Source organism: Planktothricoides sp. SR001, assembly GCF_001276715.1.
In the GTDB taxonomy this organism is placed as follows: Bacteria; Cyanobacteriota; Cyanobacteriia; order Cyanobacteriales; family Laspinemataceae; genus Planktothricoides; species Planktothricoides raciborskii.
In genome coordinates this window covers 1-57,671 of the sequence record NZ_LIUQ01000018.1, presented here as the reverse complement: position 1 = coordinate 57,671, position 57,671 = coordinate 1, and the positions used below count along the sequence as shown (strand labels likewise).

At 43.4% G+C, this 57,671-nt stretch carries 51 protein-coding genes, 1 tRNA gene and 1 pseudogene (1 of these 53 running past the window's edge); 23 read left to right on the top strand and 30 right to left on the bottom strand.

Annotated features, from left to right (window positions below):
- The 3 genes from AM228_RS12770 to gcvT all read right to left on the bottom strand — a co-directional run.
- Nucleotides 1-377, bottom strand: partial view of a Uma2 family endonuclease gene (locus tag AM228_RS12770; protein ID WP_054466497.1) — the 5' portion only. The gene continues 187 nt to the left of window position 1, outside the view; only the first 377 of its 564 coding nucleotides appear in the window; it begins with the start codon at nt 375-377; its stop codon lies beyond the left edge, outside the window.
- Nucleotides 378-484: 107 nt separating this feature from the next.
- Entirely contained in the window at nt 485-2,368 is a 1,884-nt protein-coding gene (ftsH, locus tag AM228_RS12765; protein ID WP_054466496.1) for an ATP-dependent zinc metalloprotease FtsH, read from the bottom strand.
- A gap of 73 nt (nt 2,369-2,441) precedes the next feature.
- Entirely contained in the window at nt 2,442-3,581 is a 1,140-nt protein-coding gene (gcvT, locus tag AM228_RS12760) for a glycine cleavage system aminomethyltransferase GcvT (RefSeq protein WP_054466495.1), read from the bottom strand.
- Nucleotides 3,582-4,068: 487 nt separating this feature from the next.
- On the opposite strand from gcvT, the gene AM228_RS12755 reads away from it, so the two are divergent.
- From AM228_RS12755 to AM228_RS12715, 9 genes are all read left to right on the top strand, one after another.
- Complete coding sequence (locus AM228_RS12755) at nt 4,069-4,488, top strand: hypothetical protein (protein WP_054466494.1); 420 nt, start codon at nt 4,069-4,071, stop codon at nt 4,486-4,488.
- 322 nt (nt 4,489-4,810) lie between these two features.
- Nucleotides 4,811-5,593, top strand: a complete 783-nt coding sequence (locus AM228_RS12750; RefSeq protein ID WP_231636776.1) for a hypothetical protein — start codon at nt 4,811-4,813, stop codon at nt 5,591-5,593.
- Between the two features lie 205 nt (nt 5,594-5,798).
- Nucleotides 5,799-7,523: a GTPase HflX gene (gene hflX / locus AM228_RS12745; RefSeq protein ID WP_082348869.1), complete on the top strand. Its 1,725-nt coding sequence runs from the start codon at nt 5,799-5,801 to the stop codon at nt 7,521-7,523.
- Between the two features lie 684 nt (nt 7,524-8,207).
- Entirely contained in the window at nt 8,208-8,957 is a 750-nt protein-coding gene (locus AM228_RS12740; RefSeq protein ID WP_054466491.1) for a cistern family PEP-CTERM protein, read from the top strand.
- Nucleotides 8,958-9,142: 185 nt separating this feature from the next.
- A complete protein-coding gene (grxC, locus tag AM228_RS12735; RefSeq protein ID WP_054466490.1) occupies nt 9,143-9,397 on the top strand; it encodes a glutaredoxin 3 in 255 nt (84 codons plus the stop codon).
- A 158-nt stretch (nt 9,398-9,555) separates the two neighbouring features.
- Nucleotides 9,556-10,554 carry a glutathione synthase gene (gene gshB, locus AM228_RS12730; protein ID WP_054466489.1) on the top strand — a complete coding sequence of 333 codons (999 nt, stop codon included), beginning with the start codon at nt 9,556-9,558 and terminating at the stop codon, nt 10,552-10,554.
- Nucleotides 10,555-10,676: 122 nt separating this feature from the next.
- On the top strand, nt 10,677-11,840 hold the full coding sequence (locus AM228_RS12725) for a Gfo/Idh/MocA family protein (RefSeq protein ID WP_082348867.1): 1,164 nt from the start codon (nt 10,677-10,679) through the stop codon (nt 11,838-11,840).
- 131 nt (nt 11,841-11,971) lie between these two features.
- Nucleotides 11,972-12,322 (top strand): YkgJ family cysteine cluster protein, encoded by a 351-nt coding sequence (locus AM228_RS12720; protein ID WP_054466488.1) that lies wholly within the window; start codon nt 11,972-11,974, stop codon nt 12,320-12,322.
- 178 nt (nt 12,323-12,500) lie between these two features.
- On the top strand, nt 12,501-13,337 hold the full coding sequence (locus tag AM228_RS12715; RefSeq protein ID WP_156331732.1) for a tetratricopeptide repeat protein: 837 nt from the start codon (nt 12,501-12,503) through the stop codon (nt 13,335-13,337).
- A 108-nt stretch (nt 13,338-13,445) separates the two neighbouring features.
- Here the strand turns inward: AM228_RS12715 and AM228_RS12710 are convergent, their stop codons facing one another.
- A complete protein-coding gene (locus AM228_RS12710) occupies nt 13,446-13,844 on the bottom strand; it encodes a response regulator (RefSeq protein ID WP_054466487.1) in 399 nt (132 codons plus the stop codon).
- A 286-nt stretch (nt 13,845-14,130) separates the two neighbouring features.
- Here AM228_RS12710 and AM228_RS12705 point away from each other — a divergent pair, with 286 nt between their 5' ends.
- On the top strand, nt 14,131-16,755 hold the full coding sequence (locus AM228_RS12705; protein ID WP_054466486.1) for a DNA topoisomerase (ATP-hydrolyzing) subunit A: 2,625 nt from the start codon (nt 14,131-14,133) through the stop codon (nt 16,753-16,755).
- 76 nt (nt 16,756-16,831) lie between these two features.
- On the opposite strand, the gene AM228_RS12700 is transcribed toward AM228_RS12705, so the two are convergent.
- From AM228_RS12700 to AM228_RS12665, 8 genes are all read right to left on the bottom strand, one after another.
- Nucleotides 16,832-19,600 carry a diguanylate cyclase domain-containing protein gene (locus AM228_RS12700; protein ID WP_054466485.1) on the bottom strand — a complete coding sequence of 923 codons (2,769 nt, stop codon included), beginning with the start codon at nt 19,598-19,600 and terminating at the stop codon, nt 16,832-16,834.
- A 101-nt stretch (nt 19,601-19,701) separates the two neighbouring features.
- Nucleotides 19,702-20,238, bottom strand: coding sequence for an outer membrane protein assembly factor BamD (gene bamD / locus AM228_RS12695; RefSeq protein ID WP_054466484.1), 537 nt, complete (start codon nt 20,236-20,238; stop codon nt 19,702-19,704).
- A 188-nt stretch (nt 20,239-20,426) separates the two neighbouring features.
- Nucleotides 20,427-21,095, bottom strand: coding sequence for a V4R domain-containing protein (locus AM228_RS12690; RefSeq protein WP_054466483.1), 669 nt, complete (start codon nt 21,093-21,095; stop codon nt 20,427-20,429).
- 47 nt (nt 21,096-21,142) lie between these two features.
- A complete protein-coding gene (locus tag AM228_RS12685) occupies nt 21,143-21,619 on the bottom strand; it encodes a hypothetical protein (RefSeq protein WP_054466482.1) in 477 nt (158 codons plus the stop codon).
- Between the two features lie 91 nt (nt 21,620-21,710).
- Nucleotides 21,711-21,986 carry a hypothetical protein gene (locus AM228_RS12680; RefSeq protein WP_054466481.1) on the bottom strand — a complete coding sequence of 92 codons (276 nt, stop codon included), beginning with the start codon at nt 21,984-21,986 and terminating at the stop codon, nt 21,711-21,713.
- Nucleotides 21,983-22,684 carry a V4R domain-containing protein gene (locus AM228_RS12675; protein ID WP_054466480.1) on the bottom strand — a complete coding sequence of 234 codons (702 nt, stop codon included), beginning with the start codon at nt 22,682-22,684 and terminating at the stop codon, nt 21,983-21,985. Before AM228_RS12675 ends, AM228_RS12680 begins: the two co-directional genes overlap by 4 nt.
- Before the next feature lie 495 nt (nt 22,685-23,179).
- Nucleotides 23,180-24,535: a hypothetical protein gene (locus AM228_RS12670; protein WP_054466479.1), complete on the bottom strand. Its 1,356-nt coding sequence runs from the start codon at nt 24,533-24,535 to the stop codon at nt 23,180-23,182.
- 13 nt (nt 24,536-24,548) lie between these two features.
- Nucleotides 24,549-25,508 (bottom strand): M48 family metallopeptidase, encoded by a 960-nt coding sequence (locus AM228_RS12665; protein WP_054466478.1) that lies wholly within the window; start codon nt 25,506-25,508, stop codon nt 24,549-24,551.
- A 222-nt stretch (nt 25,509-25,730) separates the two neighbouring features.
- Between AM228_RS12665 and AM228_RS12660 the strand changes: the two genes are divergently transcribed.
- Nucleotides 25,731-25,803 (top strand) — tRNA-Thr (locus AM228_RS12660).
- A gap of 122 nt (nt 25,804-25,925) precedes the next feature.
- On the opposite strand, the gene AM228_RS12655 is transcribed toward AM228_RS12660, so the two are convergent.
- The 5 genes from AM228_RS12655 to AM228_RS12635 all read right to left on the bottom strand — a co-directional run bounded on the left by AM228_RS12655 (nt 25,926) and on the right by AM228_RS12635 (nt 30,223).
- On the bottom strand, nt 25,926-26,462 hold the full coding sequence (locus tag AM228_RS12655; RefSeq protein ID WP_054466477.1) for a GNAT family N-acetyltransferase: 537 nt from the start codon (nt 26,460-26,462) through the stop codon (nt 25,926-25,928).
- Between the two features lie 267 nt (nt 26,463-26,729).
- On the bottom strand, nt 26,730-27,179 hold the full coding sequence (locus AM228_RS12650) for a hypothetical protein (RefSeq protein WP_156331731.1): 450 nt from the start codon (nt 27,177-27,179) through the stop codon (nt 26,730-26,732).
- The gene (locus AM228_RS12645) at nt 27,154-28,899 is read right to left on the bottom strand and encodes a CHAT domain-containing protein (protein ID WP_054466475.1); all 1,746 of its coding nucleotides are present in this window, start codon (nt 28,897-28,899) and stop codon (nt 27,154-27,156) included. The genes AM228_RS12650 and AM228_RS12645 overlap by 26 nt, the downstream gene beginning before the upstream one ends.
- Before the next feature lie 43 nt (nt 28,900-28,942).
- Complete coding sequence (locus tag AM228_RS12640; RefSeq protein ID WP_054466474.1) at nt 28,943-29,806, bottom strand: DUF1822 family protein; 864 nt, start codon at nt 29,804-29,806, stop codon at nt 28,943-28,945.
- 6 nt (nt 29,807-29,812) lie between these two features.
- Nucleotides 29,813-30,223, bottom strand: a complete 411-nt coding sequence (locus AM228_RS12635; protein ID WP_156331730.1) for a hypothetical protein — start codon at nt 30,221-30,223, stop codon at nt 29,813-29,815.
- Between the two features lie 265 nt (nt 30,224-30,488).
- On the opposite strand from AM228_RS12635, the gene AM228_RS12630 reads away from it, so the two are divergent.
- On the top strand, nt 30,489-30,995 hold the full coding sequence (locus AM228_RS12630) for a hypothetical protein (RefSeq protein WP_054466472.1): 507 nt from the start codon (nt 30,489-30,491) through the stop codon (nt 30,993-30,995).
- Here AM228_RS12630 and AM228_RS12625 read toward each other — a convergent pair.
- The 4 genes from AM228_RS12625 to AM228_RS12610 form a co-directional block, all read right to left on the bottom strand.
- Nucleotides 30,976-31,242, bottom strand: a complete 267-nt coding sequence (locus AM228_RS12625; protein WP_054466471.1) for a hypothetical protein — start codon at nt 31,240-31,242, stop codon at nt 30,976-30,978. The two genes, AM228_RS12630 and AM228_RS12625, sit on opposite strands and share 20 nt — an antisense overlap.
- 87 nt (nt 31,243-31,329) lie before the next feature.
- A complete protein-coding gene (locus tag AM228_RS12620) occupies nt 31,330-31,602 on the bottom strand; it encodes a hypothetical protein (protein WP_054466470.1) in 273 nt (90 codons plus the stop codon).
- A 43-nt stretch (nt 31,603-31,645) separates the two neighbouring features.
- The gene (locus AM228_RS12615; RefSeq protein WP_072160756.1) at nt 31,646-32,938 is read right to left on the bottom strand and encodes an NB-ARC domain-containing protein; all 1,293 of its coding nucleotides are present in this window, start codon (nt 32,936-32,938) and stop codon (nt 31,646-31,648) included.
- On the bottom strand, nt 32,917-33,723 hold the full coding sequence (locus AM228_RS12610) for a hypothetical protein (RefSeq protein WP_054466468.1): 807 nt from the start codon (nt 33,721-33,723) through the stop codon (nt 32,917-32,919). The genes AM228_RS12615 and AM228_RS12610 overlap by 22 nt, the downstream gene beginning before the upstream one ends.
- Before the next feature lie 285 nt (nt 33,724-34,008).
- Here AM228_RS12610 and AM228_RS32485 point away from each other — a divergent pair, with 285 nt between their 5' ends.
- From AM228_RS32485 to AM228_RS12595, 3 genes are all read left to right on the top strand, one after another.
- Nucleotides 34,009-34,164 carry a hypothetical protein gene (locus AM228_RS32485; protein ID WP_156331729.1) on the top strand — a complete coding sequence of 52 codons (156 nt, stop codon included), beginning with the start codon at nt 34,009-34,011 and terminating at the stop codon, nt 34,162-34,164.
- 448 nt (nt 34,165-34,612) lie between these two features.
- On the top strand, nt 34,613-35,251 hold the full coding sequence (locus AM228_RS12600; RefSeq protein ID WP_156331728.1) for a hypothetical protein: 639 nt from the start codon (nt 34,613-34,615) through the stop codon (nt 35,249-35,251).
- Nucleotides 35,252-35,550: 299 nt separating this feature from the next.
- Entirely contained in the window at nt 35,551-36,651 is a 1,101-nt protein-coding gene (locus tag AM228_RS12595) for a hypothetical protein (RefSeq protein ID WP_054466465.1), read from the top strand.
- A gap of 141 nt (nt 36,652-36,792) precedes the next feature.
- Here the strand turns inward: AM228_RS12595 and AM228_RS12590 are convergent, their stop codons facing one another.
- Nucleotides 36,793-37,587: an Rpn family recombination-promoting nuclease/putative transposase gene (locus tag AM228_RS12590; RefSeq protein ID WP_054466464.1), complete on the bottom strand. Its 795-nt coding sequence runs from the start codon at nt 37,585-37,587 to the stop codon at nt 36,793-36,795.
- 118 nt (nt 37,588-37,705) lie between these two features.
- The gene (locus tag AM228_RS12585; RefSeq protein WP_054466463.1) at nt 37,706-38,584 is read right to left on the bottom strand and encodes an Rpn family recombination-promoting nuclease/putative transposase; all 879 of its coding nucleotides are present in this window, start codon (nt 38,582-38,584) and stop codon (nt 37,706-37,708) included.
- A 979-nt stretch (nt 38,585-39,563) separates the two neighbouring features.
- Between AM228_RS12585 and AM228_RS12580 the strand changes: the two genes are divergently transcribed.
- The 6 genes and pseudogenes from AM228_RS12580 to AM228_RS32480 all read left to right on the top strand — a co-directional run bounded on the left by AM228_RS12580 (nt 39,564) and on the right by AM228_RS32480 (nt 47,211).
- Nucleotides 39,564-41,075, top strand: a complete 1,512-nt coding sequence (locus AM228_RS12580) for a serine/threonine-protein kinase (RefSeq protein ID WP_054466462.1) — start codon at nt 39,564-39,566, stop codon at nt 41,073-41,075.
- On the top strand, nt 41,036-42,145 hold the full coding sequence (locus AM228_RS12575) for an ABC transporter substrate-binding protein (RefSeq protein ID WP_072160755.1): 1,110 nt from the start codon (nt 41,036-41,038) through the stop codon (nt 42,143-42,145). Before AM228_RS12580 ends, AM228_RS12575 begins: the two co-directional genes overlap by 40 nt.
- Before the next feature lie 196 nt (nt 42,146-42,341).
- Nucleotides 42,342-43,579: pseudogene (locus AM228_RS36770) on the top strand (MFS transporter).
- 148 nt (nt 43,580-43,727) lie between these two features.
- A complete protein-coding gene (locus AM228_RS12560; RefSeq protein WP_054466458.1) occupies nt 43,728-45,785 on the top strand; it encodes an FHA domain-containing protein in 2,058 nt (685 codons plus the stop codon).
- 356 nt (nt 45,786-46,141) lie between these two features.
- Nucleotides 46,142-46,675 (top strand): hypothetical protein, encoded by a 534-nt coding sequence (locus tag AM228_RS12555; RefSeq protein ID WP_054466457.1) that lies wholly within the window; start codon nt 46,142-46,144, stop codon nt 46,673-46,675.
- Between the two features lie 389 nt (nt 46,676-47,064).
- Nucleotides 47,065-47,211, top strand: coding sequence for a hypothetical protein (locus AM228_RS32480; protein WP_156331727.1), 147 nt, complete (start codon nt 47,065-47,067; stop codon nt 47,209-47,211).
- Nucleotides 47,212-47,386: 175 nt separating this feature from the next.
- Here the strand turns inward: AM228_RS32480 and AM228_RS12550 are convergent, their stop codons facing one another.
- Complete coding sequence (locus AM228_RS12550) at nt 47,387-47,965, bottom strand: Uma2 family endonuclease (protein WP_054466456.1); 579 nt, start codon at nt 47,963-47,965, stop codon at nt 47,387-47,389.
- Nucleotides 47,966-48,381: 416 nt separating this feature from the next.
- Here AM228_RS12550 and AM228_RS12545 point away from each other — a divergent pair, with 416 nt between their 5' ends.
- Nucleotides 48,382-49,077: a Uma2 family endonuclease gene (locus AM228_RS12545; RefSeq protein ID WP_054466455.1), complete on the top strand. Its 696-nt coding sequence runs from the start codon at nt 48,382-48,384 to the stop codon at nt 49,075-49,077.
- A 146-nt stretch (nt 49,078-49,223) separates the two neighbouring features.
- Here AM228_RS12545 and AM228_RS12540 read toward each other — a convergent pair whose 3' ends face one another.
- The 5 genes from AM228_RS12540 to AM228_RS12515 form a co-directional block, all read right to left on the bottom strand.
- Nucleotides 49,224-51,041, bottom strand: coding sequence for an RtcB family protein (locus tag AM228_RS12540; protein ID WP_054466454.1), 1,818 nt, complete (start codon nt 51,039-51,041; stop codon nt 49,224-49,226).
- A gap of 69 nt (nt 51,042-51,110) precedes the next feature.
- On the bottom strand, nt 51,111-51,761 hold the full coding sequence (locus tag AM228_RS12535) for an HAD family hydrolase (RefSeq protein WP_054466453.1): 651 nt from the start codon (nt 51,759-51,761) through the stop codon (nt 51,111-51,113).
- 205 nt (nt 51,762-51,966) lie between these two features.
- A complete protein-coding gene (locus AM228_RS12525; protein ID WP_054466451.1) occupies nt 51,967-53,184 on the bottom strand; it encodes an NAD(P)/FAD-dependent oxidoreductase in 1,218 nt (405 codons plus the stop codon).
- 247 nt (nt 53,185-53,431) lie between these two features.
- Nucleotides 53,432-54,061, bottom strand: coding sequence for a DedA family protein (locus AM228_RS12520; RefSeq protein WP_054466450.1), 630 nt, complete (start codon nt 54,059-54,061; stop codon nt 53,432-53,434).
- Nucleotides 54,062-54,488: 427 nt separating this feature from the next.
- Entirely contained in the window at nt 54,489-55,058 is a 570-nt protein-coding gene (locus AM228_RS12515; protein ID WP_190879766.1) for an Npun_F5560 family protein, read from the bottom strand.
- A 759-nt stretch (nt 55,059-55,817) separates the two neighbouring features.
- Between AM228_RS12515 and AM228_RS12510 the strand changes: the two genes are divergently transcribed.
- A complete protein-coding gene (locus AM228_RS12510; protein WP_054466537.1) occupies nt 55,818-56,585 on the top strand; it encodes an RNA polymerase sigma factor SigF in 768 nt (255 codons plus the stop codon).
- A gap of 311 nt (nt 56,586-56,896) precedes the next feature.
- Here the strand turns inward: AM228_RS12510 and AM228_RS12500 are convergent, their stop codons facing one another.
- Nucleotides 56,897-57,361, bottom strand: coding sequence for a pentapeptide repeat-containing protein (locus tag AM228_RS12500; RefSeq protein WP_054466448.1), 465 nt, complete (start codon nt 57,359-57,361; stop codon nt 56,897-56,899).
- Nucleotides 57,362-57,671 lie beyond the last annotated feature (310 nt).

Genomic DNA, 57,671 nt, shown 5'->3' with positions numbered 1-57,671 from the left:
TAAACCGTCCCTTTAAATTCGCGATCTCTTTTCAAAGTGCTATCTGCCACTTCAATAATTAGATAAATTTCCCTGGGGGTTGGGTGGTGGTCTTCATAGTACAAAGGGTCAGGTCTTACCAAAGCAATATCCGGTTCTGGTTCAGAGTAATCATTTAACTTAACGGGATTTTCTAGCCTGACTAAAACGCGATCGCCTAAACGATTTCTCAATAAGTGATCTGTTCTCGAAACTGCCGCACTATGAGATTTTCCTTTCATGGGTTTTTGAATAACTTGTCCTTCAATTAATTCTACAGGTTCATTAGGGGCAAGAATTCCCAAATCTCCCATCCGATGATATTCTTCCACCGTTAACCGACGAATATCGACTATCATTTTTTTCTCCTAATTCCACTTAGCGTTTAATTTTTACCACAGAGACACAGAGGACACAAAGGACACAAAAATTGAATCTCTCCGTGTTCTCTGTGTCTCTGTGGTGATTATTCTTGCACAGGTTTTGCTTGACCTAAAAGGGCATCTAATTCCTCCCCTTCAATCACCTCAGTTTCTAATAATTTTCCAGTAATTCTGTCTAACAAATCGCGGTTATAATTCAGCAAAGCTAATGCATTCTCATAAGCGGTTTCGACAATAGTTTTCACTTCCGCATCGATCGCCTTAGCGGTTTCCTCGCTAACCATGCGTCGCATATTCATTGACCGATTACCTAAGAAATTATTGGCATCATTTTGCTGATAAGCTAAAGGCCCTAATACCTTACTCATGCCATAAGCTGTCACCATGCGTTCGGCTAAATCCGTCGCCCGTTGTAAATCATCCGATGCCCCATTAGTGACGCGGTTAAAGACAATTTCTTCTGCTGCCCGACCGCCAAGTAACATAGTAATTTGTTCGCGAAATTCGCTATCATCCATTAAAAAGCGGTCTTCTGTGGGCATTTTCAAAGTATAGCCTAAAGCGGACATTCCTCGCGGCACAATGGAAATTTTGGTCACTTTCCCAGCCCCGGGCATAATGGCACCAACTAAGGCATGACCAACCTCATGGTAAGCCACTACTTTTTTCTCCTTATCACTGAGGACGCGGCTTTTCTTTTCTAACCCAGCAATAATTCGTTCGATCGCCTCATTAAAGTCTTCTTTTGTCACCGCTTCCCGATGATTTCTGGCCGCTAATAAAGCCGCTTCATTAACTAAATTAGCCAAATCAGCCCCAGCAAAACCCGGAGTTTTCACGGCGATCGCGTGTAAATCCACATCACTTCCTAACTTTACCTTTTGGGCATGAGTAGTTAAAATCGCTTCTCGTCCAGCCAAGTCCGGGCGATCGACCAAAACTTGACGGTCAAAGCGTCCGGGACGTAACAAAGCTGCATCCAAAGTTTCCGGGCGGTTAGTTGCTGCTAACACAATCACCGTAGCTTTTCCTGCGGCAAACCCATCCATTTCAGTTAACAATTGATTCAGGGTTTGTTCCCGTTCATCATTACTCCCACTAGGAGTTCCCCCACTACTCCGAGACTTGCCGATCGCATCTAACTCATCAATAAAAATAATACAAGGAGCTTTTTGTTTTGCTTGTTCAAATAAATCGCGAACTCTGGCCGCCCCAGTACCCACAAATAACTCCACAAATTCCGAAGCCGAAATACTAAAAAATGCCACCCCAGCTTCCCCAGCCACCGCTTTAGCCAGCAGAGTTTTTCCTGTTCCCGGCGGGCCAACTAATAACACCCCTTTAGGAATGCGTGCCCCAATCTCCGCAAAGCGTTCTGGACTTTTGAGAAACTCCACAATTTCTGCTAACTCAGTCTTGGCTTCTTCCACCCCTGCCACATCGGCAAAAGTGATTTTAGTATCCTCTCCGGCCACATAAATTCTCGCCTTACTCTTACTAAAAGAAAGACTCCCTTGAGTCCGACTATCCCGACTCATAAAAAACTGAAACATTAACACTAAAATCACTGGGGGAATCACCCAACTAATCAGCGTTCCCACCCAGGTATTTTGTGGGGGCGGTGCCGCTTGAAAAACCACCCCATTTTTTTCTAATCGTTGGGGTAAACTTAAATCAAAAATTGGCGTAGTTGCCCTTAATTGTCTGGGTCGATTGTTAGCTTTTTCCTGGGTTTCACCAGCTTGAGGGGTATTTTTTAAGTAATATATAATTTCCTGTTCACCCACCTGGGCAGCCTCGACTTGTCCCGATTCTACCTGGGAGATAAAAATGCTATAAGGAACCCTAGGAATTACTTGGCGACGAGGCAAAATAAAATTAGCGGCTAATAATAATAAACCCACTAATATCAGCAAGTTACCTAAATTGAAATAGGAGCGAAATTTAGGTTTTTTAATTAGAGGCATATATCCTTCCAGATTATTTGCAAGTTTCACGGAGGTTTAAACCGGAGGCCAAGCCTCCAGGTTTGTTTAACGGTTAACTCCGATTGGGAGAACGATAAAAAGGTTTTTTCACAACCACACCGGGATAACTTTTCCCTCGGATTTCGACTTCTAATTCTTGACCAGATTTCGCGAGGTTCGTGTGTACATAAGCAAGGGCGATCGCTCGTTGCAAAGTCGGCGACCAACTGCCACTGGTAATTTCTCCCACCGTCTCACCGTCGGCTTTCACCCCATAACCATGACGGGCAATATAGCGCCCTTGCATTTCCAAAGCCACCAGACGCCGTGACAACCCAGTTTGCTTTTGTTTCTCCAACACTTCTCGACCGAAAAAGTCTCCTTTACTATCCAGGTGAACCACCCAACCTAGTCCCGCTTCCAGGGGCGTAGTCGTATCATCAATATCCTGACCATAAAGGGGCATCGCCGCTTCCAGACGCAGAGTATCCCGGCAGCCCAAACCACAAGGCGTCACCCCAGCGTTCAGCAGACTGCGCCACAGCGTCACCGCCACTTCCGGGTCTACCATCACCTCAAAGCCATCCTCTCCGGTGTAACCTGTTCGGGCGAAAAAGCCCAATCCGCCACAAACCGGCGCTTCCAAATGACCAAAATACTTAACAGCAGTTAAATCCGTTTCTACCAAAGATTGTAAATGCTTCACCGCGTCAGGGCCTTGGACTGCAATCAACGCTTTTTCGGGAGATAAATCTTGCAGTTCCACATCAGAACCCTGGAAATTTTCCCATAACCAAGTTTTATCCTTGTTCAAAGTTGCCGCATTCACAATCATCCGTCCCCGGTGTTCCCCAGTGGCATCTTGACCTTGGTAATAAAAGATAATGTCATCAATAATGCCCCCTTGGGGATTTAACAGCAGGGTATATTTAGCCTCACCGGGTTGTAACCGACTCAAATCCGATGGCACCAAATATTGCAATTTCTGAATTAAATCCTTGCCTTTGAGGATAAATTTACCCATGTGGGAAATATCAAACATTCCCGCAGTGGTTCGGACTGCTTGATGTTCTTCCGTAATGCCGCTATATTGCACCGGCATTTCCCAGCCAGCAAATTCGGTCATTCTGGCGTTCAGTTCAACGCAAACCTCGAACAGCGGAGTCCGGGAAAGGGTTTGCGGAGTTTTGTTTGCTTCTGGTGACTTAGCCACGAATTCTTCTTCTCTTACAAATCAATATGTTTATCTTAGAAAAAACTCGTGCCATCTGACGGCACCTTTGACTTATTTCAGGGGCGTCTTGTGTGGAGCGGCCGCCAATCGAGCAGAGGCGCAGAGGCGCAGAGGAACCCGCCGTCGGCAGAGGAGCTTCAGGAGAGAGTGAATAGTGAATAGGGAATAGGGAACAGGGAACAGGGAACAGGGAACAGGGAACAGGGAACAAGGAACAGGGAACAGTGATATTTCTTTTGTACGGGCGAATGGCCAGAAAGCCCCTACGACTTTCAACTTTTCACTTGTACGGGCGAATGGCCATAAGGCCTGACGGATTATGCTTCGCAAGGACGCCCCTACGACTTTCCCCTGCACGATGGCTGCTCCCCCGCACAAGACGCTCCCCTGCACCCCCGCCTCTCCGCAGCCCGATCGCCATAATCCGCCCTAATTTTACTTAATTTAATTACCCGTCGCTGAACCCGTGGCAACCGCCGAGGTTAGCGCCCCAACAGAACCGGCAACCGAAGCAAGTGACCCGGTACAAGAGTCATCAGACCCCGTAGCGGTGAATGTCACAGTGACGCGCAACAATTCACGCAGTGGAAATAATGGCCGGTTTAATAATGCCGGTGGGGTGATGGCAATGAATGCGATCGTGACTACCAGTGATATTGTCGGTGGTCGTTTTCAGTTCGCCGGTCGCAGTGTCCTCATGGCAGTGCTTCAAGGTGCCAAGTCTTTAATTAGTGAATTACTTGGGGAAGGTGAGGTATTTTTTGCCGGTCAAATGATTTCCATTGAAGCGCGGCAAACGGTGGTCACGGTGATGACTAAGTTAACCACTGCGATCGCGGTTTATAACGAGACAATTAGTGTAATGAGTACACAAGCTGTTGAATAACCCTCAGTCAGCGATCGGAGGTATTGTCTTGCACAGGTTATGCCTTATCTAACTTAACCCAAGCCGCCGCCAGTGGCGCAAGCCAACAGGCGAATCGATAGGATCCTCTCTGAAATCCGTAGTAGGGTGGGCAAATGTTTGCCCACCCTACGCTTTGCTACTCTTGCTGATGTTCTCCACTTATAGTACATATAAGAGCTATCCGTAGTAGGGTGGGCAAATACTTGCCCACCCTAACCTTGCTTTGTGCATCAAACCTCGATAGCGATCGCCCAACTATAAGAGCTTTATTCAATCAATTCAAACCCTAAAAATTTCAATTATGACTCCTGAATTTTTTGCTGTCATCGAAAAGCATTTTCCTGGGACTTTGCTCCTGGAAGAATACATGAAAAAAACCTTTGATGTCTTACAAAATTATGGCTTTGAATCTGAAAACACAATGGGCATGGTGGCTCTTTGTCGAGACGAAATTACTGAGCCATTATTTAATGAAGTAGTCAAATATTGGGGAAAAACTTTTAATTGTTGTAGTTTAGGCGGTTTTTTAACCATTGGCAGAACGGGGATAAACGCAGCGGCAGCACATACCCCAATTTATGATGGAATGCGTCGGTTTACTTTTTACGGAATGCCGCATATTGCCATTTCTAGATATGGGGAAATTGGTAAGGTCTATCGGCATGGAATTGATAAACCATCTCATGCTTGTGGTTCTTTAGAGTTGATTGTGAATGAACTGAATAGAGGACATTTTAACATGATTCTCGACTTGGAAGACCTGGAAGAAAGTTTAATTCGGCAGAAGCTTTTATCTCATATCAAATATGGCAGTAAGCCCGATTTAATTAAAATGACTAAACTGGCGTGTAATATTATTTCAATAGATATTAATAATTTGCTATTAAAACAGCTAAGTCCGAATATTTTTAATTATGCGGTGATGACGGGAATCATGATTCATGGGCTGCTGGATAGCAATTGGGTCTATCCTCGGGATTTTTATGTAGTGGGGGAAAATTTCCCGCATCAACTGGAAAAAATTAAAACTTTTCATCCCTATCGACTTGAGATTGTCAACAAGTCAAGAGGCCGGAACGGATAAATTAATGTTTGCTGAAACATCTAGTAGCTGTTGACTGAAACCGAATTTAGGCGATCGCCTGACTAAATTTTTTGCCAAAACCTAGATTTTCTCATCCGCGATCGCCCCCGTCTCCCCGACAATTTCCCCGGCTGAATATAATATATTCTGTGATTCTGTGAACACCGTAGATAGGAGGGGCCAGAATTTCTGGTCAAAAAAGTCTATAGAAACGATATACGGCAACCTTCAAGGTTTAAAACCTAGTCAACTCAAACAACTCGGTCGGCTTTATCACCAACGCTTACCCGTAGACTGCCTGACCACCCCGGAATTTGCCCAGCGGCTGGCCGCCATCAGCACCGAAATCGGCCAACCCGTCTGCACTTACCTCAACCGCCGAGGTCAAGTCATTCGGGTCGGCGTCGGTTCGCCGCGTCAAACCCAAATTCCTCCCTTAGAACTGCCCCGCTATGGGGCTGGTCGTCTCAGTGGCATTCGCTGCATTGCCACAACCCTCAAATCCAGTCCCCCCAGTGAAGCCTCTCTGACCGCAATGGCAATTCAACGCTTAGATGCTTTAGTCGTCTTGACCCTCACCGGGAGTGGATTTGAACGGCGCGGCGGTGGCGCGACTGGGTATGTGAAAGAAACCTACTTGGCGCATTTAATCCCACAAATGCCACAAGACATCGAGAGTTCAGCATCAGAAAATCTCGATATTTTTTGGCAAGTCTCCCCACCAGTTAGCTTGGATACCTTAGTCACCCAAGACTTTTTGGATCTGGTTGAAGGCTTAGAAGCGGAATTGCAGAGTCAATTCGTAGCCAGAGAAGTAGACGCTGACCAAGACTTAGTGTTAATCGTGGGTTTAATGACCGATGACCTAACCCCAGAACAATTTGAAGATCAATTAGTGGAACTGGCGAGATTAGTAGATACTGCCGGAGGCAAAGTCGTCCAAACGGTGCGGCAAAAACGTCCCCGCCCTCATCCGCAAACTGTCGTCGGCACAGGGAAAGTGCAAGAAATTGCCCTGGCTGCCCAGACCGCCGGGGCGAACTTGATTGTATTCGATCGCGACTTATCTCCCGCACAAGTCCGCAACCTAGAAATCCAAATCGGTGTCCGAGTTGTCGATCGCACCGAAGTGATTCTAGATATTTTTGCTCAACGGGCCCAATCTGCTGCCGGTAAACTACAAGTAGAATTAGCCCAACTAGAATATACCTTGCCGCGACTCACCGGGCGGGGTCAAGCCATGTCTCGTTTAGGGGGCGGCATTGGCACCAGAGGGCCGGGGGAAACCAAATTAGAAACCGAACGGCGAGCGATTAGTCGCCGAATTGCCAGACTGCAACAGGAAGTGAACCAATTACGAGCCCATAGAAATCGGATGCGGCAACGTCGGCAAAAGCAAGAAGTGGCAACGGTGGCGATCGTCGGTTATACCAATGCCGGGAAATCAACCTTACTCAATGCCTTAACTAATGCGGAAGTTTACACCGCTGACCAATTATTTGCTACCTTGGATCCCACGACCCGCCGAGTCGTGATTGCCGATGCACAAACCGGGCAACCCATGCCAATTTTATTAACCGATACGGTAGGATTTATTCACGAACTGCCGCCGACTCTGATGGATGCCTTTCGCGCTACCCTGGAAGAAGTGACCGAGGCAGATGCTTTATTGCACGTCGTGGATTTATCCCATCCCGCTTGGCAAAGTCAAATTCGCTCAGTCACAGAGATTTTGCGCTCAATGCCGATCGCTCCTGGCCCCGCTTTGATTGTGTTTAACAAAATTGACCAGGTAGACGGCGAAACCTTAAGACTTGCCCAGGAAGAATTTCCCCTGGGGGTCTATATTTCTGCAAATCTACGGATTGGCTTAGAAACTCTGCGTCATCGGCTTGCTCAGTTGATTGACTATGCGGTTTCTTCTGGGTGAAACTTTCGCTTTACAAAAGTCAAAGTTTCCGTATTTATACTTAAAATAAGTATCTTTACTTTGGGGATGCTCGATCGTTGAGTCAATCTAAATTCCTAAATTTAGATTGACTAATTCCATCATCATTCATTTTGGCACTGTGCCAAAATTGCCTTTGAATTGCAGATAATTTACGCAAAACATCTTCTCTTTGGGTATATTATGTTAATTTAAAAAGCTTATCATTAGAGGCGATCGCCGCATTTTTGGCATCTTTAGGGGTGAAATCTTGATTGTTACTTACAGAACAATATTTCCGTATTCTCATCTCAATGCTGAATAACCGATTGCAGCATAAGGAATGAGCCAGATACAAATCCGTGTAAATACTGAAACATGAAAAAAAAACGGCGGAAAGTCGAGATAAATCAGTGTTTTTACCAAAAATCTCTGGATCGCTCCCTGAATTCATTAAAGATTTGGTAAAGCTTGCCAATATTCCTAGCCAAAGAGGGAATTTAGTTTATAAACTGATACTAGGGTTTGACTGCGGTGTAACCAAATGGATGCTTCAGAAGGTGAGCCCTAACTTTCTTAAGTTAAAATCAGGGAGAATGGGATGTATCTAAACCAAAGGATGATTCGGCAAACACGAGCAAGCAAGGGTTCACCAAGACAACATTTTGGTAGAAGAGGGGAAAGAGAATGTTTAAACAAACAGTGAAATTAGGAATTGGGGTAGCCGCTATATCTTCTGCTGGGCTAGGTTTCTTGATTGAAGCTCCCTCGGCAGCCGCCTTTGTGTTCAATGGCGCAACCATTGAGGATATTAGCGCTCAGGATGTGGGTAAGTCCTTTACGGTCAACTTTGATGGGAATGTCGGAGGGAAAAATGTTAATGATTTGACCTCTTGGGCAAAATTCACCCTGCAATCATTTACCGGCACGGAGGCCATCTTCGGGATTCAGTTGGATAATACTTCAACTGGGAACATTACTTCTAGGACTAGCGCCCTAGGCTTTAATCTGGACGGAGCAGAGATCAAAAGCGCCAGCGTTACAGGTGGCGTTTTTGCCAACGCTCATACTAATGATTCTTTGCCCAATGGATTTGGGGGTATTGAAGCCTGTTTTATCAATAATAAAAATAACTGCAAAGGCGGTGGTGGCGAAGGCAATCAAGGTGGCGTTTCTACCGCCGATGGGGTGGCTGCATTCACCGCCAAAGTTCAGTTAACTAAGTCGGTGCAAAGCTTTGCCATGAGCAACTTTGGCGTGCGTTATCAAAGCATTAATGGTGGTGGGTTTAGTGGGGCCAGTGGGACTGGTAGAGGGACGCCGTATTATGAACCCCCCGCACCGAAAGCCATCCCCGAACCCAGTACAGTCACCGCACTTTTAGTGACTGGATTTGCTTTCCTTCAACAACGCCGAAGAAAGCAAGTAACTAAATAAAATTTAAGGCTAATCGGCATCCTCCTGATAGCTGGTATATGGTCTTGCGAAGTTAAATGCTTTTCTTCTCCCCAACTGGGGAGGGTTTTTTTTCAACAGAGGCGATCGCCTCTTTTCTTTAGGCATAAAATACTATAGTAAAAGTTGATTAAGAAATATTACGAAACCAGAGATCGGGAGCAACTATGCCGAAAGTGGAAATCTATACATGGAGCCGTTGTCCTTTCTGTATCCGAGCGAAAGGCTTGTTGACAAAAAAAGGTGTGGAGTTCACGGAATATTGTATTGATGGGGATGAGGCGGCTCGCGATGCCATGTCCGTTCGCGCTAATGGTCGTCGTTCTGTGCCCCAGATATTTATTGGCGATCGCCATATTGGTGGTTGTGACGATCTTCATGCCCTGGAAAGTGCCGGTGAGTTAGATCCCTTGCTCCAGTAGGGAATTTTGGCGGCCTGGGTTCCCAGGAATCAAGAAAAGATGCCAAGAAAAATATTCAACTTCACAGCGATCCTCTCGACCGGGCGGATCGCTTTTTTCGGTACGTTTGGGGGTTTAATGGATTACGGTGGCTAACGAATTTAAAAAGAGAAGTCAACGTGAAACTTGCGTTTATCATCGATCCAATCCACAAGCTCGATCCCACACACGATAGCAGCGTCGCCATGATGGAAGCGGCCCAAGAGCTTGGCCATGAAGTTTGGATTACGGAAATTAATCAGTTAAGTGTGTTCGCCTCTACAGCTTGGGCGAATTTGCAGCCAGTTCGTTTAACTCCCGTGCAACGGGTGGCAGGACGTTGGCAAAAAGTCGAATCTTGGTATGAAGTAGGCGATCGCCGTCTTTGCTGTCTGGAAGACATGGATGCGGTGTTCATGCGTACCGATCCCCCAGTCACCACGGCCTACCTTTATGCCACTTATATTCTCGACTATATCGACCCCCAGAAAACTCTGGTGCTGAATCATCCCGCTGGACTCCGCAATGCCAACGAGAAAATGTATGGCCTCCAGTTTACCAACGTCATCCCAGAGACCATTGTCAGTCAACATAAGTCAGAAATTCGGGCGTTTACCGAAAAACAAGGGATGGCAGTGCTCAAACCCATTGGGGGTAAAGCTGGAGAAGGGATTTTATTGCTGAAACCTGACGACCCGAATTTTAACTCCCTGATTGAACTGAGTACCCAACAAGGGACTCTGCCAACGATCGTGCAAACTTATTTACCCGCTGCCCGAGAGGGGGATAAACGAATTATCCTGTTAAATGGCGAACCCATTGGCGCGATTAATCGAGTCCCTAGTGGCAATGAATTTCGGGGCAATATGGCCGTGGGCGGTCGAGTGGTGAAAACGGAGATTACCGACCGAGAGCGGGAAATTTGTTCGACTGTTGCCCCGAAATTAAGAAAAGATGGGTTATATTTTGTCGGCCTGGATGTGATTGGGGGTTATTTAACGGAAGTAAATGTCACCAGTCCCACGGGAATTCGGGAAGTTGATTTGTTTCACCCGGATTGCGTGCCTTTGGGTCAGCAAGTAATCCGGTGGGTGGAAGCACAAGTTAAAAATCTGCCGAATTCATCCGCAAAGAAATAGTTTTTTATTAGCACTAATCTCTAAATAATGCGGTTATTTTTTGAGGGATCAGGATTAAATTTACTGCTGGTATATTATTTGAGAGATTAGTGATGTTTTGAATAAGTTTAATTGAGAGATTTATGACAGATTCAGGAATAAATGTGGCCGCTGATTATGCCAGTCAAACCGGGGAAAATAAGCCCCTGGGAGTCGCCATTGTGGGGACGGGTTTTGGGCAAAAAATTCATATTCCCGGATTCCAAGCCCATCCCGGAACGGAAATTGTAGCTGTTTATCACCGGGATATTGAGAAGGCTAGTGAACTCGCTGATGCCTATAAAATTCCCAATGCCTGTGACGAAATAACTGAATTGGTGAATCTCCCAGAAGTGCTGGCGGTGAGTATTTCAACTCCGCCATTTTTGCACGATGAGATGGCAAAAATTGTGTTAGAATCCGGAAAGCATTTGTTATTAGAAAAACCCACTACTCTTTCTGCCCAAGAAGCGCGATCGCTGTATCATTTAGCCCAGACCAAAGGCGCGATCGCCACGATGGATTTTGAATTTCGCTTTGTCCCGGCATGGCAACGCTTTAAAGAATTATTGGACGAAGGATATTGTGGGGAAAAACGATTAATTAAAATAGACTGGTTAGCCTCTAGTCGGGCTGCTGCCGATCGCCCTTGGAACTGGTACTCCCAAAAAGACAAAGGGGGCGGGGCACTGGGGGCGATCGGTTCCCATGCCTTTGATTATATTAGCTGGTTATTTGGCCCAGTCAAGCGGTTATCTGGGCATTTATCTACGAGTATTACGGAACGTCCGGATCCCGCTGACGGCGGTAAACTGAAACTGGTGGATGCGGATGATAGTTGTTTGTTGATGCTAGAACTGACTGATGGCACCCCGGTCAACGTTTGCCTAAGTTCTACCACTTATCAAGGACGGGGACATTTTGTGGAAGTTTATGGCGATCGCGGCACCTTAATCCTTGGCAGCAGCAACCAAAAAGACTATGTACATGGCTTTACCATTCAATGCGCCCCAGCGGGGGAAGACCTGCGTCATATGGAAATTCCTGATCGCTTACAATTTCCGCAGACTTACAGCGATGGCAGACTAGCCCCATTTATCCGCGTCGTGGACAACTGGGTTCAAGGCATTCACAGGGGTCAGACCGTAGTCCCTTCCCTGAAAGAAGGAGTCTATTCTCAACTGTTAATGGATTTAACATTAGAATCTCACGCCACCGGCACTTGGGTCACAGTACCAAATTTCGAGCAATTTTTAGCCAATTCTTGACCGCAACCTCGGTTAGGTTGCGGATGCCCGGATCCTGCGGTGAAGGGAATTCGTCTGAAAACAAATCAGTCAAGATTTTTCTGGATCCGGGCACAGAAGTAAACAATCAGAAATAATGAGGGAGATCAACAATGGCGACTTGGCGGTGTATTGAACGATGTGGGGCTTGTTGTAACTTGGATCCGAGCGATCGCCCCGACGTGGAAGACTATCTTTCTCCAGAAGACTGGCAACTGTATCTCAGCTTAGTCGGGGCTGATGGCTGGTGCATCCATTACGATCGCCTGACCCGTCGTTGTGGCATTTACGCGGATCGGCCTCGCTTTTGTCGAGTCCAAGCGGATGTATTTGCCGAACTCTATGACATTGAACCGGAAGAGTTAAATGATTTTGCCATTACTTGTTGTCAAGAACAGATTTCTGCTGTGTATGGCGAACAAGCTTGGGAATTACAGCGGTTCAACCACGAAGTGGGAGTATAGGTGGCGCTCGACCAGTGAAAATTTTCGTTAAAATTTTGATCGGGACTGACGCTTTTTCAAGCTGAGAAATCACCAATGGTAGCCAATTGTTGCCAAAGGAACTTCGGGAGGTGATTCGGTCAGTCAGTCCTATGTGTCAAGATTCAAATCAGATGGCCTCAAGAAAGCGGAAATAAGAATGCAATTGTTTCAAAGCAGTACCCTGCCAAAGGGTAGTAATTTATTAATTTCGTTGCTGGTGATATTGGGTTTGTGTACTGTCGCGCCGACCGCTAAAGGGCAGGCATTATTGCCACATACCCAGGAACTGGATCAACAAGAGTTGGAAATTCAGGGAGTCAGACTGGCCCAACAAGCGGCTCAGTTAGCGCAGTTTCAGCAATATGACTTGGCTTTGGCTCGCGCAAAGTTAGCCACCCAGTTAGCGCCAAAGGAAGAAAGAACCTGGGAAGTTTTGGCAGGAGTGCTGTTTTCTCTAGGATCTAGCAACTTTCAACAGCAAAATTATCAGGGGGCGATCCAATACTTACAAGAAGGGTTGAAAATTAAACCGGATCTGCCGATCGCCCGCTTTGAATTGGGCAATACTTACTATAAGCTCAACAAGCTGCCACAGGCGATCGCCGAATATGAAAAAGCGATGGCCGTCGATGAAACATTCTGGCCAGCTTTAAATAATATTGGCTTAATCGAATATGAACAAGGCAAAAAACAAGCGGCATTAAATAGATGGCAGTCTGTGGTTGTCATTGACCCGAATGCCGCCGAACCCCAGTTAGCGATCGCCGTGGCGTTTTATATCCAAGGAAATATCGAAGAAGCTTACGCGATCGCCGAAAAAGCCTTGCGTTTAGATGCCCGTTATGGCCAAATCGAATTTCTCCGAGAAAACCTGTGGGGAGATCGGTTGTTAGAAGATACCAAAAAATTCTTACAAACCCCTAGAATGCAGGCCACTTTAGCCCAAATCGAAAGTTCCGCACCCCCAGAACCCATACGATTACCAGGGCAATAGGAATTGATTCGTTATTCGTTATTCGTTATTCGTTATTCTTTATTTGGCTAGGCGAATAACTTTTTAACGAATAACGAATAACTTGCTTAATTGCCGCTTAATTTTTGCTTAATTTTCGCCTAACATGGCTTTAATTTGCTTAACAAACTCTTCATGATCCACCACCGGCTTGGAAATGTAGCCATCAGCCCCACTCTGTTCCAGAAAGGCTTCCCTATCTCCGGCCATTGCGTGAGCCGTCACCAGAATAATCGGTAAGTTTTTGGTTTTCTCCTCGGATTTCAATATTTGGGTAATCTTAATCCCATCAACCGCTTTGCCATTGTAAACACTTCTGGCTAAAGAAACATCCATCAGAATCAGATCCGCTTCTCCAGCTTGGGCGATGTGCATCACTTCTTCCACATTTTCCGTGTGCTTGACATTTAAGCCCCCCCGTTTGGCCAGGATTTTAGAAAAAACCCGGGCATTGACGGGATCGTCCTCCACAATTAAAACTGTTTTCATACCACTTTCCTTTTTGCTGTCTGATGCATTAATTGTCATAGTGTATCGAAGAGAAGGATTTGAGATTGCGATTAAATCCCGCCTTTCGGTTACTATTCTAAGACTTATGCATCAGCCCTTTTCAGTGGACTGAGTAAATTCCCCCATCTAGTCGCCATATATCAGATTTAAATAAGACCGTCGGTTTCTGGTAAGGGGCGTAAGTCCTGTATTCGTATCCTACGAGTTTTAGGGCTTAAAATATTCCTTCGATGTCAGAAAGTTTATTGGTAATGAGAGGTTCCTCATGGCAAAACAGTTGTCGATTCTGTCGAGTGGGCAGGTAATCTCGACTGCCTTGCATACAGAAATGCAGCAGTCTTATCTTGAATATGCCATGAGTGTGATTGTTGGCAGAGCATTGCCCGACGTGCGCGATGGCTTAAAACCCGTACACCGCCGGATTTTATACGCTATGCACGAGTTGGGTTTAACCCCAGATAGACCTTATCGCAAGTGTGCGCGTGTGGTCGGGGATGTGTTAGGCAAATATCATCCCCACGGCGATCAAGCGGTTTATGATGCTTTGGTGCGGATGGTACAGACTTTTTCCAGCCGCTATCCTTTACTTGCCGGTCATGGGAATTTTGGCTCGATCGATAACGATCCTCCTGCGGCAATGCGCTACACCGAAACCCGCTTGTCGGCGATCGGTCAGGAAGGACTGCTCGGAGACATTAGTGAGGCTACGGTGAACTTTGTTAGCAATTTTGATAATTCCCAACAAGAACCCGTGGTACTCCCGGCGAAATTACCCGTGGTGTTGCTGAATGGTTGTTCGGGCATTGCGGTGGGAATGGCGACGAATATTCCTCCTCATAATCTCAACGAGGTGGTTGATGGTTTAATTGCCCTGATTGATTGTCCGACGTTATCAGACGAACAATTATTTAAGTTGATTCCCGGCCCGGATTTCCCCACGGGCGGTGAAATTGTTGATAACGAGGGGATTTATACCGCATATACCACTGGTCGGGGGACGATTCCGGTTCGGGGAATTACGGCCATTGAAGAAATCGAACGCAGTCGGGGACGCCATCGCCGCAATGCGATTATTGTCACCGAGTTGCCGTTTCAAGTGAATAAGTCCGCTTGGATTGAGAAAATTGCCGATTTGGTGAATGAGGGTCGGATTTCGGGGGTGGCGGATATCCGGGATGAGAGCGATCGCGATGGGATGCGGGTGGTAATTGAACTGAAGCGAGAAACCGATCCAGAAATCGTCCGGGAACAGCTTTATCAGCACACGGCATTACAAAGCAATTTTGGGGCAATTTTACTGGTTTTGGTAAACGGGGAACCGAGACAGCTTACCCTGCGAGAAATTCTGCAAGAATTTTTAGGGTTTCGTGAAGAAACTCTGACAAAAGAGTATTCTCAAGAACTTAGAGAAACAGAAAATCGACTGCATATTCTCTCCGGGAGTTTACTGGCGCTAACGAATCTCGATCGCACCATCGCGATTTTACGGGATAGTCCTGATGGTACTCAGGCGAAAATGCGATTGCAAACGGAGTTGGATTTGAGCGATCGCCAAGCGGAGGCGATTTTAGCCATGCCCTTGCGTCGGCTGACCGGCTTGGAACGGCAAAAATTACAAGCCGAATTGGATCAACTGACCCAACGGCAACAAGAGTTGCAAAAGTTATTGAGCGATCGCCACGAACTGTTAAAGGCATTAAAGAAAGATTTACGCGCCCTCAAGCGTAAATACGGTGATGAGCGGCGGACGCGAATTATTGCCCCTAAAAACGTCGGCCAAAAAATGGTGGCCGCGCAAATAAGCAGCGAAGGCACAAAAAGTCAAAATCTGACAACGGAGAAAAAATCTGCGGGAAAACAGGCTAAAACCACAGCCGCAGCAGGGGCAGGACTAGCTCTAGATGTAGCATTTAAACCGGAAGATACGGTGGTAGAATTCACTTACCGGGGGTATGTGAAACGATTTTCTCCCCAAAATTTTGAACGGCCAAAACCAGATAATAGCGCCACCAAAGATATCGAAGTCATTGGCAAGGCGATCGATGATTTTAGCCGGCAAATTTATCTCACTCGAACGGACAAAACCGTAGTTGTTTTTACTCGTACCGGCAAAGCTTATCCCTTAAATTTGCGTGACTTGCAATTAACCAACGGTCGCAGTTCAAAACCCATAGAGGGGCGGGGCACTCCCCTGATTACTTTGTTGCCGAATTCAGTTCAAGGCGATCCGAATATTATTGCTACACAATTACTCCTTTCCGATCAAACAAATGCCACTGATTTAGTTTTATTAACCAAGCGGGGCAGAATTAAGCGCATCTCTGTGGAACAAATTAGCAATTTAAGCAATCGCGGCTTAACCGTCGTCAAGCTGAAAGATGGGGATGAATTGTTATCGGTGAATTTGACTAAACCGGGAGAATTTGTGATTTTGGCCACTTCTGGGGGGCGGTTATTACGATTAGAAGTGAGTGACGACCATCTACCAATGATGAGTTATGGTACACAAGCCCAACAAGCTTTACGTTTAGGAAAACAGGAAAGTTTGGTCGGATTTGTCACCCTAAATGAGGCAGACAAATTTTTATTGTGTACCCAAGATGGCTGGGCTAAACGGATGAAAGTTAGCAGCCTCCGTTTGGCAAATCCCGGAGATATTGGCACTCAATCTTTACAGTTTAAAAATCAAACCGATACGGTGGTCGGCATTGTTCCTGCGGTGAAAACTGGTGAAGTTATTCTCGTGACCAGTCAAGATCGGTTGTTAAATTTGCCGATGAATGCGGTGAAGTTATGGGAGAAAGATGGGTCAGGCGATCGCATTAAAATCTTGCAACCTCACGAACAAATTGTCTCGTTAAATTTATCGATGGTTGTGGATGAATCTTGAGGTATGAAACCGATAAAATTACGGAAATACAAGGGGGTTTAAACTCTTCCAGGGTTCAAAGACAGGGTAGGGGTTCTCACGCTCCCACCATGTCTTGATAGCGATCGCGCCCTTGCTGTTTGGCGCGGTACAAAGCCACATCCGCTTGTTTCACCAATGCCTCTGGGGACTCACCGGCTGGGATCGTGGTGCAAATCCCCATACTGACGGTGACAATATCGCTGATATCGGAAGCTTGATGGGGAATTGAGAGCGATCGCACCTGAGCCTGAATGCGTTGGGCGATCGCCACTGCCCCTGGTTGCTGAGTGTTCGGCAAAACGACGACAAATTCTTCGCCCCCGTAACGGGCTACCAGGTCTGTGGTGCGGCGAATTGACCGCTGAAGCCCTTGGGCGACCTGCTTTAAACAATCATCTCCCGCTTGGTGGCCATAACTATCGTTAAACTTTTTGAAATAGTCAATGTCCAGCAAAATTAGTGATATTGGCTGCTGTTCTTGGCGGGCTTTTTCCCACTCTTGGGATAAGTATCGATCAAAATAGCGACGATTCGCCAACTGAGTCAGGCCATCGGTTTGGGCTAATTGTTCAAGCTGTTGATTGGCAATTCTTAAGTCATTTTCCATCTGTTTGCGATCGCTAATATCCAACAGGATGCCATGCCAACAAATATCCCCATTTTTTCTGAGTTCGGGACGAGAATTAGCTTGTAACCATTTTAATTGACCAGAGGGGGTAATGATTCGCCACTCATAGAAAAATAAATCTAATGTCTTGGCACTGGTGGCAAGCGCTTTCAGATATCCCTGGCGATCTTCTTCATGCATTTCTCCCAAAATAAACCGTAACGGATCGACTAAAATTTCCGCCACCGTTGCTTCAAAAATTGATTCAATTCCGCGACTGACATATTCAAATTCAATCGAGCCATTTCCTCGCTGCACCGAAGAATAAATTACCCCAGGAGCGGCATCAGAAAGGGACTGAAATCGGATTTGATTGTCTCGTAAGACGGTTTCAATTTTTAAGCGTTCTTCAATTTCCGCTTGTAAATATTTCGTTTTCTCTATAATTTTATTTTCTAATTCACTCTGGTAATTTTCCATGAGTTTTTCCGCCGATTTCCGGGCTGTAATATCTTGAAAAACTACGATTGAATGAGTAATATATCCCTGGGGGTCAAAAAAAGGCGTCGCTTCAGCTTCAATCGCAATTATTTGATGATTGGCGTGAATTTCTATATCTTCTGTTTTGACAATTTCTCCCTTCAAGGCTTTGACCACAGGTAAATTTTCCAGGGGATAAAGTATATCAGTATCAGCTAAATACAATTGATAGGCAATCACCTGCTCTGAGATATCAGCATCAGCCTTTATTTCTGAGTTTAACAGTTTTTTTGCAGCTTGATTCATGTAAACTAATGAACCTTTGGCATTGTGAATCGCTACCCCCACGGGAATGGCTTCGAGGAATTTTTCTAATCTGGCTTGACTTTCTGAGAGTTGTTGATTTAAATGATTCATTTCCTGAAATGACTGATGCAGGCGATCGCCCATATAGACAAAAGTATCCGTAAGCTGTTGCATTTCCTTGACTAATACAGGGGGCAAGTCACATTCAAAGTTGCCTTGGGCGATCGCCTGAGCCGAATTCCGTAACCGCAAAATCGGTTGACTAATCCATTGGGATGTATAAATTCCCAACAGAATTGCAGCCGTCAAAGCCAGACTGACTAAAATCAAAGTATCACGCACATTTTGATAAATTTTCCCCATGATGTCAGATTCAGGAATAGTAATGACAATTAGCCAGTCCAAACCATAATCATCTTGATAGGAAAACACTTCCGTAAAATAACGTTGAGGGAGTTGCCAAAACTTTTGATCGGGGGGTTTGGCGAAAAATTCTAAACATTCACCGTTACGGATTTGAGCCAAGTTTTTGGTTTGCTTAATCACTTCCTGGGCGGTGGTTCGAGTCAGCCAATCCTGACTTTTTACCGCCGGTAGGCGAATTAATTTCTGGCCTTTAATGTTTTTTACATAAGGTTTTTCTTTGGTGGAGGTTGCTACGATATCCCCAGTTTTTTCCATAATAAATATTTGACCATGAGGAGAAAAAGACATTTCGCTTAAAAATAAGCTGATATGGGAAAGAATCACATTTGCCCCAAATACCCCCCATAATTCCCCTTTGGAGTAAATCGGTGCGATCGCATTCATGCTGGCCCAATCCACCCCTGTCCAAGGGGCGATCGGTGTCCATGCTTGGGTATTCGGGGGTTGTTTAATTCCCTGTTGATACCAAGGGCGATCGCGATTATCCATTTTCAGGGATTGAATTAACTGGGTGGGTTTTCCCGTCTCCGAAGCCAAATAATAATTTCTTTCTTTCTCATTGCCTGATGCGAGAATGATGGAATTCGGCGCACTTATTCTCCCATCTTTGTCCCGCCCAACTCCGACAATAATCCCTTGAGTATTGAGCAATTTGAGGCTATTAATATCCTCATAAATTTTAACTTCCTGCCATAATCGTTGTTGAATTTCCGAGACATTTTCTAGATTCAGATTTCCCTGTTCAATGGCTAATAAGTTTAAGGCAATCAGTTTTTGCGGGGTCTGTAAATAATGATCGAGGCGATCGCGGACTTGTTCTGAGACTTTATGGATTAGCTGTTCTGCCATATCCTGCACTGCTTCTTGTCCACTGCGGAAAGAAAGATAGCCAACTAAGCCCACAATCGTAGAAAGTTGCAGCAGAAACGGAACTACTAGAAAAACTCGTAAAGGAATGCGGGCGATCGCTCCCTTTAAATGTCTGTTCCAATGATTAACTTGCATTAAATTTTTCCAGCTTTTCAAAGTAAAGAATATTTCTTTGTATTGAATCTAGTGAAGCCCTACTGTAAACCATCTTTAGTCAAACAGAGGCAATCCCAATATTACTTTTGTTTTTGGGTAATTTGCTTAAGTTTTTGGGTAAACTTAGGAAACCATTCAATCAGTTTATAAACGATCGCCTCCCCGGTGCGATCCATAAATTCCTGAATTGGTTCCCAGCGTTGCTGCACTTTCTGCCAAATCGACTTAACTTGATAAGCATATAAAATCGTTTGGGGATAGCGTTTAATAAATTCAACCAACCAGTGAATGGCTTTCTGTTTCGCGGTTTTGCGGCTGGCTTTTGCCCGTGCTTCTAAAATTGCCGTATATACCTTGGCCAAATGGGGCATTTCCGACTTCGCCCATTTTTTGTGGATGGGATTTTTGCTATCCGTAAGCATTTGACAAGTTTCTAGGGCTTTTTCAATTTGGTTATTTTGTTCATAAGCCGCTACCAAATTGATCTGGGCTTTTTCGATGGTTGTTTGATCCAGTTCCGTCTCACAAACGATTTCCAGTTGAAAAATTGCTTCTTCGTAATCCTTGGCTTTCAGGGCTTCCAGTCCGGCAATTAAATTTTTATTTTTAATGCTCATAGTCTGAGAACTTATTATTACTTGATCAATATTGTATCGAGCCGGATATCCAATTGGCGCGACAGCCCATCAGCAGATCAATCAGAGATAAGATCAATCAGACATAAAATTGGGGGCGGATCTGATGTGCGATCGCCGCCCCCAATTTTACCCAGCAAATTAAGACCAAACATCTTTAATTTTTGGCTTCAATTTTTGGTTTCAGACAATCGATGCATAATCGTCTCATGGTCTAAACCTTCTGTCACCCAACCTTCCACAGGTTCCAGACGGTCTGGCAAGCCCAAAATAAACCGATTACAATCAGCCCCAAGGGATTCACAAGTGGTTTGCACGCAGGCAAGTTCTCGCCCCGTGAGTTGACTAAAATAGCTAGTTAAAATTCCCGCTTCTAAAAAACAAGCAGGCCCCGACCAGTTCTCGGTTTTTTTGGCAAAAGAAGAATTAGTAATTTTAAAGACCAAAAATCCTTTTTGATAATAATTTTGGTCAAATTCAAATAATCCCCAGCCATGAGTTTTCCAAAATTGTTGCAAACATTGGACAAAAGAAATCATGTCCATTTCGGCAATTGATTTATTATAGTAATCCTGGATTTCTTCGCAGAACCGCACATATAAATTCTTGCCCCACCATTTGCCACAATTAAACAAAACTAAACGGGTGGCGGATCCCGTTTCTTTTTCCAAGCCGCTGTAAATAGCCTCAATCAGGGTATCGGGTAAAGCCAAGAGGCGATCGCCCCGACGATTCTCTAATAATCCTAATTCTAAATCCCCCTTCACATAAACATCCCAGGCAAAATAATTTCCCGAAAGTTTCTCGTTGTCTTCTAACAAATTGGCGATAGAAATCATGCTGGTGCCTCATCACTATTTACTTGAATGAAAATCTTTGTCATTTATCAGGAATTGCCGGTTTCGGTCGGGATAATTAAATCTTTGGCTTTTTGAAAAACCGGCTCTAATAACCTAAGATCGTCTGGAGATAGATGGTTTGTTGATTCCTGCATCAGCAATTCATAAATCTGGACATCAATTTGATAGGTTTCATAAGTTTCTAGGAAACCTTTCACCCAATCCTGTAAACGGTTTTGTAAATAAGAAAGATCGTTGATCAGCATCGCCGTCGCACTATAGCGAACAATCAATAACCAATATTTCAAACACCGTTCTAAGTTTTGTTCGCTCTCATTGGGCAATATCTTGACTAATCCATCGGCGATCGCTTGAAAAATATTCGTTTCTTGTTCTCGCAGTAGTTCATAGGTTTGTAAGCGTCTATTCAAAGATGCCGCATGACGACGATAAAGTTCAATCTCTTTCGGTTCTAGGTATCGCTGTTCAGCCGTTTCTAGTAGGCTCAAAAGCTCTGGATGCATAGCGTTAATTCTTAGGTAGATGTGGACAAATAGTATGTCAGCAATATGTAGGGTGGGCAACCCCCCAGCCCCCCCCTACTACTCAAGCATACTAAAAAGAGTCGAGGAGATCCTCAAGGGTGACATCCTCAAGCGGATCATTTTCTAGCAAATCAAGATTAGCGGAGACTTTTGGTAAAGAACCGATAATAGGAGTTCCTTCCCAGGGAATTAAGCGGAAATATTCTGCCACCAATAAACTTAGTCGAATTTCGGGAACAGTTTCTTGATCGATATTTTCCAGAATTGCTAGGGGTTGACCAGCCCAGTTACATTGGCTAAAAAACTGATCGACTGATAGTTTTAGTAAAGTCCTACCATTGCTCATTTTAATCGATCCCCAGATTGCATTCGTCGTTGAATATCGTTAGCGGTGGCTCCTTCATTTTGCCAAAAAGCAGCCGCATCAATCCGATCTTTGTTGCCGATGAGAAATTTACAGTAAGTTTCGCCCATTGAGTAGCATTGCAGTTCAATGCAGCTTAAGGGTTTTTTCACTAAGCAGCTAAAGAAACCGGCAAATAACCCCGCGTAGATATAACAAACAGGTTTGCCCACATCTCCCAGGGTGCGAGCTACGGCAGAATCAAATAAGTTAATGAACATAAATCCATGTTTGCGATCGCTCAAATCGACTTCCCATCGTCCCCACCCTTGAGAAGTAAAAGGCCACCACCATGTTTCCAATAAAAACATTAAATTTGTCTGGCGCACTTCTCGTTCATATTCTTTTTCAAACCATTCTTTAAAAAAAGCAGCATCTTTGTTGCCCCATTCTTCGCCAATGGTGTACATAATCACCGAAGAAGCAGGACCCACTTCTTCTTCTAATCCTTCCACTAACCCAATAATAAAATCTTCACTGGTCAAAATATTCCGAGACTGATTCCAGTCGGTAATGCTGCCCTGGGCGGCATCAAAATGAAAAAAGTCCTTAAACCCGTAATGATTATGCTTTTTGGGATGTTTGGCTCGGAGAGAATGTGTGAGTTGGGTAGCTGCTTGTTGACCCGTGGAGACGACCATAAGGTTTATACTCCTATTTCCAATTGAATATTTCCAATCAAATTTGCAATCGCCTGAAAAAGCTTGATTAATTGACGGTTGACGGTTAACGGTTAACGGTTAGCGCTTCACTGTTTGCGGTCAAGGGTCAATAGAAAGCTTTAATGTATTATTTTGCACCAATATGTTGTCCATGATGTTGTGGATGATCTAGTCCCCATATCCGATCCCAATATCTTGTCCGAATATTTGTCCGAATATTGACAGAGAAAAAAAGGCTCAAGAAACTGGGCTATGGGCTGTCAATCCGGGAATTGTCCACGACATTTTACCGCCGTTTACTGAATCAATGGGATGATTCTTCCTCATTTGAGACAACCACCACTCATAAAAGATGACCCTTATTTAATTTACTTTATGGCGAATCATGGCACATCGGTTGTCGTTGAAACAAACTTTTAACAATCATTCCTCACTGGCTTTGCCACTGTCTATGACTCGATGGGGGATAAATGGCTACTGTCTTCTCGGCCAGCGCAGAGCTTGATCCGCTGCTAGTTGCCGCGCCACTGCCGCTGCGCCAAAGCGGTTGAGATGACTGGGGTCTTCAAAGTATTCATTGCGGCTGAGATTTCCCTGGGAATAGTCCCGCCAGACAAAGCCGAGCGATCGCGCCTGATTCTGCATATATTGACGAAATTGTTGTTGGCGATAACTGCGGCTACTGTCCAAGTAGTCATTGGTGACGGGCAAGTTGACCACCAACAAGGGAATTCTCCGGGCTTTGGTTAGGGCTACCACCGATCGCAATGCCGCATCTTGACTCCCTCCGAGTTGAAACCGGGCATAGTCCCCATCATAATTTCCCGATACTCGCGGATTTTGTCGATAATAAACCGACGGATTAAATCCAGTAGAGACGGCTCTAAAACCATTGGCATCAATGGCCTCAAACAAAGAACTGCCTGAACCCCCTTGAGCCAAAATTCCTGGCATCATTACCCCTGGGTCATCCCAGGTTTCATGATGGACTACCGGCTGATAACTATAAAGCTGTTTGGCGTGAAAAGTCTCTTCGCTGATAGCGGTAGCGGGCAGTTGCGACCCCAGAGTCGGGCGAGTGCCGGACATTAAGAGTTGATAGCCCGGAGAATTGAGAATCTCGTTGTAGGTGCGATCAAATCGACCATTATTAAATGCTCGCAAGCCATCTGCCCAGATAATCATTCGGGGGAGTTGGTTGGGGGTTAACAATTTGCTCAACATAAAATTGACCACTTGAGCCGTTGCACCATTGACACTAAAGTTAAAAATTCTTAACCCCGGATAGCCCCGGGCAGCTAAGGCTTGCTGTAAGACACTTGGATCGATCCCTTGCAAAGCCCGAGAACTGCCAATTATCGCCACATCGGGAATACCCACGGCAGCAATATAAGACAAGTACAGTTCCAATTGTCTATCGAGGATTTCGCTGCCAAGGGTGGGATAAGATAAGCCAAAATTTCCCGCCGCCCTTCGTTGTGCTTGGGTGAAATTTTCTAAATATTCCACGACTTTTTTCTCGGCAAATACCCGTTTAGGACTATTGGGTGGAACGCTTTGCATCCAAGCCACTGCCTCGATCCAAGCCATTGCTACTTGGTTCCAGTCTGTGGGACTGAAGGCGTTTTGAGCCAGAGTTGCCGCCCTGGTTGCTTGGCCGATCGCTTCTCGAAACGGATCTGCCGGTCTGGAGACAGTCAACAGGTTGAGTGGTTTGGCCGATCGCGCGGCAATGGGCAATCGCATCACCGTCGCCAGAGTCAGGGATAAAGTAGCAGAGGAAATGGCGATCGCCCCTACCAATCGATAGAGGTAGCCGTATTTAGACATAAACCAATTTGAATTACTTGGACTTAATCCGATCGATTTGCTGTTGCAACTCCTCAATTTGCCGCCGCAACCTTTCCGCTTCATCCGATGAAGATTCAGAACGCACTGGCACCGACCCTTGTGCTCCTGCCCGAGCATAATTCCCGGCTCTAATTTGTTGATATTCTCGTGAAACTGCCCACTCTCGCAAATAGCTAAGGCGTTCCACGGGAAACGGATGACTTAACATCATACCTTGTGCCCCGTTGTACAGCAAAAACTTATACAACTGATTCAGATTATCATCGTCAAGTTCCTGATAATTTTCCGACTGTTTAATAAATTCATCTAAGTGACATTCATGGCTAAACTGGTGACTTCCCCCGGCAATTTTCATCATGCTATACATTACTGGATTTAAATCATCCATGACCAACAGGGAAGCGCGATCTGCCGATAATTCGGCTTTGCGTCGCCATTCATAAAACGCGAAAATCAAGCCGCTGCCGATTAAATTGCCTAAGCCCATCGTCATTTCTCCTAGGGTTGAAGCAAAGTTAATCGCCCAAATTGCCATTTGAATTAAAATAGTATGCTCGCATTTAATATGGCCGAGTTCATGGGCAATTACCGAGCGAATTTCTGTTTCATTGAGAATATCTAACAGCCCCGTATTGATCACAATATACGGATGTTCTTTGCCCAAGGAATAGGCATTCACCACCGGATTTTGGCTGACAAACAGAGTCGGTTCTGGGTAAACATCTAAATCCCTGACACATTCCCGAAAAATTCCGTACAAGGTGGGATACTGACGCGGCCCAACTTGGATACTATTGCCCATGTGATAGACAAATTGAGGCCGTTCATAGATAAATTCCACAAATTTGCTGGCTAGGAGTTCAAATCCGGGCAGACTGCGTAAAGCTTCCTCCGCTTCGCGATCGAGGGGATGGCGAAACGCTTCACTCGAAATTCCAGTATAAGTAGGCATAATGACAATCCTTCAGAATCCTTAATGGTTTGGCAAAATCAACTTCAGTCTATATTATTGACAAAAGCTGCGGAAATTGGCACCCCTGACAGTCACCCCTGACAGTCACCCCTGACAGACCCGGAATGACCCGGAATGACTTAACTCGGTTGCCGATAATTCTTCTGCTTCACCTCTATGCAAATTTCAGCACCTCTGCTATAATCAGTGTATGTGTTCATTGCCGGTGTAGCTCAGAGGCCAGAGCATTCGATTCGTAATCGAATGGCCACGGGTTCGACTCCCGTCATCGGCTTAGGTAAAACCCTGATACGGTGAAGGTTTTAGCCACTCTCCAAATTGGTCAGAGTAGTTTTTTAGTGCTTTTTTGGGCTTAAGTGGGATAGCGGTTTTCTTTCTTACAGCGGTTACTTGGTTTCAACCAGGAGATTTTAAGCGAATGGCATAAACAAAGTTTTCTTTCAATTTGTAAACATAATGCTTTCTAATTATTTCCTTAATTCTATAGAAATTAGCCAACCATTTTAGGGTATGCCCGTAAATAATGCTGCGGTGGTTTTGCAGGCTTTCTGGAAATGAGAATAAACCGGGAAAAGTGGCAAAACCCAAATCATTAATCATAAGAATCACAATCGGTTTGGCACTAATGGTGTAAATATTTCTGTTGCGGGCGATCGCCTCTTCACAGGCAGCATAAAATAAGCGTTTGCCAATTCCTTGACCGCGATACGCTTCCCGGACATATAAAACAGCGATTTTTGTCCAATTTTGAGCAAAGTCACTATTTAAACTAACTCCCATGAGATGCCCATTGTCATCTTCCGCAATGCGGATATTTTCCGCTTGCATCCATTCTGAGAATGTATAACCAACAATATAAGGAGTTCCCTGGATTTCTTTGACCAGTAAATTCGCTTCATCAGGGGTGACATTTCGTTGGATAATTTTTACCATTGGTTTATTTTTAATTATTTTATATTATTTTACATTACAGTGGGTATTCTTAGGTTGGGTTTCGTTACAAAAAGCCAACCTACAATTTTAGTAGGGGCGAAGGATTTCGGCAAATAGCTATTGGTTAAAACAATGAATTAACTGCCGGAATGCTTCGCCCAGTGGGTATTCGTAAGTTGGGTTTCGTTCCTCAACCAAACCTACAATTTTCTTTTATAAGGAAAGGGCGAATACAAATAATTAATAATTTAAATTATTAATTATTTGTTAATGGGCAATAATAAAAAAATTAGAGAAAAAAAACATGAATAACCCTAGATAAATGCTAAGATTTGCTTGGCAAATTCTTTTTAAGACATTCCAGGAATTATGTTGGTTTTCAAACTCTTGATAACTGACTTTAAATTTTGACAAACCATGAGAGGTTTCTTGGAAAACTGTTTCATAATGGTAAAATCCCCAAAAGATAATCAGTAAGACGATCGCCACCACAATCACCCCAATCCAAAACCAGGCTTGGGCTGCTTCAGATAAGACATTTTTATGGGCATAAAATTTATTGATACTGATGTGAAACAAAACGACAATAGCTAACCCAGAGAATAAGGACGTATAACGTTTGATTAAGTTAATTAGATCGTAGCAATATTTTTGAAAAATGTCAATGAGATGTTCGCGGATTACCGCATCTTTATGGGCTTTCACCGATGGATTCAATTTGATGTTTAATATTTAGGCTTTGCGATCGCAGTTGCAGCAAATCCTTAATTGCGGCATAACCAGCGCCCGCAAATACCCAGACCGCTAACCCAAAGTTAATTGTTGAATAAGGCAAATATAATAAGTAAGGGATATGATAGGTAAAAAAATTATCTGCGGTTGAAAAAACCACCTGATATTTGTCCTTAAGGGCATTTGGCCCAGTCCAGAGATGGTGATCCAATAATAAACCAGCGATCGCCAATGAAAATAGGCCAATAAATACCCGGAATAAACTAAAAATTCCTATGGGGTCTTTCAGGGGGCGGCGAAAGGCAAAAAACTCTCTTGTTTCTTGAGAAAACTTACTAGCTACCAGATAAATAATGCCGACAATTAATATCATACTTTGAGCCAGTTCCACAATCCAACTTTGTTTGCCAAAGGATGCTAACCAAGGTTCACTTTTGACTAAAACGTAACTGGCTAAAAGAGATAAGGTACTGATTATGGATAAATAAATACCGAGTTTAATGGCAAGTTTGGGCGCGATCGTGTCCCAATCAAGGGGCAGATTATTCTGGTAATAATCCCTGAGGTAATTGACCGCAACTTCTGGGGAAATTGTGGGTGATAAATCTAAGGAAATACCGGAGTTTAACCATTCCTGCCAAGTGGGAGAAAACCCAGCGGGATTTTGAAAAATGACTGGCAACCAACTCACCCCAGGATATTGCTGATGAAAGGCATCTTCTAATACTCCCCTTGCATAACGGACTGAGGCATAAAATGATTCATCATTGGCAAAAGACCAGAGAAATTCTTGCAAAAACTTGGTGGCTACTTCGTCCGGGACTGGTTCGCGCATGACAATGCTTTGGGGTAAGTGCAATTGGGTGAGTTGATTGGCTAATCCCAAGCCATCACAAGAGTTGAAAATTGCCAGTTGTAGCCCGTTTTCGTTAATGGCAATATCTAAGGCATTTTTTAAATCGGCGATCGCCATCCAGTCGGTTTTATTAAGTTTAAATCGGCCAATTTTCCCATGTTCATCACTTTGGGAATGACCGGCAAAAAAGAATATATGCCAGAATTCTTGGCGCAAGAGTTGCCGGAGTTGTTCTGGGGTGGGTTGTTGCAGAATGGTAATTTCCCCTTGGCGATCGCGCAACGCTTCTAAAACTTGTCGATCGATGTCTAGTTGCAGATGGGTAGCATCACCAAAAACTGCCAGAATTTTCACAGTTTTACTGGGGAAAATATCCCGATTCGGTCGCTGATAGCTGCGGGGACTTAAGGCAATATCTGTTTTCTTATAATTTCCCCTGGCAAATATATCCCAAGTATGCCAAGGAATTCGCCGTAAATCAATATCCTCCGTTTCTAGCAAAATCCGAGTTTTTTCTTGGGTATTTTGCAGCAATAAATCCCGAATGTCGCGCCATTGCTTATCCCCATAATTTAGCCATTCATTCAAGCGATCGGTTAATTCTTGGGCAACTTGCGGATTTGGGGACACTACTTGACTAGAAATCGCTTCCAGTCTCGATGTTTTTACGGATTGAAAGTTAGACCGCCATCGATTGAGTAATTCCGGGATGTCTGGGGCTGGTGGAAGGATGCCCGGAATTTGGATCTCGGTTTCCGTTGGCGGGTCATCACCCCGAATTTGCAACAAAGCCCGAAATCCTTGCTCAAAATTGCCCTCTTGCAAAATTAGTATGACTAACTTGGCCATCAGTTTTTCAGACCTGTGAATTTGTGAATTATTTAGATCAAAATTAGATCGTAAAATTTTGGTTAATTATATCATTGTCTAAAGAAATTTTCACTGTAAACGGTTCCCCCTGGTCGCCTCTAAAGTCTAATTGTAAAAAACCGCTGGTGGCATTGGCGATCGCGGTGGTCAAAATCGGGTTTCTTTCTAGATCGAGGAGAGTTAATTCTAAATTTGCGGGCAAATGGTTGGAGGCTGGGGTAGGGTGGACTTGCACGCAAATCCGAGCTTTTGCCTCAGTTTCCTGGGCTAAAGCTATGACTAATACTAGGGAAATTCCGGCGATATTAATCCGCTGTCCCCCGATAATTTCTGCCTGCCAAGCCGATCGCCAACCAAAGGCTAACTGCATTTGAGTGGAACTTAATAATGAGGCGATCGCCTGCCAACCAGCGGAAAAAATATCGGGCCGCCATTGGCTTAAATTTACCGAATCTTCCATCGGCGCGATCGCTGCCACTGCTTCTACTGGTAGCCCGGCAATTTCGGTTAACTCACCCCGATTAAATAGAGATTGAATGCGTTTAAATCCTGCTTCACTGCCAGCAAATTCGATGATAATCGATCCTGCGGTTATATTCATTATATTTTGAGCGTCGTCCCCAGCAATTTCACGAACTACAGTTTGAATTTTTTTGAGTGATTCTGGGGTTAATTCGGCTAAATTACCATAAAGCTTGATTTGCCAGCGAACAATTTTATGATTTCCCTGCTGTTCTATTTCAGCGGTTAATTGATAGTCATAATTTGCTGAGGCAATCGCCGCATCCCGGTTCTCTGGGATAGTCTCTTCATCCCCTCGATGATTTGGGCGATCGCTGGAATATAATGACTTTTTAAACCACTGTTTTTCTAAAATAAAATTCATAATTTTTTATAAATTTTGGCTGGTTAAATCTAAATACAATGATAATTTTTCGGCTTTTGCCCCTGTTTTCACCTGGCGCAGGTCGGTTAATATTTGCAATTCCTCTAAATGGGCGATCGCATCTTGAATTTCTGCTTTCTTTTTCTCACTAGGGTAGGGCATTTTTGTCATTAACTTAACTATATTTGCTTTAGTAGTGTAATGAACCAATAACCGATAGCGATCGCGCTGACCTACTTGCCATTCTACCTGGAGAAGTTCCGGGGAATAATTGCGGCTATCCAGCAAAACTTGCAAAAACCTACTCACCCGTTCCCTGGGAATTTTTCCCCAAGTCAAGTTTTTTCTTTGCGGCATTCTCACCTCCAAATATAACCACAGGTAAATCAACAGGTCAATCATGGGCGAAGGAAGCATCACTGTAAAAAATTCTGGCTTTTAATCCATCTAACTTCTGCGGTCATGCTTCGCCCCTACAGATATATTTACAATGCAGGGGATGATCCCAACAGGTCTAATCATCTGGGAGATCCCATATGAATTTCCGGCATCCCAGAGACGGAACCCTTAAATTATAAGGCTTTATCAGCAATTTTCATCACGATTCTGGGAGTATTGACTTGTTTTTGCCTCCCAATTGATGCTTTTTATTAGCGTTTTTTAGGCAGTAGGCATCATTGTTATGTCATTTTTTAACAAAGTTAAACAACTAGACCTAGGTCCGATCGCATATAAATTGATGCACCCAGAAACTGGGGAAGGATTAACTTATCAGCAAGTGAATCGCGCTTTAAGCCGTTATTTGATGTTTCTGGGTTTAATTTATCTTTATCCTAATGTAGCGATCGCCCCGAACCGAGAAATCGATCACGTTTGGCATCAACATATTTTAGATACCAGCAAATATGCCCAAGATTGTCAAATGTTATTTGGTCGGTTTATCCATCATTTTCCTTATTTTGGCATTCGCGATGAGGGCGATCGACAACAACTCAATGCTGCATTTGCCCAAACAGAAGCATTATTTGAAAAACACTTTGGCATCAACCTCGCTGAAGCCGACTCCAGCAACTCAGAAGACTCTAGCAATGATGCTAAAAAACCGGGAGTTTGCGTGTTAGTAGAACATACCAATGCCATGCGACCATCAGTAGATATTAAAGTAGAAATTAGCGACTTTTTTGGGTAATTTGTTGACATAAATATGCCAGAGTAAGGACACGGCAATGCCGTGTCCTTTGGGCGAAGCATTCGCGCATGAATTTTAACGATTTATCCACAGGATGTAGGCGCGAATGCTTCGCCCCCCTACATTGGTAAAACTCATCACCGTTTTTTCCCTCTTGATCATCCGTTGCCAAATTAATTACCCCATAAATCAACCCATCCGCTGCCAAATTAATTACCCCATCAATCAACCCATCCGTTGCCAACACCCAAAGAATCCCTACCCAAAGAATCCCTACCCAAAGAATCCCTACCCAAAGAATCCCTACCCAAAGAATCCCTACCCAACAACCACTCTAAAATGACAAAAACTCATCCATTTCTGCCACTTCTCGCCGCATCAATAAATGGCGAAAATCTTCCCTAGCTAAAGCAGCCCAATATTTTGCTTCTTGCCAATTTTTTTGGGCTTTTTTCAATAAGGCAAATGCCCGCTTACAAAAAGCCAAACAACGGCGATCGCCATTCTTTTCCACCTCTGGTAAAGCCTCTTTTAACAAAACCTCAGCTTTTGGAAGTAAATTCAGGCTAATGGCAACCAAAGCTAACCAAATTTGGCAAAAAATCATCGCTCGATGCCAACCAGTTTTCCTAGCTTCTTCTGCGGCTTTTTCATATTTGCGCTGGAATAAACTCGGCTTTTTTAAAATGCAGTTCCCCGCGATAGTAAAGAATTTGAATGGGAATTCGGGGATGTCTGGGGTGATTAGGGGGCAGATTTTGGTACAATTTAGTCACTTCACTAAACCATTGATTAGCAGCGCTTTCATTTTGTTGATGAACCTGGAGCACTGCCATGTCTAAGGCTAAATTGATGCTAATGGTTAGTTGATAAGTTTGACATAGTTGCCAAGCCTGGTTTAACAGTTGGGTTGCTTCTTGTCGATCTTCCGGTTGATCTAGTAAAATTAGGGTGCGACTTTTATCCCCGATCGCCTCTACCACCGTCAGCCAATCGGCTCGGTTTTCCGCTGTTTCTCGCCACCAATCCATCCAGCGCAACCGTTCCGACCAATATCCAGCAAAATGGGTATAGCCTTTAAGGTATTGCCAAAATTGACCAAAATCTTCATAGCGATTTGCCATAATTGTCCATTCGATCGCTTCACTTAGATTTTCCCATTCTTGGTCTAATTCTGTAAATTCACTCCATTCTTGTGCATCGGTTTTGCCATACTTTTGGCAATAGTTTAAATACCATTTCACCCAGCGATCGCGGGCAAGTTTCTCGAAGTTGGGATAACTTTGGAGTTCAGTTAATACATAACCCCGCGTCAAGGGCAACATTTGATAGCGTCCTTGATGCAGTTTCACCAGAGATAACTGTTGCAACGGGGCAAAATGATTCAGGTCGGGAACATTCCCTACTGCGCTGACAGCTTCTGGTAAAGCAGGATTGGGAAAAATAGCCAAAGCCATGAGCAGAAAATGGGGCGGTTTTTCCCGCAAAGGAATCACCGAACCCTGGAAACAATAGCGGGCAATTTCTCCGTCGGAGTGATTCAAATTGGCGATCGCTTCAGTGAAATGATAACCGGCACTCAGTTGACCAATAGTATAAACAATTGCCGCCGGAATTCCCCCGGTAGTGGTATAAATGACCTCCGCTTGTTTAGGCGTAACCGGGATATCTTTTTCCTGGGCGTGATGGTTGATTAAATGCAGGCTATCTTTTTTATTAAAACATTCTAGGCGAATCGAAACATCTAATAAAGCTTGTTGACGGCTAGTAATCAATACTTTTACCGTAGGGGGCGCTTCAAGTAAAAAAGAACGCACATCATTTAAATCTGCCGCTGTTTCCAGATTATCGATCATTAATAAAGTGCGTTGATAAGATAAGCAATCCAGAATTTCCTCCAGTTGGCGATCGCTATCTCCCATCAGTAGATCGTGACGTTGCAAAGTACGGGCGATCGTGCGGAAAATTTCTGACTATTCTCTTTTTTTAACCGAGGTAAAATACCCGTACTCGTGAGTCGGTGGGGTTTCGCCGAAGTAAAAATCATCGCGTCAAAATTCGGCGATTCTGCTGACTCTAAAAAAGCATAAGCCGCTTCCACAATTAACGTAGTTTTGCCTGCCCCACCAATTCCTTCAACGCTAATGCGATGGATGCGACTATCCCAAGATAAGAGTTTCAGCAAGCGATTCAATTGTTTTTCGTGACCGATAAAAGTAGTGTGATCGCGGGTGGGGAGGTTTTGGTAAATCCGTTGTGGAGGGAAAAAATTTCCCATCGCCCTTTGTCCCCCTCTTAATAATAGGAGTTGGGGTAATAGGGGTTGGGTGAATCCTGTAGTCATGGGTTGGTTTCCCTTCCCTGGGTTTCCTCTGTCGTCGGGTTGGGAGTATCCATCCGAGGTAAATTCCCCAGGATATTCTCTGAGCAAAGCTTGTCGCAGTTTTGGTAGTATTTCTTTTTTTAGAATGGTTTTCGTATTTGCATCCACGACCCCCACTTTTTTCAAAGCAGCAGTTAATTTTCTCCGCAATTTGGGAGAAATTGTTTGCCTGAGATAATCGGGGGTGAATTTGATGGATTTATCGCTAGTTATTTGTTCATAACTGCGATCGCTGATGATGCCTTGGAGGGTGATCTTCTCTAAATCAGAGAAAATTTCATTAGTCGTTCGTTCGAGTAACTGTTGGGCAAAGGCGAAAAGTTCTTGCACTTCTTCTTGATTCATGGGTCAAAAAAATTAAACGGTTTGCGGTTGATAGCTGACAGTTGATGGGGGTGCAACGAAGATACAAATATAGAATGCACCCATTGACGGTTATTTTTTGTCCTTGGTCATTGGTCATAAGTCCTTTGTCTGTATTTAAATCTACAAAAATGTTAAACATTAAAAAATATTTATGCAACTGGGATTTGGTTGGCGATGAAAGGGTTTGCTAAGGGCTACCCTAGCAAGTTAAATACATTCAGAACCCAGGGCGGAAATATCTCCGTATTTTTGCGGAGATATTCAATGTTTTTGCCTGAAAATAAACTTTACAAAAGTTTACAAAAGTTACCGTTAGCGACATTTTGCGACATGGGAAAAATGTCGCAAATTTTTCGAGCGGCAAGGCCAAAAGAGGCGATCGCCGCTTCAGTCCTAGGCTACACAAAGGATTTAGGCTAAGGCTGATGATAATTATACCGCAATTGTCCACCAAAAATTAGATAAATTTAGTAATGATTTTCATCGACATTTTTAATGGTTATTTAAAGTGTTGGTAAAATGTCGAAAAATGTCGAAAAATGTCGCAAAATGTCGCAATACATGGGTCTTGACAGTTGATTTTTAGATCGGTTAACATCGGTGTTAAGAAATTAAAAAGTTAATCAGCGGTCGATTAAAACACGACACAAGCAAAGGGGCTTTACCAAAAATTTGACTCATGGCTTTACCGGGGAATTATCTATTTAGGGAATTGAAGGTCAGCCTTGGCAATTTTTCGGTTAATTCTTTTCGTTACTGTAAGACAGTTTTTCCGTATTTTTAAGTCAGAACCAGGGAACGAGTTTAAGTCGAAAAATGCGATGGGCGATCGTTGTGCTGTAATTTCTGTAATTAAGGAGTTTTTTATGTGAAAATCAAGCAAAAATTCATAAACCGTACAATAGCGGGAACTGTCACTATCTTGGCCATATTGGGGAGCATTCCCGAAGTGATTCAAGCAAAAAATGCTTGGTCAAGTTATAGCAATACATCAGAAAATATCGGTTTAGATATTCGCCTTAAACAACGAGGCCAAATTCGACCCGAAACAAGTCAGAGAGTTGTTCAAACAAAACGGCAAAATATGGGAGGAGGGTATAGTGAAGTAGAAGCCACTCTCTATCGCGATGGATCGTTGAGGATTCAAGGTTCCGCGATTGCTACGGAGCGAACACAAGGTGTTCGCGCTACAGTTAATGTAGTTGGATATGACAGAAGAGGAAATACATTATTTGTCTCACAACCCTTGGATATACCTACAGCTTGCGGAAAATGGGATCCAAGTTGTTCTTCACGTGCCAGCGGTCTGAGCAATCAGAACATCTCTCCTGAAATAGCCAAGTATATAAGTCATCTTCACCTAGAGTTTTCTGAGCGTCAAGGTCCTGATATTTTTCAAAGAACCACGCAATTGATTCGCCAGACTTGTACCAGCTACAATTATCTGCCTGTTGCCGCTCGGGCTGCTATAGCTTATCAAACCGGCTTTCCAGGATGTAATTTTTAGATAAAACCAAATGTAATAACGTGACAATTATCCTTACCCACTGCCTTCGGATAAGGATATAACGAAAGAGAGATCGCCCCTCACACCTAAATTAATCCAAAGGGCGATCGCCTTTTTTTACCAGGGTTCATTTGGTGCGTTACGGCGGCGCAATTGAAGGTTATTTGTGGTTAGAAAAAATTTTCGCGCCGCCTAACACACCCTACCAATGATGGGCGATCGCATCTTCGGATTTCTTATATTATAATTGTCCATGAGCGCAACTCACAATACTCACAATATCATAAATTAACCAAAAGATGAAATTAACTAAAGGTTTGAGACTATTTTACCAAATTAGTATTGCCTCTATCCTCATATTGTCTACCTCTTCTTGCTTTGATTTAGGAAAGGTAGACAATACCTTAGCTGAGTTCGATCGAGCCATTAATCGCTTAGAGAACGAATCGGCCAATTGGCGTCAGGTGGTTAAAGACTTGGAAAGTTCAACTAAAGAAACTATTAGCTATGAATTAGAAAACTTTGCTGAAACTACCATAAATACTGCGGGAGCAGAAATGCGATGTAATGCTACTTTTGTCAATGACTATGTTGGCTATGAACTTCAGAAAAAAATTCTCAAAAAAAGAAACGAGTTAGCCCAAAAAATTGGAGCATCTCCCCGAACCATACCCGCCCCCCTACCTGTGATTTGTAATGATCCAAAACAAATAATCTTAAAAGGAAACCAACCCCAAACTTCATCGGTTGAGTTATATGGCTATTACCTGAATCCTAACGAGTTTCAAATTATTGCAGAGTTGAATGAACAAGCAGCCCGAAAAGCTAAGATAGAAAATCCTAGTTCTCCTAGAGTTATCAAGAAAAGGTTAGCTGGGGGTCAATTTAAGGTGTCTCTAAATTTAGGAGAGAATGGAATTTCCGGTGATTTACTCCAAATAATCGATCGCATTATTCTGAAAAGCCAGAATCAGGAAATATATATCCTTCATGTAATTCATACCCGTGCAGAACGCACCAAAGCAAAAGTTACAGTAAATTTCAAATCCGTTTATCTTGAGGATGATGCCGATCCGGCTGGGTCAGCGGAAGTGGATTTCACTTTTCGGGTCAACGGTCAGACAAAAACTTGGCGAAACTCTAATGCCAATAGCGGGAGGACTTATTCAGTTAATAAACAATTTCAGGTAACTTTATCCAAAGAAGAAAATCTGAGTATTTATGTCAATGGTGTGGATGAAGATGGCGGGTGGATGGACGAAGACGATCCATTAGGACAAGTTACAGAAACTTTTTCCGCTAGTAGAAACTGGGGATTGGGGAGTCACAATCTGAGAAGTAATTGCCCCGATGGATGTTATTACGTTAACTTTGATGTAAATGTTGACTGGATTGATTGAACGGAGGAGCGATCGCTTTTTTGTGGGGGCGATCGCTTTTCTTAGGGAGACAGAAACCGGGGCAGAAACCGGGTTTCTATAGAAATCTCGGCCTGGATACCAAAATTATCGGAGAAACCCGGTTTCTGTTTCTCTCACTGGTTAAGATCCAGTATTTTCCGCTGATTTATCAGCAACCTGCTGCACCAATTTTATATCCAAATTTAACGCCTGGGCAACTTGTTCTACACTTAAACCCACTGCCAATAAACTAGGCACAGATTCCAGTTTACCCTCTTCTTTACCTTCTTCTTTCCCTTGTTGGTAAACTCTTGTTTGTTTTAAATCACTTAAGCTAAACATTGCTTGGATTTCCTCCTTGGTTAATTCAGTAAACTTATAAATCAACACCGTTTCTACTAATTCTACAACTTTTGCCTTCAACCCTGCATCACTCAGTTGGTTCGCTTGCTGCATAGCTTGGGCGGTCAGGGGTTTGGCTGTCTCTTTATCTCCCACCACCAACTGCACAATACTCAGTCCCAGGGAGGGTGACTCTGACAGGGTAAGTTCATCTAAATAGACAAGTTTCAATTGCTGACTCATCAGCAAACCCCGATATTGCACCGGCACTTCTGGGGCAATTCTCTGAGAGGCAAATACCGCGATCGCACACCAATCTTGAGTGGGTTGATATTGACCCAGATACACAAATATTTCCGTAAAAAAGCGCCAGTAAAAGTCGGATTTTTCCTGAAACTGCACTTCCACGAAATAAATGGGTAAATCCGCATCTGCCGCTGGCAAAAATATGCCATCAAACCGGCGAGCCAGTTCTTTAATTTCCCTAGAGGAGAATTCATAGTTACTGGCGGATTTTGGGTCAGCCCCAATCAGTTCAAATACCAGACTAGGAAATGTCTGAAATAATTGATAAAATATCGTATCAGTTCTCATTGATTAATTTGAGTAATTCCTGATTTAAATTATACCATAATCACAGAAACCGGGTTTATATAGATATATCGGGCTAGAACCCAAAACGCCGCAACCCGGTTTCTGTTTCTCTCACTGGTTAAGATTTAGGATTTTCCGCTGATTTAGAGGCAACCTGCTGCACCAATTGTATATCCAAATTTAACGCCTGGGCAACTTGTTCTACACTTAAACCCACTGCCAATAAACTAGGCACCGATTCCAGTTTACCTTCCAGTTTACCTTCCAGTTTACCTTCCAGTTTACCTTCCAGTTTACCTTCCAGTTTACCTTCCAGTTTACCTTCTTGTTTACCTTCCAGTTTACCTTCTTCTTTCCCTTGTTGGTAAACTCTTGTTTGTTTTAAATCACTTAAGCTAAACATTGCTTGGATTTCCTCCTTGGTTAATTCAGTAAATTTATAAATCAACACCGTTTCTACTAATTCTACAACTTTTGCCTTCAACCCTGGATCACTCAGTTGGTTCGCTTGCTGCATAGCTTGGGCGGTCAGGGGTTTGGCTGTCTCTTTATCTCCCACCACCAACTGCACAATACTCAGTCCCAGGGAGGGAGAATCTGACAGGGTAAGTTCATCCAAATAGACAAGTTTCAATTGCTGACTCATCAGTAAACCCCGATATTGAACCGGCACTTCTGGTGCTATTCTCTTAGAGACAAATACCGCGATCGCACACCAATCTTGAGTGGGTTGATATTGACCCAGATACACAAATATTTCCGTAAAAAAGCGCCAGTAAAAGTCAGATTTTTCCTGAAACTGCACTTCCACGAAATAAATGGGTAAATCCGCATCTGCCGCTGGCAAAAATATGCCATCAAACCGGCGAGCCAGTTCTTTAATTTCCCTAGAGGATAATTCATAGTTTCTGGCGGATTTTGGGTCAGCCCCAATCAGTTCAAATACCAGACTAGGAAATGTCTGAAATAATTGATAAAATATCGTATCAGTTCTCATTGATTAATTTGAGTAATTCCTGATTTAAATTATACCATTTGTTTCGGCGGGCGGTAATTTCTATTCCAGAAAGCTTTCTTGGGGCAAAATACCTCCTGTGCCTTCTCGGTGACTCTGTGGTAAAAATGAACCAAAAATGAACCACAGAGTCACCGAGGTTACAGAAAGTGCTTAAATGTCATTTTTAACAAATCTTTACAAAACTTTTAGCTGCGACATTTTGCGACATTTTGCGACATTTTGCGACATGGGGTAATATGTCGCAAAAATTTTTTGCTGAGAGATAAGTCAGGGAAAGCATTGGTTGAAACCTTTGCCATACAAAGGGTGTATAGGTATCATAAGTGTAAATTTGGAAAAAATTTGCGCCTTTTTTTTTGCTAAATGTGAGGCAAAAATTTGCCGGATTTGTTGATTTTTTTAAAAAATAATGTCGAATGTCGAATAATGTCGAATAATGTCGCAGATTATGGCTATTGACAACTTAGATTTAACTTGTTTAACATTGAAGGTAATCAAATTAAATTTTAATCCTGAGTGACTTTAAACGTGGCATACTCAAAGGATTTGCCCTGAAATACTTACTGGCAGCATCTCCCAATGCTTATCTTCACAATATCCGTAATTATACGGAGGTTTATATCTTCGGTTTCACGGTTGATTAGTTGACAAACAACAAGAAATATTCCCGGATGTTTCTCTAATGTTTGGTGACAATCTATACAGATTATTGTTGCTGTAAATCCAATGATAAGCAGCGACCAAAAGTACCACAAGCAAAAGTAGCCATTGGTGGGAAGACCCGCGCATTTCGGGATTAGATTTTGGCTTTTAACCAGAAATATTTGCCGCAATGCTTCGCCCCTACTGAATTGTTAGGGCGAAGCATTGCGGGATTAAATTTTGGCTTTTAACCAGAAATATTTGCCGCAATGCTTCGCCCCTACTGAATCTTTAATTTTTTACTCTAATTCCGAACATGATTGACCAACTGCTTGACCAACGTTATAAAGTTTTGCAAATTCTCGGCGCCGGTGGTTTTGGCCGCACTTATATTGCCCAAGATATGAAACAACCCAGTAAGCCGAAATGCGTGATTAAACAACTTCTCCCCCAGGGAGTTGATGACCCCACTTTGTCCGATGCTTCGCGGGAAAATCGTTGGGGCTTGGCGCATAAATTTTTTGAAAAAGAAGCGGAAATTTTGGAAGTTCTGGGCAACCATGACCAGGTTCCCCGGTTACTGGCTTATTTTGAAGAAAACCAAGAATTCTACTTGGTGCAAGAGTTTATTGATGGCCTCACTTTGGGGTCTGAACTAATTCAAGGTCAACCTTGGTCGGAAAAACAAGTAATTGCTTTGCTGAAAGATGTTTTAACGGTTTTGGAGTTTGTCCACGGCAATAATGTGATTCACCGAGATATTAAACCGGATAATATTATTCGCCGCAAACTCGATAATAAATTAGTGTTGGTGGACTTTGGCGCGGTCAAGCAAGTGCGCGGTCAAATGGTGACAAATTCTGGGGCATTTGGTTGGACGGTTTGTATTGGTACTGAAGGATATCGCCCCCCAGAACAAGCGGCAGGGCGTCCCCGTTTGAATAGCGATCTTTATGCTTTGGGGATGATTGCGATTCAAGCATTAACGGGAATCAATGCTTTCGATCTGCGCTTGAATTATAGCGATTCAAATACCGATGAAATTCAATGGCAAGATAAAGTAACCAATGTTAGCCCGGGATTAATTGAGTTTTTAACCAAGATGTTGCGTCAAAACTGGCGCGATCGCTACGAAAGTGCCACCGCAGCGTTGCAAGCACTGGAGTCTCTAACCGCGAGTCTCCCTGGAAATAACTATCAGCCCACCGTGGTTCCCACCGCAGTTGCTACTCAGTTGCCCGTGACCACCCATCGACCCGCACCTGTTGCAGGTACGGAAGTGGCACCCGCAGCACAGCCTACACCAAAACCTACACCACAACCCACACCACAAACCACACCACAAACCACACTAGCAAGCACACCAGCAACTACAGTATCTAAGACTGCTTCTAAGAATGCTTCAAAACCACTGCCCCTCAAGCCGATCGGTTTAGCAGTTGCCGGAATTTTGGCATTAGCTTTGGTGGGCGGTGGTGTGCGATCGCTCATGGGTTCTTCAGGAGATTCTAAGCTTGCGGTTTCTAATTCTCCGACTAACTCGGAGGTTCAGTCTGACGATGAATTAATCAGTTCGGGCGATCGCATTTTAATCCCCAACGAAGGCGTAGATAACAAAGAATTCGAGGAATTAAAAAAAGCTGGAGTGGACGCAATGGCGGCTAAAGACTATGCCAAAGCTAAAGAAAACTTTCAGCAAGCTCTTGGGATTAAGAAAAATGCCCCGGAAACTCTCATTTATCTGAATAATGCCAAGATTGGTGATGCTAAATCCTACAGGCTGCTGTTGTGCCGATTAAAGATGGTAAAGAGCCAGGGCGATCGCTAGAAATGTTGCGGGGATTTGCCCAAGCCCAAGAAGAAGTGAATAAAAACGGGGGCATTAATGGCGTACCGCTAAAACTGGCGATCGTCAACGACTACGATGACAAAGATAAAGCCAAAATGCTGGCAGAAAAACTGGTCAAGGATTCTAACATTCTGGGGATCATGGGACACCATATCGGTTCGGTTAGTGAAGCGGTGGCGCCGATTTATCAACGAGAAAAATTAGTGTTAATTACCCCAATCAGTGTGAATGATGAAATCACCAATGACAAAACCCCCTATTTGTTCCGAACCAATCGAGCCAATATTGAAAAAGGGTCTAATGAATTAGTTCATTACATGGTGAACAATTGGCAGAGGCAAAAAGTAGCGATCTTTTCTAATGGAAAATTGGATTACATTAAAAAAATGAAAACTTCTTTTGAGGATGAATTGTTTAATAAAGGGGAGGTCGTTGGTGAGTTCGATTTATCCCTAGATGGTTTTAATGCCTATCAAAGCCTGAAAACCGCTAAAGAAAAAGGGGCAGAGGTAATTCTATTATTACCCAGCCTCGGAGATTTAAATAAAACCTGGGAACTCTTACGGGTAAAAAATGAATATCCTAACGAATTTGGTGACTTAAAAGTTTTAGGAGATATTGTCACTTTATATCGCCTGGAAACCTTAAAAAATGGACGCGATACCGAAGGTATGGTATTGGCAGTTTCCTGGCAATTCAATCCAGAAGCTGGGGGTTTTTCTCAGGATGCTGATACACTTTGGGGAGGGGGCGTTAACTGGGTTACAGCTATGTCTTATGATGCCGGTAAAGCATTTATTGCGGCGATGGAAAAAAGTGAGAATCCCACTCGTGAAAATATTCAACAGGAACTCAGTAATGACAGTTTTGTCACCGAGGGAGCTTCTGGACCAATCAAGTTTAAAGAGAATGATGTGACACCTCCTTCTTTACATATGGTCACTGTTAAGAAGCAAGCTTCGGTGGAAGAAAGTATTTCTAAAACAGGCTATGATTTTGTTCCAGCTAAATCAGCATCAGCGCAGGAAGCAGAAGTTCCCAATTATTAAAGCCCTCGTTTCTAGCAGTAGTTTTATTGTAGTTTTATTGTAGTTTTATTGTAGTTTTATTGTAGGTTCGGTTGAGGAACGAAACCCAACCTACGAAGGCTAATCGTGGCAGGGTTGGGTTTCATGCTTCAACCCAACCTACGAAAGCTGGGAACGAGGAAAATGACCGATTCCGCTCAAAAATCAACTGGGGATAATGTCGATGAATCTGGTATTAAGCTCTAAAAATTGCCGCCTGTTTTTTACCGGACAAGGCATTTCCCTGGTTGGACAGTGGATGACAAAAGTGGCTGCCGGTTGGTTGGTGTATCAGCTAACTCACTCTGCTTTTTTACTAGGTTTGGTGGCATTCACTGATGATATTGCTAGTTTACTTGTAGCCCCTTTTACGGGAGTGTTACTCGACCAATGGAACCGGCAACGGGTTTTAATTCTGACTCAGACTTTTGCGATGGTTCAGACTTTGGCCGTAGGGGTTTTCTGTTTGACAGGTCATATCGATATTTACGGGATGATTGCCCTGAGTTTGTGCCAAGGTTGTATTAAGGCTTTTGATCTGCCTGCCCGACAAGTTTTTATTGCCGAAATTGTCGATAAAAAAACGGAAATTGGGGAGGCGATCGCGCTTAATTCGTTAATCATTAGTCTCGGTCGGTTACTCGGCCCTGCTTTAGGGGATGGGCGATCGTTAATTTGGGGATTGGCTTGTGTTTTTTGTTCGATGGATTTACTTATATGTTTGTGATTGCCGCCTTATTAATGATTAAAATATCTCCCGCTAAAAATACCCGTTCAACCCAAGTCGATCGCCCTTGGAAAAAATTGCAACAAGGATTCGCATATATAGTAAAATTTCCCGATATAGGCTTCATTCTCCTGTTACTAGGCTTAGTGAGTTTTATGGCCATGCCTTATACTTCTTTAACGCCCATATTTGCCAAAGAAATTTTGCAAGGCAATGCCGAAACTCTGGGTTTTATGCTATCCTTTGCTGGACTAGGTTCTTTAATCGGCAGCCTATATTTGCTGTTCAAAATTAAAATCTTCGGTTTAGAAAAAATTATTCCTCTATCCACCGGATTAGCTGGCATCAGTCTGATGGTATTTTCTCAATCAGAAAATGTTATAATATCCTTTATATCCTTGTACTTAGTCGGATTTGCCTTAAGTTTACAAGTTGCATCGAGCAATACCATATTACAAATTCTGTCACCCGATGATAAACGAGGCCGAATTATGAGTTTATTTGCCATTGCTTTTGTCGGCATGACCCCATTAGGAAATTTAATGAGTGGCTTTATGGCCGATCGCCTCGGTGTGGTGACAACTTTAACCATCAATGGTCTGATTTGTTTGATTGCCGCTGGCATATTTTCCCAGCAAATTCAACCGCTCCAGCGTTCTTTAAAACGTTTGGTAAATTGTGAACCTTAACCTTTAACCTAACCTTTATAAGCTTAAGTAAACTCTAACCACATAAACACTGAAATAAAATTAATTATTAACCATGTTTACTGCAACAGAAAATTAACCCCAAGCGGCATCAAGCAAAACAGAAAAACTGATCCAGTCTCTCCAAGAAATGCACAAATTCTTGACAGCCACAGGAGCAGAAGACCCCACCTTTAAAACCGTGGCGGGAAAATTGAGCAGCTTAAGTGCAACGCTCAAAGCTGGACAAATCAAATTTCAAATTGTCAGTCAATCTCCCCCCCTGGCTTATGCGGTTGCTAAACTGGTAGAATCGAGTGCCACCCTACCGGCACTTTATCAATTTCAAACTACAACTTTACCGGGTCAATCTCAACGCACCGAAATTCCCATCAAGGCAGTAGAATATGCTCGCACGGAGTTAGCTGCCCCCGAACCTGTTCTCTTGCAATTTACCGATCGCGATCGCGAAAAGCCGATTTCTCATCGTCTGTCCAAAAATGGTAAATTACTCATCGGTCGTCGTCCAGGCTGTCAAATTCAAATCCCCCAACAATACAGTTTTGCTTCGGGACATCATGCGGAAATTGTCCCGGTTCCGGGGGCGGATAATTCTTTCGGAAATTGGCAAATTTGTGACACCAGTACCAATGGCACTTACATCAACGGTCAAAAGATTTCGGGATGCCAAACTTTGCATCCAGACGATCGCATTACGTTAGGCTATCCCGAACCGACCGATCGCAGTGCGGAACTTATTTTTAAATTTGAATATAATATCGCCTCTCCCCAACCCCCTCATGGTTCTGCCGGAAATCAAACTTCGGATCCGAATGAGTCATTATATAAAGAACTGATTGACTGCGATATTCTCTGTTTGGTGATTAACCCCACTGTCCCCGTTTCCGATACAGAAAAACGGCTGATTTCGCGAGCAAATCAAGGGCGACTTTTCAAAACGATTGCAATTGTGGATGTTTCAGCGATCGCTCGCGAACCGGAACGAGTTAACCATAATATTGACGCCTTCAAGCAATGGCTAAAAAGCCAAAATTTGCAAGGGACTGTTGCCTTGCCGTTAATTCCTTTGCATCCTTTTTATCCCAGTCCCGAACCCATGACCGAACTGGCGCCAAATGTGCAGCAAGAGTGCGATCGGTTTCGCCAATTTTTAGAACAGTTGGCGATCGGGCAACGGGAGGAAATTCTGATGCAGCGGTTCAGCAAAAAAATCAAGGAACAAATTGCGATTATAGAACAAGCTTACGGCGAAAAAGAAGCAAACTTAAAAACCCGGATTGCGAAATCTATTGCCTTGCCTCCGGTAACCGATCTGGATGAGTTGGATCGACAAATTAGAAAAACCTTCAAACAAGTAGCAGAAAACAAAGAAAAATCATTCCGAGAAATTAGAGTGGAACTGAATAAATCGAAATCAGAATTAGTCGATGGATTCAGTAAAGAAAGTTTACTGTATAAGATTAAACAGTTTACCGACGAACTGCAACCCGTTGTCACCAAAGAAAAAGACCAGGTTTCCCTGTGTTTAAATTCTGAGAAAATGAACAAGTCCCATACCATCCATACTCATCTGAATCGTCTTTGTTACGGAGATATGAGTCAGTGGGCAAAAGATGAATGGCAACGAGTTTTTGGGACTTATGGCGATGGCGGTTTACAAGCAATTTTCCAACGTACTCATGCAGCCTTTGATTTTATTCCCGGTCTGGATTTACCCAGTGCATCTTTTGCCGCTAACCCAGAGTTTGACGTTTACAAATGCTTGCAATATTCTTTTGTGGAATTTGACAATCAGGTTTCTTTTCAAGACACCGCTTCGGGCAACAATTTGATGTTATGGGGATCGGCAGTTATGGGAATTGTTGGTTTGGCAATGGGACAACCCATTCTACTGATGACTGCTGGGATGGGTGTCCTGGGAAAACAGGTCGCCCAACAACAAAGCGAAACTGCCAAAATTGAACAAATTACCGAAAATTTACGCAAAGGCTTATGCCAACATTATCAATCTTTGGCGAAAAGTATTGCGGATAATTTATCCCAGCAAATTAATTTGGCGATCGAAGCGGAAAAACGCCGATTTAAAACTTTAATGAAAACAACTAGCGATAAGGTTTGCGCCTACATGAATGACATGAAAAAAGGTTTGGATTATGCTGAAAAACAACATAAACAATTGCAGCAATAAAAAAGCCTGTTCATGGATATATGTAATAAAATATCTACTTAAATTAAGTCTTAAAATAAACCAGAGGTGTTAATGAATAAAAATACCGGACAACCCCAACCCAAAATAATGCTAAATATCAATAAATGTACTGACGATTATGGTCAGCTAATCAGCAAATTTAAAAATGCTCTATATGGTATTTTTTGATAGACCAGAATAAACTTTAGAAATATTAATGACAGGGAGGTTTCATCATGGGTCTTTTTGATTAAATCAGGGATGCCTGCCGTCACAGATTTGATAATGTTGCCAATGCCATTAAATCGAAGTTTAAAAGATAAGCGAACATAGACACATATAAAGGATAAACGAACATGAACACATCTGAAGGAGAAACAAACATGGACACAAACTACGGCAATTTTGACTCATTAAAAAATGAACTTAGGCTAAAAAATATGCCCACGGTGTTCCGGGATTCATATACCATTTCTGAAGATACCAATGGTGACGGACAAGTTGATTATGTTTACGATCGCGATAATCGATCAATTCCATATCATATTGCTGAAGATACCAATGGTGATGGAAAAATTGATAATGTTTACAATCACTACGATACCGATAAAGACGGGTATTATGAGATTGTAGTTGAAGCGTTTGATGAGAATAAAGATGGAAAATTTGATTACGCTTCTAAGAGTTACGATAGCAATGGTGATGGCCACCATGACACTGTAGAGTATGCCGATGGCAACCAAAGCGATAGTTACACCGATCAAACCATGCTTAGTAACGATATCGATAACGTCAGCTATGATCCAGATAACTACATAGGAAATAACGACGATAACTATGATTTTGATGACCAAATGACATATAACGATGATGGGTGTTACAACGCATAACATTCATGTTGCTAATTCAATATTATCAAGCAATAAAGTTATTGAATTAGCAAAGTTATGAGTTAAAACCAATATGACAATTGGTGCGTTACTGCGGCGCAAGTTAAGATTATTTGTGGTTAGCAAAAATTTCTGCGCCGCCTAACACACCCTACCAAAAAAAGGCGATCGCAGTTCTTGGGATAACAGAAACCGGGTTTCTACAGAAATCTCGGTTGGGATGCCAAAGTTATAATATAAACCCGGTTTCTCGGAGAAGGCGATCGCTTTTCAAGCCCAAATTAGCGGGGATTTAAACTATTTTAAACCAGGATATGTTTTGCTGGATACGGCGATTTCTAGTATTTGCGGTTTGGTAGAAGTAGACCAAGCAGAATGCGATCGCCTGAATGCCAGACCAAAACCAACAGTTACAAGACCATATTCAGGCGATCGGGGTGGGAATTGCCGCAGGGGCGATCTTGGCGTCGAGTTCCGGGTTAATGCTGGCAGAAAAAAAGACATTTCCTTGGCAAGCAAATCAGCGGTATTATTAAGTGCCGGTTGTGCCATAGCATTTTGGTTGGCGTTTTTCTTATACTTCCAAGTCCGCAGAAATGCCGCCAAAAATAAGAAGTAAAATAAACCGGGTTTTTTGAGTAAAAAGAAACCCGGTTTCTGTCCCATGAAAAAGAAACCCAGTTGCTTGAAAAAACCTGGTTTTTGAATCGTTTAAGCTGAAATAATCTTTTCAACGGGAATGGTCACATCAGGAAATGCCAGGGGCGAAATTTCCCCATCTTTTAAGGTCATTTTAAACCCATATTCTCGTTCACGGGGTTGGCGGTAAATAATTAATTCCCCAGTTTGTAGATTCACCAGCCAATATTCTGGGATGCCCGCTTCTGCATAAATGTGATATTTTACTGTTGCATCTTTTTCTAAACTGCTATTAGCATATTCGATTACCCAGAAGATATTTTCTGGATAAGGATGATGAGTCAGATACTCTCTCCCTAGGGGCTGGACAATAGTGATATCCGGTTCCGGTTCCGACCCGTTGGGCAGGGTGATAGGTTTGGCGTGGCGAACAAAAGCGCGGTAAGCGTCAGCTATGCCGTCAGGCTTATCGCCTAAAACTCTAGTCAAATAATTTCCTGCTTCTGAACTAAAGAAAGCATGAATTTCACCTTCGGGGGACATTTCAACTATTTCTCCTGCTAATAACTCCACGGGGCGATCGTCGAGTAACCCCGTTTTAATCATCAGGTGGTAGTCTTCTACACTCCACTTGACTGTTGACAGTACCATATTTCACCTCCATCAACCTTCACTTTAGTTTATCATTTACCTGCCAGATACCTGCCAGAGAAGAGTTAAAAAAATGGCGCGATCGCCTTTATTCCCATATCTCATACCAACCAGAAACCGGGTTTCTTAATTGTAGGGGCGATTCGCGAATCGACCGTACTCGGTACGAAGCATAAATTGTCGCAAAAACCCGGTTTCTTCTATGACCCATCTATCGGTCAAAAACTCAATAAAGTTGCTGATTTGTGAAAATAAATATCAGGATTTAAAAAATAAGTTTAAACACTATAAATTATTAGTTAATTTCATTCACAAAATTTAATATCAAATACAACTAATTTAATAGAATTAAATCATAAATAAAATGCTTTTATGCTAAAATAAAATAAATTGCCAATTATCGGAGGTAAAGCTCTATGGTAGCCGAACTAAAATCTCCAACCAAACCAGAAATTATCTATCCCGATAGTGACGGTCAACCTATGTCAGATAATACAGAACATTTCCAACTGATTGTCTTAATCAAAGAAAACTTAGAAATTTTGTTTTCTGCGGAGCAAAATGTATTTGTAGCGGGAGACTTATTATGGTATCCCGTAGAAGGGGATAATCAGCTAAGACAAGCCCCAGATGTGATGGTGGCATTTGGGCGACCCAAAGGACGCCGAGGTTCTTATCAACAATGGCAAGAAGAAAATATTGCCCCGCAAGTAGTGTTTGAAATCTTATCTCCGGGAAATCGGCCATCGGAAATGGCGAAAAAATTCCAGTTTTACGATCGCTATGGAGTAGAAGAATACTACCTCTATGACCCCGATCGCTTGGATTTAACTGGCTGGTTGCGTCAAGGGGAAAAATTAGCCGTCATCGATCGCGTATCTGGGTGGGTTTCTCCCCGACTGGGAATTAAATTTGAATTAACTGAGTCAGGACTTGAGTTAATTCGCCCTGATGGACAAAAGTTTTTAACTTCTCAGGAATTAGCTGAACGGGCTGAAGCCGAAAGCCAGCGGGCTGAAGCCGAAAGCCAACGGGCTGAAAAAGCCGAAGAACGAGTTAAACTCTTAGAGGCACGATTGCGAGAATTAAACATTAATCCAGAGGATTTGTAACCGATTTACTCGCTGTTACTATGTTAGTTTTATCCTGACGAAAAAAAGTAGGGGCGCAATGCTTGCGCCCCTACGGAATTCATGCACATTTTTAATCAAATCTAATCACATTTAATCAGATAATCAGATAATCAGATAAATTTGCTTCAACCTTTGACACAAACCACTTGTTTCAAGGTTGCCACAATTTCCACTAAATCTGATTGATTTTCCATCACTTGCTCGATAGGTTTGTAAGCTCCAGGTATTTCATCCAGTACCCCTCGGTCTTTGCGACATTCAATGCCTTGAGTTTGTTCAATTAAATCCGCTTCAGTGAATTCTTTTTTCGCCTTATTTCTAGACATTAAACGACCGGCGCCGTGGCTGCAACTGCAATAACTATCAGCACAACCTTTGCCTTTGACGATGAAAGATTTGGCTCCCATTGAACCGGGAATAATCCCATAATCTTCTTCTCTAGCTCTCACGGCACCTTTGCGAGTCACATAGACTTGTTCGCCAAAATGAGTTTCTTTTTCAGCGTAATTGTGATGACAATTGACCAGTAATAACGGTTTAGTGGGTTTGCCTCCTGCGAGGTGTTTTTCCACAATTCGCATGAACCGATCCATCATTACATCGCGATTTTTGCGGGCATAGTTTTGTGCCCATTGTAAATCATGCCAATAGGCATCAAATTCGGGAGTTTGGGAGACAAAATAAGCCAGGTCTGGGTCAGGGAGGCGATCGCCTGCTAATCGGGCTAATTCTTTGGCGGTATCAATATGACATTGGGCCAACATATTGCCAATGTGCCGAGAACCGGAATGTAACATCAACCAAACTTGATTATCTGTATCTAAACAGACTTCAATAAAATGGTTGCCACCACCGAGGGAACCCAATTGTTTCATGGCTTTTCCTTCTAAGCGTTGGACTCCAGCATGAAGGTCTTTAAAATCCCGCCATCCCTGCCAATTACTTGCCGGTTTATCCACGTCCTTATTTTCATCAAAACCCAGAGGAATTGCTGCTTCAATATCCTGGCGAATTTTTTTCAATTTGCCTTCGAGTTTGTCTGCGAAAAATGGAGTTTTTACCGCACACATACCACAGTTATGAACGAATACCCCAGCAGTTAGAGCAAAGTTATGATATTCGGGAACGGTTAAACAGTAAACGTCTTGTTGTTCTTCTAGGGAAACAACCTCAACGACTTTGTGGTTGTACCCGTGTTCTTTTCGCCGATGGTTATGTAATCCAATGGGAGTTTTCACTTCATCGCCGCAGGTTTCACAGGTGTAGATCCGATTAGCAATTTCCTTGCTTTTTGCTCTTCCTTTTTCGCTGTTATTGTAGTCAATCAGATAATTTTTTCCCCGTTTTCCATTGTCAAAAACTTGGTATTCACCGGAATCATTCTGCTGAATTAAAGTGTAGCCATCCTGATATGTTTTGCTATAAAAAGGCATTAAGGATGTACCATTATTTAAATCTTTGGCTTCTCGATAACTGCCATCACGCAGCATAAATTGGTGGTCGGGAGTGCATAGGATTTCTGCACCGTTGTCGAGAACCACTTTGACTAATGGGGCATTGCGACGAGTCAAACGAGCGATCGCTTTTGCGGCCACAATTCGTCCTGTATTGGTACAGGAGTAAACCACAAACTCCCGCCCCCAGGAAGCTAACTCCGCCAGGGAATAAGATTTGCCGTCTGCGAGAGGAACTAATGTATCCCCAGTGAAACAACCAATATCGACCCCCACCGCAGCGGGAATAATCGCATCTTTGGTCGCCAGCACTGACCCTACTAAGGCCCCTTTGCCCAAATGAACATCGGGCATAAGCGCCACGTGCTTAAACACAAATGGCAACGAGGCCACATTTTTGGCCATTGCAGTTTCTTCCGAACCTAGTTCGTGATTTGCCCAAGATAAGACAGGTTTGGGCGTTGAGATTTTCAGTTGTTCGTAGGGCATAAGAATTATATTGCCAGTATGACTATTTATATACTACATTATGTAGTATGTTTTGTCGAGCGTTGCTCCCTAACCCCGTGTCAGCCAGTAGCCGCGCAAACCAACGGCATTCGCCCCTTCATAGTCGTCTTGGCGACTATCCCCGACGTGCCAAGCTTCCTGGGGCAGACAATTATGTTTTGCCAAAGCGGTGGCAAAGATTTTCGGGTCAGGTTTGGCAGCCCCCACTTCGGTGGAAATGGTGACGGATTGGAAAAAATGATTTAAATCGAGCGCTTTTAAGACCGCATATAGCCGCGAGTCAAAATTAGATAAAACACCGAGTTCAATGCCAGCACTTTGGCACCGTTCCAGGGTGGGCAGCACTTCGGGATAAAGTACCCACGGCTGGCTGGTGGCAAAGTAGGCGTAAAGTTCCGCAAAGAATTTACTAAAGTCGCGAAATTGGGATTGTACTCCGGCTTTTTGGAAGGTGTGGGAGGCGACCCTTTCCCACCATTCAAATTCTAACCGGGGAATTTCTCTGGGAGTGGCATGGGGAAAGGCTGCGGCTGGGGCTTGCCGAAAGCTTTCCCGGAAGGCTCGATCTAATAGGTTGGGGGCAACTTCTACGCCAAAAGATTGGGCAATTTCTGCATAAATTTGTCCGACTGTCCCCCGAATGCCGAAAAGCGTTCCTACGGCATCAAAAAAAATAACTTTTGGTTTGAGATTAGTCATGGTTATTTGTTGTTTGTTGGTGGTTGTTTGTTGTTTGTTGGTGGTTGTTTGTTGGTGGTTGGTGGTTGTTTGTTGGTTTATTAGACCTGTGGCAAAATTCTTAAAACCGCGATCGCCTTTTCAGAATTTTGCCACAGATTTATTGGTTATTTGTGGTTCGACTATTGCCCCAATAACGAATAACCAATAACCAGTAACAATTGAATTAACTAGAAAGCATTTCTCGCAGTGGTTGAGTGATCCAGTTAAACCCAACTTTAAGCTGATGGTCTAAGGTGGGGAGGCGATATAAATAGATGAGACGGCGGAGGATATGGGCCGCTGGGCCGTCGAGTTTGATTCCTAAGCCGGTGAGGGTGGCGTTGTCTAAACCCAATGTCATCATTTCCCCTAAATTTTGATACCGGAAGGGTAATAAAGGACGTTCGGTGAGAGAGGCCCAAATGTTCCAGGCAGCATAGTCCGCTTGCTGGATGGCAGCTTGGGCAGTGCTGGGAACCCGTTGCTCGCTGGCATCTTGACAGTCCGCTAAGTCTCCGAGGACAAAGATATCGGGATGGTCGATCGCCTGTAAGGTGGCAGTGGTGGTAATTTGACCCCGTTGATTTTGCTTCAGGGGCAGCGATCGCACCACGGGGGAAACTTCGGTGCCCACAGTCCAGAGGACGATATCCACCGGCAAGTTATCGATTTGTTCTTTATATATTAAGGAGATGCTATCCGCTTCGACGCGATCGACGGTGGTTTCTAAGTCAATCCAAATCCCCCGTTCTTTCAGCGATCGCATCGCCGCAGTCCGATTAAACTCCGAAGCCGATCGCAGAATACTATCCGAGGCTTCCACCAACCGAACTCGACCCCGTTCTCCCAGGCGATCGGCCAATTTACAGGCTAATTCAACCCCACTATAGCCACTCCCAACAATGGCAACGCGAATTTTATCGCAAACGGAGTTTTCTAACTCTCGGAGTTTTTCTTGCAGCCGATAAGCATCATTAATGGTGCGGAAGGGAATAGCATGGTCAGCACATCCCGGAACCCGATCCATTGGGGTTTCCCCACCGAGGGCTAAGACGAGGCGATCGCAACTGATATCCGGGCCATCGTTTAATTGCACTAGATGCGATTCTCGTTCCGAGACGCTTCGCGAACGCACATCAATATTTGTCACCGCACCTTGGACAAAGCGCACCGTTGTGTCCGCCAAAAGTTCAGAAAATGGTGGGGCAATTTCCCAACTTTGCAGTTCCCCGGTCAGCAATTCATACAACAAGGGCGAAAATAAAAAGCGATCGTTTTGCTCAACGAGAATAATTTCTGGTTTATCCGGTGAATTCCAAGGGAATTGGCTTAATCTTAGAGCAGTGTATAGACCGCCAAAGCCTCCACCGAGGATACAAATACGTTTTTGGCTCATGGTCAGCAGGAGTTAAGAAAAAAAATCATCTCTTCCAAGATAGCAGTGACACCGATTTAAATTTGTGGCGATCGCCATAAACAAGCATAAATAACACCATAAATAACATTTTCCATAAAAAAATGCAAAACGCCAAAATCATAGCGTTTTGCATTTTTTGTTTTACACTTTTAACTGTTGCTTCAGTATTGAGCCGTTTGATTATCAATGAATTTGAAATCAGGCAGAATTCTTGCCACCCTAAAAGACTTAATTAATGTTCCAAATTCTTGGCAGTTTTACGAGCTTCCAACCAAGGGGGAACTACCAACCAGGCAATCACAAGCAGCAAGGCTACTAGAGCGAATTTGCTTACCCAGGAGATTAATTGCTCCAAAGAAATAAGTTCGCCCACGAAAAAAGACAAACTCACCATAACACTTGCCCATATAGTTGCTCCGGCTGTGTTACATAACAAAAATTGGGGATAAGGCATTTGAGCGATGCCCGCCATCGGTCCGGCAAAGATACGCAATAGGGCAATAAATCTGCCCAAAAAAACAGCCCTGGCAGCATTTTGGCTAAACTGGTCTTTGACTTCTAGGAGTTGCGCTTCGGTAATGCGAAAAACTCGACCGAGAACTATGAGTAAGGGCCAGCCACCTTTTTTGCCAATCCAGTAGCCAACGTTATCTCCTAGCACTGCGCCAGCGATCGCACATCCCAGCACGAACCAGTAATTAAGTTCTCCGCTTCCCGCCAGAAAACCGCCTACCAGGGTGATGGTTTCACCTGGCAGGGGAATTCCGGCATTTTCCAGCATAATTCCCAGAAAAACTGTCCAGTAGCCGTATTGATGTGCTATTTCTTGTATGGTTTCTAGTGAAATTAACTCAGACGACATTCAACACAGCCTTTACAAACCTTTACTATTACCTCTTATATTGACGTAAATCGGGTCATAGTGTCAATTAAAATCATTAATTTCTGGATAAAAATAATTAACAACCTGTGATTATTTAAATTACATTTAAATAATCTGTAATTATTTGATGAAATGACAGACCAAGAGCCTGGTTTAAGGGAAATACTGAGTAGGATCGGGGAAAAGTTTCATCAGGTTTAACCCAGAGAATTGTGGCGGTCTGGAAAAACCAATCAAATCCAACCAAAATTTAACCAAAAAAATTTAACCAAAAAAATTTAACCCAAAAAAATTGAGCCAGAAAACAAGGTGCCATAGGCGCGACGAGTCCGGGTAGGTGCTAGAAACCCAGTTGCCTAGGTTTCTAGACCCCCAGCCGGAAAATTATTCCCGCATAATACCAAAATTAGGCATTCCCCAAGGAGGGATTGCCCAATGAAGGCAGACTGACACTGCCGCTACCCTCAGAAAAACTGGGTAAATCCAACCGTCCAGACTGGCGACGGGATCTAACCGCCAAACGATAGCTGACGCTTTGCAGTTCAGCATGGAGTTTTTGGTTTTCCCGTTGCAGCATTTCGACTTTCTCTTTGACAGGCGCCATGCGCTCGGCAAACTTCTGGCGATAAATATCCGGCAGTTGTTGGACGACTTGTTCCAGCATCCGAGAGCGATCGGTGAGTTCTTCTACAGACTGGCGCAATTCGACAATTTCGCGATCGCGACCGGCGATCTGCTCTTGGTAAAATTGCACTTGCTCTTCAACCCCTTGGAGTTGTTCCCGCAATCTTTTTACCTGAGCTTGGCAATCTTGATCGGCTTGCGGGTGGGGAATAATTTCACTTTTGCCCTTGACTAAGCGAAACAACTCCTGCGAGAGTTGTTGTACCAGTTGATCGCGCATTTGCAACTCTTGGTTTAAATGCGTGACCTCGGTTTGTAACGACTGTATCGTTGGTTTTTCTGTTTGGCTCACGATCCTTGCCCCAGTTCCAATCATTTCATAACAAAGAGCAATTCACGCTCTTCAAAGCGCGATCGCTCCATTGACTCTGCTGCTAATTTAGCATCACCTTAGCATCACCCGCAGCAATTGACATCCCAATTCCTCCCTTCAACCTCCACATCCGCAAATGTTGCGTTCTCCAGGCTTTCCCCCTGCCGATGCTTCGGGGCTTCCCATTCCCAGTATTCTGAAGCGATTTGATTAAGATTCACAATCCTTGCTCAAGTTAAATTCAGAAATGATGACCGAAATTGCCCGCTAATTGTTAAGAAATGTTAAGATAAAAGTTAAGACTGGAAGTAACCATAAAAAATCTAGTCGTCAGTGAATCTAGGCTTAAAATCTCCGCTTGTTAAGCATTTGCAAGGGCTAGACTACATAAACGATATTTTTTGGCCAAAAAATATCATCGAGAAAAATCAAGAAAACTCAAAAAAATTTACCTTGCTAATTTTTCCCAATCGCCATATAATGCCCAGCAAATAATCCTTGACTTATCCTAGCACAATAAACACCTATTTACACTTTTGGTACAAAATGTTAAAATCCTAATTAAGGATTATGTTTTAAGTATCAAAAAAATCTAGTAAAAAAGCTAGGGTTCTCAGCCATACAGACATATTGGTCTTGATCTGAGAAAATTGAGTGAAGCTGGCAAAGTGAGAAAGCTGGCAATCTGTCAAAATGTCAAATTTGTTGTATAGGGGCTATGCCAAAACGGGTGTCATTATGACCACAACAGCCACCAAAGAACTAAAAAGTGAGAGCATGGGACTGTTGCGGCAGTACCAAACCTCACCATGCACGAAAATTCGCAATCAGATTGTGCAACTGAATATTGGTCTGGTAAAAAGAGAAGTCTATCACTGGATCCATCAATGCTCAGAAAGCTATGAAGACTTACTGCAAGTGGGATGCTTGGGGTTGATTCGAGCGATTGAGCGGTTTGATATGTCCAAGGGAAGTGCCTTCAGTTCTTTTGCCATTCCCTACATTCGCGGTGAAATTCAACATTATCTAAGGGATAAGAGTCCCTCAGTCAGAATTCCTAGACATTGGCTGGCATTACAAAGTCAATCCAAGAAGGCGATCGCGCAACTACAACTGCAACTCAAGCGACAACCTACGGATGCCGAGATTGCCGAAAAACTAGAAATTCCTGTAGCTGAATGGCTGGAAATTAAACTTGCCTATCAGAATCAATCCCCGTTAAGTTTGGATGCTCCAGTCCAGAGTTATGATGAAGACCAAACCTCTTTAGGCGAAACGGTTCCCGATCATGGCTATCGGAGTTTTCAGTTAGCCCAAGAAGACCAAATTCGCCTACAACAGGCTCTCGCTCGTTTAGAAGAAGGCACGCGCAAGGTGTTAGAGTTTGTCTTTTTGCACGATCTGACTCAAAAAGAAACCGCAGAAAAGATGGGGATCAGTGCCGTCACCGTTTCTCGTCGGGTGAAAAAAGGATTAGCTTCTTTGAAGAACTTGATGGGGAGTTGAGGAATATTTGTAGAAAAGTTCTGAAAAGTAAACAATATCAGCGAGCAATATTCAGCAAGCAATATTCAGCAAGCAATATTCAGCGAAAAAAGCGGGTAGAAAATGAAGATTTTCTGACCCGCTTTGATTTTATGTGATTTTCTTTGATGCCTGCCGGATTTAGGTGAATCTAAGAAACCGGGTTTCGGCGACAATTTGTAGATTTGAACCACAACTTTGATTAAAAAACCCGGTTTCTGAATGCCGTGCCAGAGTGAAATTTCCGGCAAAAATTTATGCTGCGATCGCTTCATGCTGCCGACAAATCCCGCTCAGGGTTCGCTATTGTGGACTAAAACATTCGTCGGTAATTTGGCTTCGGTTAAATCGGCGCCTAACAATTCCGTATTCAAGAATGTAGCTTCTGTCAGGTCAGCCCCAGAAAGATGAGCAAAAGCAAAATTACTATTGGTTAAGTCTGCCCCTTGTAAGTTAGCATTAGCCAATTCTGCGTTGTTGAAGAAAGTTGCAGTGAGATTGGCATTTTCTAGGTTAGATCCGGATAAATCGGCTCCCTCTAAGTTCGCTTCTTTTAAGTTGGCTCCGCTTAAATTGGCTTCTCTTAAATCCGCCCCAATTAAATGAGCGCCTTGCAAGTCTGCGCCGCTTAAATCGCAGCCTCGACATAAATTAGTTTGTAAAAGCTGTTGAAGATGTTGAGGATTTTCGGCTCTAACTGGGGTAATGAAGGTTAAAGCAATCAAACAAGTTGCGGTATGAAGAATAATGGATTTCATTTGTCTCTCCCTCCGAGACTCTCTGTGTTTATTATCCAAAATTCATGGCGCGATCGCAGTGATACTTGTCACCGGAATAGGTGATTACTATCAAACAAAAAAGTGACCAGTATCACCGTTGATATTGATACCGATCGCTGACAATATTAGGAAGTTATAAATACTCAAACAATCTTTGATTTTCTTTACTTTTGCTAAAAAATAATTGAGTTTTGTAAAATTTCAGCTAAAGTGATAATTTACTATTATACCATGAGTTGATGTTTTTAACAAGCCTAAGATAAATTTGGCAGCAATTCTCATTTTGGAA

Bases quoted from the DNA above. Each gene is read 5' to 3' on its own strand.
- ftsH (WP_054466496.1), bottom strand. From the start codon at position 2,368: ATGCCTCTAATTAAAAAACCTAAATTTCGCTCCTATTTCAATTTAGGT.
- AM228_RS12750 (WP_231636776.1), top strand. From the start codon at position 4,811: ATGACTCCTGAATTTTTTGCTGTCATCGAAAAGCATTTTCCTGGGACT.
- AM228_RS12740 (WP_054466491.1), top strand. From the start codon at position 8,208: ATGTTTAAACAAACAGTGAAATTAGGAATTGGGGTAGCCGCTATATCT.
- grxC (WP_054466490.1), top strand. From the start codon at position 9,143: ATGCCGAAAGTGGAAATCTATACATGGAGCCGTTGTCCTTTCTGTATC.
- AM228_RS12725 (WP_082348867.1), top strand. From the start codon at position 10,677: ATGACAGATTCAGGAATAAATGTGGCCGCTGATTATGCCAGTCAAACC.
- AM228_RS12720 (WP_054466488.1), top strand. From the start codon at position 11,972: ATGGCGACTTGGCGGTGTATTGAACGATGTGGGGCTTGTTGTAACTTG.
- AM228_RS12715 (WP_156331732.1), top strand. From the start codon at position 12,501: ATGCAATTGTTTCAAAGCAGTACCCTGCCAAAGGGTAGTAATTTATTA.
- AM228_RS12710 (WP_054466487.1), bottom strand. From the start codon at position 13,844: ATGAAAACAGTTTTAATTGTGGAGGACGATCCCGTCAATGCCCGGGTT.
- AM228_RS12705 (WP_054466486.1), top strand. From the start codon at position 14,131: ATGGCAAAACAGTTGTCGATTCTGTCGAGTGGGCAGGTAATCTCGACT.
- AM228_RS12700 (WP_054466485.1), bottom strand. From the start codon at position 19,600: ATGCAAGTTAATCATTGGAACAGACATTTAAAGGGAGCGATCGCCCGC.
- bamD (WP_054466484.1), bottom strand. From the start codon at position 20,238: ATGAGCATTAAAAATAAAAATTTAATTGCCGGACTGGAAGCCCTGAAA.
- AM228_RS12690 (WP_054466483.1), bottom strand. From the start codon at position 21,095: ATGATTTCTATCGCCAATTTGTTAGAAGACAACGAGAAACTTTCGGGA.
- AM228_RS12685 (WP_054466482.1), bottom strand. From the start codon at position 21,619: ATGCATCCAGAGCTTTTGAGCCTACTAGAAACGGCTGAACAGCGATAC.
- AM228_RS12680 (WP_054466481.1), bottom strand. From the start codon at position 21,986: ATGAGCAATGGTAGGACTTTACTAAAACTATCAGTCGATCAGTTTTTT.
- AM228_RS12675 (WP_054466480.1), bottom strand. From the start codon at position 22,684: ATGGTCGTCTCCACGGGTCAACAAGCAGCTACCCAACTCACACATTCT.
- AM228_RS12670 (WP_054466479.1), bottom strand. From the start codon at position 24,535: ATGTCTAAATACGGCTACCTCTATCGATTGGTAGGGGCGATCGCCATT.
- AM228_RS12665 (WP_054466478.1), bottom strand. From the start codon at position 25,508: ATGCCTACTTATACTGGAATTTCGAGTGAAGCGTTTCGCCATCCCCTC.
- AM228_RS12655 (WP_054466477.1), bottom strand. From the start codon at position 26,462: ATGGTAAAAATTATCCAACGAAATGTCACCCCTGATGAAGCGAATTTA.
- AM228_RS12645 (WP_054466475.1), bottom strand. From the start codon at position 28,899: ATGGCCAAGTTAGTCATACTAATTTTGCAAGAGGGCAATTTTGAGCAA.
- AM228_RS12640 (WP_054466474.1), bottom strand. From the start codon at position 29,806: ATGAATTTTATTTTAGAAAAACAGTGGTTTAAAAAGTCATTATATTCC.
- AM228_RS12635 (WP_156331730.1), bottom strand. From the start codon at position 30,223: ATGCTTCCTTCGCCCATGATTGACCTGTTGATTTACCTGTGGTTATAT.
- AM228_RS12630 (WP_054466472.1), top strand. From the start codon at position 30,489: ATGTCATTTTTTAACAAAGTTAAACAACTAGACCTAGGTCCGATCGCA.
- AM228_RS12620 (WP_054466470.1), bottom strand. From the start codon at position 31,602: ATGATTTTTTGCCAAATTTGGTTAGCTTTGGTTGCCATTAGCCTGAAT.
- AM228_RS12610 (WP_054466468.1), bottom strand. From the start codon at position 33,723: ATGAATCAAGAAGAAGTGCAAGAACTTTTCGCCTTTGCCCAACAGTTA.
- AM228_RS32485 (WP_156331729.1), top strand. From the start codon at position 34,009: ATGTTTTTGCCTGAAAATAAACTTTACAAAAGTTTACAAAAGTTACCG.
- AM228_RS12595 (WP_054466465.1), top strand. From the start codon at position 35,551: ATGAAATTAACTAAAGGTTTGAGACTATTTTACCAAATTAGTATTGCC.
- AM228_RS12590 (WP_054466464.1), bottom strand. From the start codon at position 37,587: ATGAGAACTGATACGATATTTTATCAATTATTTCAGACATTTCCTAGT.
- AM228_RS12585 (WP_054466463.1), bottom strand. From the start codon at position 38,584: ATGAGAACTGATACGATATTTTATCAATTATTTCAGACATTTCCTAGT.
- AM228_RS12580 (WP_054466462.1), top strand. From the start codon at position 39,564: ATGATTGACCAACTGCTTGACCAACGTTATAAAGTTTTGCAAATTCTC.
- AM228_RS12560 (WP_054466458.1), top strand. From the start codon at position 43,728: ATGCACAAATTCTTGACAGCCACAGGAGCAGAAGACCCCACCTTTAAA.
- AM228_RS12555 (WP_054466457.1), top strand. From the start codon at position 46,142: ATGAACACATCTGAAGGAGAAACAAACATGGACACAAACTACGGCAAT.
- AM228_RS32480 (WP_156331727.1), top strand. From the start codon at position 47,065: ATGCCAGACCAAAACCAACAGTTACAAGACCATATTCAGGCGATCGGG.
- AM228_RS12550 (WP_054466456.1), bottom strand. From the start codon at position 47,965: ATGGTACTGTCAACAGTCAAGTGGAGTGTAGAAGACTACCACCTGATG.
- AM228_RS12545 (WP_054466455.1), top strand. From the start codon at position 48,382: ATGGTAGCCGAACTAAAATCTCCAACCAAACCAGAAATTATCTATCCC.
- AM228_RS12540 (WP_054466454.1), bottom strand. From the start codon at position 51,041: ATGCCCTACGAACAACTGAAAATCTCAACGCCCAAACCTGTCTTATCT.
- AM228_RS12535 (WP_054466453.1), bottom strand. From the start codon at position 51,761: ATGACTAATCTCAAACCAAAAGTTATTTTTTTTGATGCCGTAGGAACG.
- AM228_RS12520 (WP_054466450.1), bottom strand. From the start codon at position 54,061: ATGTCGTCTGAGTTAATTTCACTAGAAACCATACAAGAAATAGCACAT.
- AM228_RS12510 (WP_054466537.1), top strand. From the start codon at position 55,818: ATGACCACAACAGCCACCAAAGAACTAAAAAGTGAGAGCATGGGACTG.
- AM228_RS12500 (WP_054466448.1), bottom strand. From the start codon at position 57,361: ATGAAATCCATTATTCTTCATACCGCAACTTGTTTGATTGCTTTAACC.